The 56253-nt window shown below is 63.0% G+C and carries 54 protein-coding genes (2 of these 54 only partly in view); 28 read left to right on the top strand and 26 right to left on the bottom strand.

Annotated elements, in window-relative coordinates; all coding sequences use genetic code 11:
* Together mltB and AC097A_RS08115 are read left to right on the top strand one after the other, a co-directional pair.
* Positions 1-854, top strand: the 3' portion of a protein-coding gene (gene mltB / locus AC097A_RS08120; protein WP_479620449.1) for a lytic murein transglycosylase B. It extends 136 nt beyond the left edge of the window; only the last 854 of its 990 coding nucleotides appear in the window; its start codon lies off the left edge, out of view; the stop codon is at positions 852-854.
* A gap of 3 nt (positions 855-857) precedes the next feature.
* Entirely contained in the window at positions 858-2120 is a 1263-nt protein-coding gene (locus tag AC097A_RS08115) for an SPOR domain-containing protein (protein ID WP_479620448.1), read from the top strand.
* Positions 2121-2134: 14 nt separating this feature from the next.
* Here AC097A_RS08115 and AC097A_RS08110 read toward each other — a convergent pair whose 3' ends face one another.
* The 4 genes from AC097A_RS08110 to AC097A_RS08095 all read right to left on the bottom strand — a co-directional run bounded on the left by AC097A_RS08110 (position 2135) and on the right by AC097A_RS08095 (position 8110).
* Complete coding sequence (locus AC097A_RS08110) at positions 2135-3004, bottom strand: HDOD domain-containing protein (protein WP_479620447.1); 870 nt, start codon at positions 3002-3004, stop codon at positions 2135-2137.
* Positions 3005-3098: 94 nt separating this feature from the next.
* Complete coding sequence (locus AC097A_RS08105; protein WP_105263154.1) at positions 3099-4055, bottom strand: alpha-E domain-containing protein; 957 nt, start codon at positions 4053-4055, stop codon at positions 3099-3101.
* A 21-nt stretch (positions 4056-4076) separates the two neighbouring features.
* Positions 4077-5588: a circularly permuted type 2 ATP-grasp protein gene (locus AC097A_RS08100; protein WP_315480050.1), complete on the bottom strand. Its 1512-nt coding sequence runs from the start codon at positions 5586-5588 to the stop codon at positions 4077-4079.
* Between the two features lie 59 nt (positions 5589-5647).
* Positions 5648-8110, bottom strand: a complete 2463-nt coding sequence (locus AC097A_RS08095; RefSeq protein WP_479620446.1) for a DNA internalization-related competence protein ComEC/Rec2 — start codon at positions 8108-8110, stop codon at positions 5648-5650.
* Between the two features lie 147 nt (positions 8111-8257).
* On the opposite strand from AC097A_RS08095, the gene AC097A_RS08090 reads away from it, so the two are divergent.
* The 7 genes from AC097A_RS08090 (at position 8258) to AC097A_RS08060 (ending at position 16396) form a co-directional block, all read left to right on the top strand.
* A complete protein-coding gene (locus AC097A_RS08090) occupies positions 8258-11824 on the top strand; it encodes a transglutaminase family protein (RefSeq protein WP_479620445.1) in 3567 nt (1188 codons plus the stop codon).
* A 294-nt stretch (positions 11825-12118) separates the two neighbouring features.
* A complete protein-coding gene (locus AC097A_RS08085) occupies positions 12119-12412 on the top strand; it encodes a hypothetical protein (protein WP_479620444.1) in 294 nt (97 codons plus the stop codon).
* 72 nt (positions 12413-12484) lie between these two features.
* Positions 12485-13018, top strand: coding sequence for a hypothetical protein (locus AC097A_RS08080; RefSeq protein ID WP_479620443.1), 534 nt, complete (start codon positions 12485-12487; stop codon positions 13016-13018).
* Between the two features lie 181 nt (positions 13019-13199).
* Positions 13200-14645 (top strand): IS1182 family transposase, encoded by a 1446-nt coding sequence (locus AC097A_RS08075; RefSeq protein WP_479620442.1) that lies wholly within the window; start codon positions 13200-13202, stop codon positions 14643-14645.
* Positions 14646-14949: 304 nt separating this feature from the next.
* Entirely contained in the window at positions 14950-15432 is a 483-nt protein-coding gene (locus AC097A_RS08070) for a hypothetical protein (RefSeq protein ID WP_315847983.1), read from the top strand.
* Between the two features lie 191 nt (positions 15433-15623).
* Positions 15624-16079 (top strand): DUF4262 domain-containing protein, encoded by a 456-nt coding sequence (locus AC097A_RS08065; protein WP_479620441.1) that lies wholly within the window; start codon positions 15624-15626, stop codon positions 16077-16079.
* A gap of 158 nt (positions 16080-16237) precedes the next feature.
* Entirely contained in the window at positions 16238-16396 is a 159-nt protein-coding gene (locus AC097A_RS08060) for a hypothetical protein (protein ID WP_161499911.1), read from the top strand.
* 66 nt (positions 16397-16462) lie between these two features.
* Here the strand turns inward: AC097A_RS08060 and AC097A_RS08055 are convergent, their stop codons facing one another.
* Positions 16463-16759 (bottom strand): RNA recognition motif domain-containing protein, encoded by a 297-nt coding sequence (locus tag AC097A_RS08055; RefSeq protein WP_105261049.1) that lies wholly within the window; start codon positions 16757-16759, stop codon positions 16463-16465.
* Positions 16760-16997: 238 nt separating this feature from the next.
* Here AC097A_RS08055 and AC097A_RS08050 point away from each other — a divergent pair, with 238 nt between their 5' ends.
* Both AC097A_RS08050 and AC097A_RS08045 read left to right on the top strand, forming a co-directional pair.
* A complete protein-coding gene (locus tag AC097A_RS08050; protein ID WP_479620440.1) occupies positions 16998-17705 on the top strand; it encodes a P-loop NTPase family protein in 708 nt (235 codons plus the stop codon).
* Positions 17706-17763: 58 nt separating this feature from the next.
* Positions 17764-18189 carry a VOC family protein gene (locus AC097A_RS08045; protein ID WP_105261047.1) on the top strand — a complete coding sequence of 142 codons (426 nt, stop codon included), beginning with the start codon at positions 17764-17766 and terminating at the stop codon, positions 18187-18189.
* Here the strand turns inward: AC097A_RS08045 and AC097A_RS08040 are convergent.
* Both AC097A_RS08040 and AC097A_RS08035 read right to left on the bottom strand, forming a co-directional pair.
* Positions 18158-20677, bottom strand: a complete 2520-nt coding sequence (locus AC097A_RS08040; RefSeq protein WP_479620439.1) for a sensor domain-containing protein — start codon at positions 20675-20677, stop codon at positions 18158-18160. The two genes, AC097A_RS08045 and AC097A_RS08040, sit on opposite strands and share 32 nt — an antisense overlap.
* A 101-nt stretch (positions 20678-20778) precedes the next feature.
* A complete protein-coding gene (locus AC097A_RS08035) occupies positions 20779-21513 on the bottom strand; it encodes a substrate-binding periplasmic protein (RefSeq protein WP_479620438.1) in 735 nt (244 codons plus the stop codon).
* A 129-nt stretch (positions 21514-21642) separates the two neighbouring features.
* Here AC097A_RS08035 and AC097A_RS08030 point away from each other — a divergent pair, with 129 nt between their 5' ends.
* Genes AC097A_RS08030 through AC097A_RS08020 form a run of 3 tightly spaced genes read left to right on the top strand, consistent with a single transcriptional unit; the run spans position 21643 to position 25828 of the window.
* Positions 21643-24309, top strand: a complete 2667-nt coding sequence (locus tag AC097A_RS08030) for a circularly permuted type 2 ATP-grasp protein (RefSeq protein WP_479620437.1) — start codon at positions 21643-21645, stop codon at positions 24307-24309.
* Complete coding sequence (locus AC097A_RS08025; protein WP_479620436.1) at positions 24309-25310, top strand: transglutaminase family protein; 1002 nt, start codon at positions 24309-24311, stop codon at positions 25308-25310. The genes AC097A_RS08030 and AC097A_RS08025 overlap by 1 nt, the downstream gene beginning before the upstream one ends.
* 59 nt (positions 25311-25369) lie before the next feature.
* Entirely contained in the window at positions 25370-25828 is a 459-nt protein-coding gene (locus AC097A_RS08020; protein ID WP_105261043.1) for a RidA family protein, read from the top strand.
* Positions 25829-25899: 71 nt separating this feature from the next.
* Here AC097A_RS08020 and AC097A_RS08015 read toward each other — a convergent pair whose 3' ends face one another.
* The 6 genes from AC097A_RS08015 to AC097A_RS07990 all read right to left on the bottom strand — a co-directional run bounded on the left by AC097A_RS08015 (position 25900) and on the right by AC097A_RS07990 (position 32110).
* Positions 25900-27489 carry a methyl-accepting chemotaxis protein gene (locus tag AC097A_RS08015; RefSeq protein WP_315494714.1) on the bottom strand — a complete coding sequence of 530 codons (1590 nt, stop codon included), beginning with the start codon at positions 27487-27489 and terminating at the stop codon, positions 25900-25902.
* Between the two features lie 71 nt (positions 27490-27560).
* A complete protein-coding gene (folK, locus tag AC097A_RS08010; protein ID WP_479620435.1) occupies positions 27561-28031 on the bottom strand; it encodes a 2-amino-4-hydroxy-6-hydroxymethyldihydropteridine diphosphokinase in 471 nt (156 codons plus the stop codon).
* A 14-nt stretch (positions 28032-28045) separates the two neighbouring features.
* Positions 28046-29620, bottom strand: coding sequence for a polynucleotide adenylyltransferase PcnB (gene pcnB, locus AC097A_RS08005; RefSeq protein ID WP_315849015.1), 1575 nt, complete (start codon positions 29618-29620; stop codon positions 28046-28048).
* Between the two features lie 30 nt (positions 29621-29650).
* Positions 29651-30337 (bottom strand): HAD family hydrolase, encoded by a 687-nt coding sequence (locus tag AC097A_RS08000; protein WP_479620434.1) that lies wholly within the window; start codon positions 30335-30337, stop codon positions 29651-29653.
* Complete coding sequence (gene hda, locus AC097A_RS07995; RefSeq protein WP_105261038.1) at positions 30334-31020, bottom strand: DnaA regulatory inactivator Hda; 687 nt, start codon at positions 31018-31020, stop codon at positions 30334-30336. The genes AC097A_RS08000 and hda overlap by 4 nt, the downstream gene beginning before the upstream one ends.
* Before the next feature lie 10 nt (positions 31021-31030).
* Positions 31031-32110, bottom strand: a complete 1080-nt coding sequence (locus AC097A_RS07990) for an AI-2E family transporter (RefSeq protein ID WP_479620433.1) — start codon at positions 32108-32110, stop codon at positions 31031-31033.
* A 134-nt stretch (positions 32111-32244) separates the two neighbouring features.
* Here AC097A_RS07990 and purM point away from each other — a divergent pair, with 134 nt between their 5' ends.
* Together purM and AC097A_RS07980 are read left to right on the top strand one after the other, a co-directional pair.
* Positions 32245-33294: a phosphoribosylformylglycinamidine cyclo-ligase gene (purM, locus tag AC097A_RS07985; protein ID WP_479620432.1), complete on the top strand. Its 1050-nt coding sequence runs from the start codon at positions 32245-32247 to the stop codon at positions 33292-33294.
* Between the two features lie 134 nt (positions 33295-33428).
* Complete coding sequence (locus tag AC097A_RS07980) at positions 33429-34301, top strand: ParA family protein (protein WP_479620431.1); 873 nt, start codon at positions 33429-33431, stop codon at positions 34299-34301.
* Position 34302: 1 nt separating this feature from the next.
* On the opposite strand, the gene AC097A_RS07975 is transcribed toward AC097A_RS07980, so the two are convergent.
* Positions 34303-35160 carry a SirB1 family protein gene (locus tag AC097A_RS07975; RefSeq protein WP_479620430.1) on the bottom strand — a complete coding sequence of 286 codons (858 nt, stop codon included), beginning with the start codon at positions 35158-35160 and terminating at the stop codon, positions 34303-34305.
* Between the two features lie 14 nt (positions 35161-35174).
* On the bottom strand, positions 35175-36740 hold the full coding sequence (murJ, locus tag AC097A_RS07970) for a murein biosynthesis integral membrane protein MurJ (protein ID WP_479620429.1): 1566 nt from the start codon (positions 36738-36740) through the stop codon (positions 35175-35177).
* Positions 36741-36849: 109 nt separating this feature from the next.
* Between murJ and AC097A_RS07965 the strand changes: the two genes are divergently transcribed.
* Positions 36850-38151, top strand: a complete 1302-nt coding sequence (locus AC097A_RS07965; protein WP_105261032.1) for a diguanylate cyclase — start codon at positions 36850-36852, stop codon at positions 38149-38151.
* Between the two features lie 66 nt (positions 38152-38217).
* Positions 38218-38517, top strand: a complete 300-nt coding sequence (gene rpsT / locus AC097A_RS07960; RefSeq protein ID WP_305644320.1) for a 30S ribosomal protein S20 — start codon at positions 38218-38220, stop codon at positions 38515-38517.
* A gap of 143 nt (positions 38518-38660) precedes the next feature.
* Here rpsT and AC097A_RS07955 read toward each other — a convergent pair whose 3' ends face one another.
* Complete coding sequence (locus AC097A_RS07955) at positions 38661-38972, bottom strand: DUF3579 domain-containing protein (RefSeq protein WP_315480035.1); 312 nt, start codon at positions 38970-38972, stop codon at positions 38661-38663.
* Positions 38973-39214: 242 nt separating this feature from the next.
* Between AC097A_RS07955 and AC097A_RS07950 the strand changes: the two genes are divergently transcribed.
* Both AC097A_RS07950 and argF read left to right on the top strand, forming a co-directional pair.
* Positions 39215-40435, top strand: coding sequence for an acetylornithine/succinylornithine family transaminase (locus AC097A_RS07950; RefSeq protein WP_479620428.1), 1221 nt, complete (start codon positions 39215-39217; stop codon positions 40433-40435).
* Positions 40432-41394 carry an ornithine carbamoyltransferase gene (argF, locus tag AC097A_RS07945; RefSeq protein WP_479620427.1) on the top strand — a complete coding sequence of 321 codons (963 nt, stop codon included), beginning with the start codon at positions 40432-40434 and terminating at the stop codon, positions 41392-41394. The genes AC097A_RS07950 and argF overlap by 4 nt, the downstream gene beginning before the upstream one ends.
* A 74-nt stretch (positions 41395-41468) precedes the next feature.
* Here argF and AC097A_RS07940 read toward each other — a convergent pair whose 3' ends face one another.
* Positions 41469-41960 (bottom strand): hypothetical protein, encoded by a 492-nt coding sequence (locus tag AC097A_RS07940; RefSeq protein WP_315480032.1) that lies wholly within the window; start codon positions 41958-41960, stop codon positions 41469-41471.
* 117 nt (positions 41961-42077) lie between these two features.
* Between AC097A_RS07940 and kynU the strand changes: the two genes are divergently transcribed.
* Both kynU and kynA read left to right on the top strand, forming a co-directional pair.
* Complete coding sequence (gene kynU, locus AC097A_RS07935; RefSeq protein WP_479620426.1) at positions 42078-43379, top strand: kynureninase; 1302 nt, start codon at positions 42078-42080, stop codon at positions 43377-43379.
* Position 43380: 1 nt separating this feature from the next.
* Positions 43381-44274 carry a tryptophan 2,3-dioxygenase gene (gene kynA, locus AC097A_RS07930; protein WP_479620425.1) on the top strand — a complete coding sequence of 298 codons (894 nt, stop codon included), beginning with the start codon at positions 43381-43383 and terminating at the stop codon, positions 44272-44274.
* Between the two features lie 72 nt (positions 44275-44346).
* Here the strand turns inward: kynA and AC097A_RS07925 are convergent, their stop codons facing one another.
* The 7 genes from AC097A_RS07925 to AC097A_RS07895 form a co-directional block, all read right to left on the bottom strand.
* Positions 44347-44793, bottom strand: a complete 447-nt coding sequence (locus tag AC097A_RS07925) for a nuclear transport factor 2 family protein (RefSeq protein ID WP_479620424.1) — start codon at positions 44791-44793, stop codon at positions 44347-44349.
* Positions 44790-45515, bottom strand: coding sequence for an alpha/beta fold hydrolase (locus AC097A_RS07920; RefSeq protein WP_479620423.1), 726 nt, complete (start codon positions 45513-45515; stop codon positions 44790-44792). Before AC097A_RS07920 ends, AC097A_RS07925 begins: the two co-directional genes overlap by 4 nt.
* 2 nt (positions 45516-45517) lie before the next feature.
* Positions 45518-46690 (bottom strand): ABC transporter substrate-binding protein, encoded by a 1173-nt coding sequence (locus AC097A_RS07915; protein WP_479620422.1) that lies wholly within the window; start codon positions 46688-46690, stop codon positions 45518-45520.
* Positions 46691-46788: 98 nt separating this feature from the next.
* Entirely contained in the window at positions 46789-48006 is a 1218-nt protein-coding gene (locus AC097A_RS07910) for a LysR family transcriptional regulator (protein ID WP_479620421.1), read from the bottom strand.
* A 4-nt stretch (positions 48007-48010) separates the two neighbouring features.
* A complete protein-coding gene (locus tag AC097A_RS07905) occupies positions 48011-48826 on the bottom strand; it encodes a phytanoyl-CoA dioxygenase family protein (RefSeq protein WP_479620420.1) in 816 nt (271 codons plus the stop codon).
* Between the two features lie 13 nt (positions 48827-48839).
* Positions 48840-49118: a hypothetical protein gene (locus AC097A_RS07900; protein WP_479620419.1), complete on the bottom strand. Its 279-nt coding sequence runs from the start codon at positions 49116-49118 to the stop codon at positions 48840-48842.
* A gap of 30 nt (positions 49119-49148) precedes the next feature.
* Entirely contained in the window at positions 49149-49652 is a 504-nt protein-coding gene (locus AC097A_RS07895) for a DinB family protein (protein WP_479620418.1), read from the bottom strand.
* Positions 49653-49799: 147 nt separating this feature from the next.
* Here AC097A_RS07895 and AC097A_RS07890 point away from each other — a divergent pair, with 147 nt between their 5' ends.
* The 5 genes from AC097A_RS07890 (at position 49800) to AC097A_RS07870 (ending at position 53875) form a co-directional block, all read left to right on the top strand.
* Complete coding sequence (locus AC097A_RS07890; protein ID WP_479620417.1) at positions 49800-50285, top strand: Rrf2 family transcriptional regulator; 486 nt, start codon at positions 49800-49802, stop codon at positions 50283-50285.
* A complete protein-coding gene (locus tag AC097A_RS07885) occupies positions 50282-51178 on the top strand; it encodes an NAD(P)/FAD-dependent oxidoreductase (protein ID WP_479620416.1) in 897 nt (298 codons plus the stop codon). Before AC097A_RS07890 ends, AC097A_RS07885 begins: the two co-directional genes overlap by 4 nt.
* 132 nt (positions 51179-51310) lie before the next feature.
* Positions 51311-52618 (top strand): hypothetical protein, encoded by a 1308-nt coding sequence (locus AC097A_RS07880; RefSeq protein WP_479620415.1) that lies wholly within the window; start codon positions 51311-51313, stop codon positions 52616-52618.
* A 196-nt stretch (positions 52619-52814) separates the two neighbouring features.
* Positions 52815-53162, top strand: a complete 348-nt coding sequence (locus AC097A_RS07875) for an NIPSNAP family protein (protein ID WP_479620414.1) — start codon at positions 52815-52817, stop codon at positions 53160-53162.
* Complete coding sequence (locus tag AC097A_RS07870; protein ID WP_479620413.1) at positions 53159-53875, top strand: ArsR/SmtB family transcription factor; 717 nt, start codon at positions 53159-53161, stop codon at positions 53873-53875. The genes AC097A_RS07875 and AC097A_RS07870 overlap by 4 nt, the downstream gene beginning before the upstream one ends.
* Positions 53876-53980: 105 nt before the next feature.
* Here AC097A_RS07870 and AC097A_RS07865 read toward each other — a convergent pair whose 3' ends face one another.
* Positions 53981-54907: a LysR family transcriptional regulator gene (locus AC097A_RS07865; RefSeq protein ID WP_479620412.1), complete on the bottom strand. Its 927-nt coding sequence runs from the start codon at positions 54905-54907 to the stop codon at positions 53981-53983.
* A gap of 147 nt (positions 54908-55054) precedes the next feature.
* On the opposite strand from AC097A_RS07865, the gene AC097A_RS07860 reads away from it, so the two are divergent.
* On the top strand, positions 55055-55450 hold the full coding sequence (locus AC097A_RS07860; RefSeq protein WP_479620411.1) for a RidA family protein: 396 nt from the start codon (positions 55055-55057) through the stop codon (positions 55448-55450).
* 17 nt (positions 55451-55467) lie between these two features.
* Here AC097A_RS07860 and AC097A_RS07855 read toward each other — a convergent pair whose 3' ends face one another.
* On the bottom strand, positions 55468-56253 hold the end of the coding sequence (locus tag AC097A_RS07855; protein ID WP_479620410.1) for a hypothetical protein. Its footprint extends 873 nt past the window's final position; only the last 786 of its 1659 coding nucleotides appear in the window; its start codon lies beyond the right edge, outside the window; its stop codon occupies positions 55468-55470.

Genomic DNA, 56253 nt, shown 5'->3' with positions numbered 1-56253 from the left:
AGCGCGCCAGCACCCCACCCGCCGTCGGCACCCCCAAGAACTGGGCGGTGTACCGCAGCCGTTTTATCGACCCCATCCGAATCAAGGCCGGTGTGCAGTTTTGGCAAAACAACCGCGAGACCCTGGCCCGTGCCGAACGGGAAACCGGTGTACCCGCGCAAATCATTGTGGGCATCATTGGGGTGGAAACCATCTACGGGCAGCAGACCGGCAGCTACCGGGTCATCGATGCCCTGAGCACCCTGGCCTTTGACTTTCCCAGCGCCCACCCGCGTGCGGCCGATCGTGCCAAATTTTTCCTCTCCGAGCTGGAGGCCTACTTAAGCCTCACCGCCCGCACTAGCACCGACCCGCTGGCCCTCAAAGGCAGCTACGCCGGTGCCATGGGCCTGCCCCAGTTCATGCCATCGAGCTGGGCCAAATACGCGGTGGACTTTGATGGTGACAGCCGGGTGGACCTGTTCCACAGCGCGGCGGACGTGATTGGTTCGGTGGCCAATTATTTTGTTGCCTTCAAGTGGCAACCCGGCCAGCCCACGCACTACCCGGTGCAGTTCGACCTGGCACGGCTGGACCGCGCCACCCTGCTGGCCCCCGACATCCTGCCCACCTTCAGCGCACAAACCATGCAGGACAAGGGCGTGCTGCTGGAGGCTGCTGCGGCTGCCCACCCCGGCAAGCTGGCGCTGGTGGAGTTGCAGAACGGTGCCGATGCGCCGCTCTACATCGCCGGCACCGACAACTTTTACGCCATCACCCGCTACAACTGGAGCAGCTACTACGCGCTGGCGGTAATCGAGCTGGGGCAGGAAGTGGCAGCCGCTTTGCCCCCCATCCCCAGCATGCCAAAATAAACCATGCCCACACCCGCCGACACTGCTCTGGACAACACGGACGAACATTCGACAACCGCGCTGTACCGTGCGGCAGTGGGCGAGGTCAACAGTGCGTATTACCTGCCACTGTTTGCGCGCTTTGAAGCCGCCGACCGTGTCGGCCTGAGCTGGAACGGCTCGGCCGCGCTCTACACCTTCAACTGGCTGGCATTCCGCCAGCTCTGGCACGCCGCGCTGGTGTATGCCGGGGTTTGGGTGGCGCTGGCGCTGGGCATTTTCGGCATTGGGCGCCTGGTGTTCCAGTTTTCGGACACCACCCAGTGGGCCCTGGTGGGCGGCTTGGTGCTGCTGTCGGTGTTACTGCCCGGCCTGGGCGCCAATGCACTGCTGCACGCGGCCACGCGCAAGCGTATGGAAACGGCGCTCAAAGCCACCCACACCGTGGCCGAAGCCTGCACCCTGCTAGGCCGCAAAGCGCCCACACGCAAAAGCCTGATTGCCCAGATGGTGGCCAACGCGCTAGTGCTGGTACTGCTGGCCTACGCCTGGCTGCAATTTGAGGGCTGGACACCGGCTCCCGTTCAGGCCGCAGCGCCAGCCGACGCGCGCAATGTGGCGGTAGGCCGCACGATTGATGTGTCCGTTCCGCCTGCGCCCACACCGGTGCTGGCGGCCTCAGGGCCAGTTGCGGCAACATCGTCACCCGCCGCAGCGGCTTCGGCACCGATGCTACCCCTGCGCGCCGCGTCAGCCCCGGCACAAACACCAACACCTGCACCCGCACCTGCGGCATCATCCAGCGCGCCCGCCATGGCACGCACAGTCGTCGCATCAGCGCCCATGGCCGCAGCGTCCGCCGTTGCAAGAGCCCTGGAGCTCCCGGCGTCCGCAGCCAAAGCTGCTGCGCCTGCCCCAGCAGTCGCAGCGCCCCGCACCGGCAGCTCGGCTCCGGGCAAGATCATTATTCTTTCCAGACCAGTGGCTGCCGAATCCGCCGCGGCCAGAGCGGCCGGGGGAAGCAACGCGGCCGCGCCCGAGGCGTCAGCCGCCCCGGCGCAACGTTATGTGGTGAATGTGGGCCTGTTTGCCCAAGAGAACAACGCCCGCAACGCCCTCACCCAGCTCACCGATGCCGATCTGCCCGCCAGCACCCAAACCGTCAGGACCAGCCAAGGCACCCGCATCCGGGTGCGGGTAGGCCCTTTTGAGACAGAGGCGGAGGCCGAACGGGTGGCCGACAAGGTACGTGCCATGGGGCTGGACGCCCAGCTCGCGCCGCAGTAGCGGACGGCCCGGACCTAGAAACCTGCAGGCCCTTCGAACTGGACGTGCAGCGCGTCCAGCCAGTGCTCAATTTCCGCTTCGCTCACATGCAGGTGGGCCAGACAGGCCGCGCCATGCTGGTCCCACTCCACATGTTCGGTTTGGCCTTCGTGCAAGGCCACCAGGTGTTCTGCCAACAGCGACATGGCGACCAGCGTGCGCACCTCGGCCGGAATATTGTCGTCCCGCAGCACGGTGAAGTCGTGGTGCAAGCGCACCGCAATGGCCACGATGGGGGGCAAGCGCCAAGTTTTGGCCACGATGGCACCCACCACGGCATGGTCGGTACGGTGGGCGTCGTTTTCCACCTCGGTAAAGGTGCGCCCGCTGGGCTGCAATGCATCGGCCAACGTGGCCTCATAGCCCGGCAAGCCCTGCAACATGATGGGCAGGCCAACATGGCAAAACAGGCCACAGGTGTGGGCAATGTCAGCGTTGATGCCGTACATCTGGCGTGCGATGTAACCCATGGCGTAGGCTCGGCGGGTGGAGGTTTCCCAAAAATGCTCCAGCAAGGGCGACTGCACCGTGATGGTCTCGCGCAGCAGAAAGCCGGTGAGGATGGAGACGGTTTGCGCAATACCCAGCAGCGCCACCGCCTCGGCCACCGTGGAGGCGGTGCGGGAGCGGGCATAGATGGGGCTGTTGGCGACCCGGATCAGCGCGGCGGCCATGGCCACATCGCGCGAGGCGATTTTGGCAATGGTGGCGGGCTCCGGGTCTTCGCGGTTGAACTCGACACGCAAGTCCGTCAGCAAGGCCGGACAGGGCTGGATCACGATGTCCCGCAGGGGGCCAGCCGCCTTGGCGGTTTCAATTTCCCGGTCGATGTCAGCTACGCGCATGCTGTCTCCTCGTTGAAGACATTATGCTGAAAACCAGCCCCTGCGAGGCGGAATCCAGGCCTATTGGGGGCCGCGTTTACCCTGCTGCAACGCGTCAGGTCACCGGCACCAAATACTCGCGGCTGATGTGGGCGCCCAGGTCGTTCACACGGTCCAAAAACTGGGTGAGGTAGGCGTGCAGGCCGGTGGCCAAAATTTCGTCGATGCGGCCAAACTGCAGCTCGGCGCGCAGCTTCCCGGCGCGGCGCAGGGTTTCGCTGCCGGGGTCGCTGGCCACCAGACGCAGGTTGTTCACCACTTCGTTGAGGCTGGCGTGCAGCGAACGCGGCATATCGGGCTTGAGGATCAGCAGCTCGGCCACACGTTCGGGTTTGATCACGTCGCGGTAGACCTTCCGGTACACCTCGAAGCCCGAGACGCTGCGCAGAATCGCACTCCAGTGGTAGAAGTCGTACTCTTGGTCCTTCTCGCTGGCGGCGCCAAAAAAGTCGCTCTGCACCGCGTGGAATTTCACATCCACCAGGCGCGCCGTGTTGTCGGCCCGCTCCAGGAAGGTGCCCATGCGCATAAAGAACAGGGCCTCGTCCATCAGCATGGTGCCCACGGTCACGCCGCGTGACAGGTGGGAGCGGAACTTCACCCACTCAAAAAACTGGGCTGGGTCTTTTTCAAACTCGCCCGTCTTGATCATGCGTTTGACTTCGAGCCAGGTGGTGTTTTGGGTTTCCCACACCTCGGTGGTGAGTGCACCACGCACCGCACGGGCGTTCTCACGCGCCGCACTCAGGCAGGACATGATGGAAGACGGGTTGTCCTCGTCCTTGACCATGAAGTCCATCACCTCGCGCGCCTGGATCTCGCCATGGCGCTCTTTGTACGAATACAGCAGCTCGCTGATGGACAACAAACCCTGCCAGCCGAGCTGGGCCACGGCTTCGGATTGGGGCAGCAGCGAGGTCTGGTAGTTCACGTCCAGCATGCGCGCGGTGTTCTCGGCCCGCTCGGTGTAACGGGACATCCAGAACAGGTGGTCGGCGGTTCTTGACAGCATAAAAAATCCTCCGCAGTTCGCTTATTGTTTTTGGGTTTGGCTTGGGGTCTGCGTGACGGTGGCCACAGCAGGCGCATCGTCTTCCAGAATCCAGGTGTCCTTGGTGCCGCCGCCTTGGCTGCTGTTGACCACCAGCGAGCCGTCTTTCAGCGCCACCCGCGTCAGGCCACCGGGCACCATCTGCACCGTCTTGCCGCTCAGCACATAGGGGCGCAGGTCAATGTGGCGCGGCGCAATGCCACTCTCTACAAACGTGGGGCAGCTGGACAAACTGAGTGTGGGCTGGGCGATGTAACCACTGGGGTTGGCCTCCACCGCTTTGCGGAAGTCTTCGATCTCGGCCTTGGTGGCCGCAGGCCCCACCAACATGCCGTAGCCGCCCGCGCCGTGCACCTCTTTCACCACCAGGTCTTTCAGGTTGGCCAGCGTGTAGGCCAGGTCGTCCTTGTTGCGGCACATGTAGGTGGGCACGTTGTTCAGAATGGGTTTTTCGCCCAAATAGAACTCGATCATCTTGGGCACATAGGGGTAGATGGACTTGTCGTCCGCAATGCCGGTGCCCACCGCGTTGCAGATGGTCACGTTGCCCGCCTTGTAGGCGCCCAGCAGGCCCGCGCAGCCCAGCGTGGACGTGGGGCGGAACACCGTGGGGTCCAAAAAGTCATCGTCCACGCGGCGGTAGATCACATCGACCCGGCGTGGGCCGCGTGTGGTGCGCATGTAGACGAAGTTGTCCTTCACAAACAGGTCCTGCCCCTCCACCAGCTCCACACCCATTTGCTGGGCCAAAAAGGCGTGTTCGAAGTAGGCGCTGTTGTACATGCCGGGCGTGAGCACCACCACCGTGGGCTCCGCCGTGGTGGCAGGGCTGCTGGCGCGCAGGGTTTCCAGCAGCAGGTCGGGGTAATGGGCGATGGGCGCCACGCGGTGCGCGCTGAACAGGTCGGGAAACAGCCGCATCATCATCTTGCGGTCTTCCAGCATGTAGCTCACGCCGCTGGGCACCCGCAGGTTGTCCTCCAGCACGTAGTACTCGCCGTTGCCCTTGGCGTCCGGGGCCCGCACGATGTCGATGCCGCTGATTTGCGAATAAATGCCATTGGGCACATCCACACCCACCATCTCGGGCCGGTACTGGGCATTGCCCTCAATCTGTTCGCGCGGCACGATGCCGGCTTTCAGAATCTCTTGGTCGTGGTAGATGTCATGGATGAAACGGTTGAGTGCGGTGACGCGCTGCGTCAGGCCCTTCTCCATGCTGGACCACTCGTGCGCCGGGATGATGCGGGGGATCAGGTCAAACGGGATGAGGCGCTCGGTGCCGGCGCCGTCTTCGTCCTTCTCGCCGTAAACGGCGAAGGTGATGCCCACGCGGCGGAAGATCATCTCCGCCTCTTCACGGCGTTTGGCCATCATGTCGCCGGGTTGGCGCGCCAGCCATTCGTCGTAAATTTTGTAGTGGTCTCGTATCTGCTCGCCCTGAGTGAAGAACTCGTAGGGAAGCTGGGTGTACATCTCATCGAACTTCTGCATGAATAAGACCTCTCTGGATACCGTCTATGCAAACTTTGGGCCACACAAAGCGTGCACCACTATGGCACAAGATGATGCCAGTAGCGGCGATCATCTTCCCGTGAACACGCCACATTTTGGGGCTGCCCCGAGTGCCAGCGCATGGCACCACAACGGGGCGATGACACCAAATTGATGCGCGCCACGGTATATCGGGTCACCACGGGCGCAGCTGGATGGCCAAAACGGTTGCGGTAACCCGCCTGCACCAGCGCCCACTGCGGCGCCACGGCCTGCAGAAATTCGGGCGTGCTCGATGTTTTGCTGCCGTGGTGCGGCACCAGCAGCACCGCCGCGCGCAGGTGGTCTGTGCCCTGCCAGGCCTGCACCAGGCGCGCTTCCTGTGCGGCCTCAATGTCGCCCACCAGCAGCGCGCTACCGGCGCCCGTGCCTATGCGCAGCACACACGACAGGGCATTCGGTTTGGCAGACTGTGCGTAGTCCGCCGCTTGCGGGTGCAACACCTCAAACGGCACACCGTCCCACACCCAGCGCTGGCCCGCCTCGCAGCGTTGCGCTGGGCGCAGCTGCTGCAACGGGTGGCCGGGTTCGATAGAACTCAGCAAGGCGGCCCGTGGCTGCATGGCCAGCACGGCGGCCGCGCCACCCACGTGGTCGGTGTCGCGGTGGCTCAGCACCACGGTGTCCAGCCGCACGTCCAGCGCTTTCAGCAGCGGCACCAACACGCGGTGGCCCGCATCACTTTCCAGGCTGTAACGCGGCCCGGCGTCAAACAGCAGCGCATGCCGGGCCGTGCGCACCAGCACTGCATTGCCCTGCCCCACATCGGCCGCCAGCAGCTCAAATGCACCAGGCGCGGGCAGCGCGGGGCGCCACAGCAACAAGGGCACCAGCAGCGGCAGCCCCAGGGCGCGCAAGTGCCACGGAACCGGCAGCGCACACAACAGCCCGCCACCCACGGCCAGCAGCCCCCAGCCCAGCGGGGGCAAGGGCCAGGTGAGCGTGGCGCCGGGCCAGGTGGCCAGCGCGCTCAGCCACCACCACAGCAGCTCAGTAGCCTGTGCGGCCAGCCCCCAGACGGCTGGCAACACCACCCCCAGCAGCGCCAGCGGCGTGAGCAGCAAGGTGACCCAGGGAATGGCCAGCAGATTGGCCACCAGCCCTACCAGCGAGAGCTGGCCAAACAGCAACAAACTGAGCGGCGCCAGCGCCAGCGTGATCACCCACTGCTCCCGCAGCAGATGCCAGATTTTTAAGCAAAATCGGCCCCTAGCACCCGTGGAATCTGCGCGAGCAGCTCCTGAATCAGTAGCAAACAACACCCCCACCGCCACAAAGCTGAGCCAAAAACCCGGCTGCAGCAGCGCCCACGGGTCCAGCGCCACCACGGCGGCGCAGGCCAGCATCCACACCAGCGGCCAAGGCCAGCGGGCACCGGCCAGGCGCAGCACGGTCACGGTGGCCAGCATCAGACAGGTGCGCTGCGCAGGCACGCCCCAGCCGGCCAGCACCGCGTAGCCGCAGGCCAGCAGCAAGCCGCCCAACAAGGCAGCCGACGGGGCAGGTAACGCCAGGCACAGCCGGCGCGAGCGCCGCCACACGGCGCCCGTCAGCAACGCCGCGCCCCAGGCAAACATGGTGATGTGCAGGCCAGAAATGCTGATGAGGTGGGCCACGCCGGTGGCGCGGAACACATCCCAATCGCTGCGGTCCACCGCGGCCTGGTCGCCCACCACCAGCGCGGCCAGCAGGCCGGCGGCACGCCGGTCTTCCACCGACGCCAGCATGCGGTCACGCAGCGCCTGGCGGGCCAGCGCCACCGGGGCCTGCCAGGTCTGGCCCAGGCGCTGGGGTTCGGGGTCTTTGGGGCCGGCGCGCACATAGGCGCTGGCCTGCAGGCCTTGTTCCCACAGCCACAGCTCGTAGTCAAACCCGTGTGGATTCATGCTGCCATGGGGCGCCCGGGCCCGCAGGGTCAGTTGCCAGCGCTCGCCCGCTTGCAGCGGGGCCGGCACACGTTGCAGAGCGGTTTGTTCGCCCAGCAGCGCGTAACCACTGGCATACCAAGCCACGGCCATGCGCGTGGGCACGGGCACGTCTCGCCCCTCCAGCAGCGCCTGCTCCACGCGCAGCGTGAAGCGCAGCCCGGCCTCCGTGGTCTGCGGCAGGCCCTCCACCACCCCGGTCACGCGCAGGTCGCGCCCCTCCAGGGCCGGGGCCAGCGCCATGCTGGCAAACAGCACCGCCCGCACCCCCGTGCTGCCCCAGCCCAACGCCATGCCGGCCAGCAGCACCAGCGCAGGCGCCAGCCCAAAGGGGATGGGTCTAGGGATGATTTTTGCTATCTTTTCAGGAGCTGCTTGCGCATACACCACGGGTGCTAGCAGCACAAAAGGCATGTAAGCCCACAGTGGCCACAATGCAGGCTGCTGCAGCTGCCAAGCCGCACCCAACACCCAGCCCAGCAGCACCGCAAACACCGTGCGGGGCCACGCGCTGGTGCGGTGGGCGGCAGAGAACATGGCGCCATGCTAACCCGCCCCCACAGGGCTAAAGCGCATGGCGCGGGACTTGCTTGAAGCCCTGCGTCAAACCCGATTGTTAGTATGGGGCCGGTGCGGCAACCGCTGCACCGGCATCCCAGTGTGAGATTACCGAGAGAACGGCCCATGTCCATTCACGCAGCGCTGAACCACGTCACCCACTACACCTACGACCGCCTGGTCAATCTCGGCCCCCAAGTCATCCGGCTGCGCCCCGCCCCCCACTGCCGCAGCAAGGTGGTGTCCTACTCTCTCAAGGTCGAACCCAGCACCCACTTCATCAACTGGCAGCAAGACCCGTTTGCCAACTACCAGGGCCGCCTGGTGTTCCCCGAGAAAACCACCCAGTTAAAGGTCACCGTAGACCTGGTGGTGGAAATGGCGGTCTACAACCCGTTTGACTTTTTTCTGGAGCCCGAGGCCGAGGAATTTCCCTTCACCTACGCGCCCGAACTCAAACAAGAACTTGCCCCATACCTGGCCGCCGACCCGGTCACCCCGCTGCTGCAGGCCTACCTCGACAAGATCGACCGCACCAAACGCCGCAGCGTGCTGTTTTTGGTCGACCTCAACACCCTAGTGCACAAGTCCGTGGACTACACCATCCGCATGGAGCCCGGCGTGCAAACGCCGGAGGAAACGCTGGAATTGGGCTCTGGCTCCTGCCGCGACTCGGCCTGGCTGCTGGTGCAGCTGCTGCGCAACTGCGGGCTGGCCGCGCGTTTTGTCTCGGGCTATCTGATCCAACTCGCCCCCGATGTGAAATCGCTCGACGGCCCCAGCGGCACCGAGGTCGACTTCACCGACCTACACGCTTGGTGCGAGGTCTACCTGCCCGGCGCCGGCTGGATCGGCCTGGACGCCACCAGCGGCCTGCTGGCTGGCGAAGGCCACATTCCCCTGGCCTGCACGCCACAGCCCAGCGGTGCCGCGCCCATCGAAGGCGGCGTGGACGAATGCGAGGTGGAGTTCAGCCACCACATGCAGGTCACCCGCATTTACGAATCGCCCCGCGTCACCAAGCCCTACACGCCCGAGCAATGGGCCTCGGTCATGAAGCTGGGTGACCAGGTGGACGCCGACCTGCTGGCCGGCGATGTGCGCCTGACCATGGGCGGCGAACCCACCTTTGTGGCAGTCAACGACCGCGACGCGCCCGAGTGGAACACCGACGCCCTGGGCCCCACCAAACGTGGCTTTGCCACCGAGTTGGTGCACAAGCTGCGCGACGAATATGGCCAGGGCGGCTTTCTGCACTTTGGCCAGGGCAAGTGGTACCCCGGCGAGCAGTTGCCGCGCTGGGCCTTGAATATTTACTGGCGCGCTGACAAGCAAAAGGTATGGGGCAACCCAGCCCTGTTCACCGACGAACGCGCCCCCACCCACTACTCGGCCGAAGACGCGGGCTACTTCATCCGCACGCTGGCCGGCAAGCTGGGCCTGACCGACAAGTACGTGCAGGCCGGTTACGAGGACACCTGGTACTACCTGTGGCGCGAACGCCGCCTGCCGGTCAATGTGGACCCTTTCACCTCCAAGCTGGACGATGAGATGGAGCGTGCCCGCCTGCGCCGCGTCTTCAGCCAGAAGCTGGACTCCGTGGTTGGCTACGTGCTGCCGCTCAAGGTGGGCGCTAGTGGCAACCCCAGCCTCAGCGGCCAGAACATGAATCCAAGCCTGACCGGCCCGGAGTGGACCACCGGCCCCTGGTTCTTCCGCGACGAGCGCATGTACCTCATGCCCGGCGACTCGCCCATGGGCCTGCGCCTGCCGCTGGACTCGCTGCCCTGGGTCAGCGAGGGTGACTTTCCCTACCTGGTGGAGCGCGACCCCACGGTAGCGCGCGGCCAGTTGCCGCCCCACACCAGTTTTGCCGCGCGTTATGCACCCGGTGCAAGCGGTGCGCCAAGCAGGGCCACCACACCCAGCGGCAGCGTGTCGCCCAGCGGCCTGCCCTACCTGGCGGGCAACCTGGCCACGGCAGAAGCCAGCCGCAAAATGCAAACCGCCAAGGGCCCGGCTGTCAGCGCCGTGGCCGCCAACGCGCAAAGCCCCCTGCAGCCCGAGCCCGCCCGCTACGCCGAAGCGCCCAACCGCTTCGAGTCCGCCCACTGGATCACCCGCACCGCACTGTGTGTGGAAGTGCGCGACCCGCGCCGCGCCAGTGGCCCCAAGGCCGAAGCCGTGGGTGAAAAGTCCGGCGTGCTGTACATCTTCATGCCGCCGCTGGAGCGCCTGGAAGACTATCTGGACCTGCTGGCCGCCATCGAGGCCACTGCCACCGAGCTGAAGATGCAAATCGTGCTGGAGGGTTACCCGCCCCCGCGCGACCCACGCTTGAAGCTCTTGCAAGTCACGCCCGACCCCGGTGTCATCGAGGTCAACATCCACCCGGTCACCAACTGGAAAGAGCTGGTCTACAACACCGAGTTTTTGTACAACGCGGCCTTCGAGTCGCGCCTGTCGGCCGAAAAATTCATGACCGATGGCCGCCACACCGGCACCGGTGGCGGCAACCACTTTGTGATGGGCGGCGCCACGCCGGCCGACAGCCCGTTTTTGCGCAAGCCCGAGCTGCTGGCCAGCCTGCTGCTGTACTGGCATAACCACCCGAGTTTGAGCTATTTGTTCAGCGGCATGTTTGTCGGCCCCACCAGCCAGGCCCCGCGTGTGGACGAAGCGCGCAACGACCAGCTCTACGAGCTGGAAATCGCCATCGAGCAGATCTACAAAAACCGCGAGCTGTATGGCCAGACCATGCCGCCGTGGCTGGTAGACCGCACGCTGCGCAACATCCTGATCGACGTGACCGGCAACACCCACCGCAGCGAGTTTTCCATCGACAAGATGTACTCGCCCGACTCGGCCACGGGTCGCTTAGGGCTGCTGGAACTGCGTGCGTTTGAAATGCCACCGCACCCGCATATGAGCAGCGTGCAGCAGTTGCTACTACGTGCGCTGGTCGCCCGCTTCTGGAAGACACCGTACAAGGCGCCGGTGACCCGCTGGGGCACCGAGCTGCACGACCGCTACATGCTGCCCACCTTCATCAAAATGGACTTTGATGACGTGATCGCCGACATGAACATGGCGGGCTACGCGTTTGACACGAGCTGGTTCGCGCCGCACTACGAGTTCCGCTTCCCGCTGATCGGCGCAGTCAAGGCCGCGGGTGTGGAGCTGACGCTGCGCAACGCACTGGAGCCCTGGCATGTGATGGGCGAAGAAAGCTCGGCCGGTGGCACCGCGCGTTATGTGGATTCGAGCCTGGAGCGCATCGAGGTGCGTGTGACAGGCCTGAACGAAAGCCGCTACGTGGTCACCTGCAACGGCCAGGCCCTGCCCATGCAGAGCACAGGCACCGTGGGCGAGTTTGTCGCCGCCGTGCGCTACAAGGCCTGGAACCCACCCAGCAGCCTGCACCCCACCATTGGCATGCACGCGCCGCTCACGTTTGACATTGTGGACACCTGGATGAAACGCTCGCTGGGCGGTTGCCAGTACTTTGTCACCCACCCCGGCGGGCTCAACTACGAAACCTTCCCGGTCAACGGCTACGAAGCCGAAAGCCGCCGCCTCTCCCGCTTCGCCGCCATGGGCCACACGCCCGGCAAGCTGGTGGTGCCACCGGCCACCATCAACGTGGCGGGCAGCAAAGAGTTTCCGTTTACGCGGGATTTGCGACGGGGGTGAGTTTTTAAGCCAAATAGGGCTCTAGCCCTTTTTGTGTATGCGCAATCAGCTATTGTATTGATAGCATGCTTTGGTGTGAGGTGTGGGCGCAGAGCTGGGGGAACGGCCCCCCGCCTCATACTGTCAAACGCCCAGAAATCGGCGGGGAGCCATTCCACCAGCTCTGGGGTGAGGTATTTGGTACCCTAACGAAAGACGGACTACTGTGCGTCACGGCCGCTTTGCGGCGGAAGCCGACGTTGACTGCGAACCGTCGATTCGTACTTTCAATTCAATGAACCAAGGTAGAGCCGCATGAGAAAGTTCATCTCAATAGTTGAAATTGTTGTTCTCTTGGTGGTGAACTTGGCGGTCATGTACGGAGCGGCGTTGTTTGCAATAACCGGCAATGGCGACGGGAGGGGTATGAAAATCGTCTTTGGAGTTGGGTGCATTTTTATCGTCGCTTTTGCTCTAGTTGATTTTTTCCGCGCTATTAAAGGAAGAGGCATGCCCAATCTACTGTCCCTTAAGGCGGTCCCTATCGCAGTAGGAGTTCTGTTGGTCTATGTAATCGGAAGTCAACTCTTGGGTATCAGGTCTTGGTGAGATAACTTGTGGCGCAAGTTGATGCCCGCTTTCAGTTTTTATGACCCACTCATGACGAGCGTTTAATTCCACATGAATGAATACCAAGTAACCTACAACGAGGACTATGTCCTGAGCAGCCTGGATCGTTATCGAAGGCAAAAGCGTGTCTACCCTTGGTTCCTCCTCACGAAGGTGATCTGTGCTTTGGGGCTCGCGTTACTTCTAGCCATCATCGTTTACGGGGTAGTAAGTGCGAGTGGCCAAGCTGTTCCATTGATCCTAATTGCTGTTGTGATTTCGACTTTCTTGGTTCTTTTGCTTCAGGGTCCCAGGCTTGACTACTTCTTCCTAAAGCGTCGGCTGCAGAAGTCTTCCTTTTATGGGGATGACATTCGTATTGGTGTTTCCGATTCTGGTGTGTTTATCAGCACGCCAAAATCTCAATCCGCTCTACAGTGGTCGGCGTTCACTAAGGCAACACGTTTGAGCGGGGGCATTCTGGTCTTTAGCGCGCCATCGGTGTTTTATTGGTGGCCCGATGAAGCGCTCAATACAGGAACTGTGGACGAAGTGAAAGAGCTTGTAAAGGCGAACGTCCGACACTATGAGTCTGCGAGTGCCTAACCCATCAATCGGGCACATGTGCCAAGGCTGGAGGCGCTCGCCGCGTAAGCCGCTCATCTCAAACACTAACGACCGCTTCGAAGCGCACCGAATGTCTGCAGTCAGTCGAGCCTGTGTGGAAACGCCCTTGAATCTTGCCTGATTTTTGCTATGCCTTATCCAACTGCAAGGAGGATGGGCGATGCCGAGATTCATAGAAGGAGCCGACCGCCAGCAAGTCACCTTGCTGCCCGAGTGTCTGGATGACTTCATAGGGGAAGACAACCCGGTCCGCGTGATTGACATCTTTGTAGACGAACTCAATCTGGCCGAATTGGGCTTTGAAGGAATGCAACCCGCTGCGACAGGACGTCCGGGCTACCACCCGGCCATGCTCCTGAAGCTCTACATCTACGGCTATCTCAACCGCATCCAATCCAGCCGCCGCCTGGAGCGCGAGGCCCAGCGCAATGTCGAGCTGATGTGGCTCACGGGCCGCTTGGCCCCCGACTTCAAAACCATTGCTGACTTCCGCCACGACAACGGCACAGGCATCCGTAACGTCTGCCGACGCTTTATTGCCATGTGCCGCCGACTCCAGCTCTTCTCCCAAGTCATCGTGGCCATCGACGGCAGCAAGTTCAAGGCCGTCAACAACCGCGACAAGAACTTCACCCAGCACAAGCTGGAACAGCGCATGCAGCAAGTCGATGCGAGTATCGAGCGCTACCTGGGGGAGCTGGAAACTGCAGACCGCACCCAACAGCCAGAGATGGAGACGAACACACAACGCCTGCGGGACAAGATCGCGCTTCTCAAGAAACAGATGCAAGAGCTACGCGACATTGGCAAGCGCCTGGAGCAGCAGCCCGATGCCCAAATCTCGTTAACCGATCCAGAAGCCAGGTCCATGGTCTCCAGCCGCATTGGCACAGGACTGGTGGGCTACAACGTACAAGCGGCAGTGGATACAAAGCATCACTTGGTCGTTGCCCACGAAGTCATCACCAGCGGCAGTGACAGGGGGCAGTTAGCCAAAATGGCAATTCAGGCGAGAGAGGCCACTGGCGATGGCGCATTGCAAGCCATCGCAGACCGGGGCTACTTCAAGAGTACGGAGATACGGGCGTGCGAACTCGAAGGCATCAAGGCGTATGTACCCAAGCCCATGACCTCCAGCAGCAAAGCTGAGGGACGGTACAGCAAGCTGGACTTCGTCTTCATTGCCAAAGACAACGAGTACCTATGTCCCGCAGGGCAACGCCTGCCCTACCGTAGCACCAGCACCGAAGACGGCATGAAGATGTATGCCTACTGGTCATCGCACTGTGGGAGCTGCCTGCAAAAGACCAACTGCACCACGGGCAAAGAACGCAGAGTGAAGCGCTGGGAGCATGAGGCCGTTCTGGACACCATGCAGAAGCGCATCGACAACAGTAGAGACAAGATGAAGCTCAGGCGCTGCACGGTGGAGCATGTGTTTGGCACGCTGAAGTCCTGGATGGGAGCTACACACTTCACGATGAAGGGGCTAGCCCACGTCAGCACGGAGATCAGTCTGCACATACTGGCCTACAACCTGCGCCGAGTGATGGCGATTCTTGGGATGCCGGGGATGATGAGGGCGATCAGGTTGGCAGGGGCATGACCCTTTGCCAATCGAAATAGCCCTGAAAAACACCTTGAGAAGCGATTGAGCTGCCTCTGAGTTGACTCATTGGCGCATCAAGCGAAAAATCGATTCTTAAGCATCCAACTGCACCGCGCCTGCGTCCATAAAATGAGTTTCCACACAGGCTCAGTCTGCAGGCGCCTCAACTAGGCGGCGGAAGCCGACCTTCAGAAATTCACCCGAATAGGGGATATTCAGGGCCTGACTGAATCGCCAGAATCGGGGTTGGCAGACTGCGGGGTTTGTCGCTATTTTTACCAACGTTAAACGACAAGAGTCTATGAGATCCATTGCCTATTTCTTCTGCGCGGCCTTGGTTGCACTCCCAACATTCCGTTGGCTTATCGGTTCCTTGTTGTCGCCGCTGAAGGTTCAAATTCCGTATGACACCTTTCTATCCCTTCTATCCTCGTTTGGGTCTTTGCTTCCGCCTATGCTGATCGGACTTTTGCCACGTCCGATAATTCTGGTTATCGGATACGCAACGATGTTTCTAGTCCTACGACGAACTTGGCTCTTCATTGTGAAAAAGGAGAGAACACCGGCTTCATTCGTTGGATTTCAGAAGGCGCTTGGCTACATCGGATTCTGGTCTTTCTCGCTTGCTGTTCTCGTCTTTCTCCTCAGCATGGCGCTGAAGGCAGGGTCCGGCGTTCCGGCGGGTTTGCTGATGATTCCCGCAATGTTTTGCGTACCTTGGGCTTTTTTCATCACAGAAGTCACTAGCTTCAAGCTGAAAGCCGCAAATCATGCAGGTGTTTAACTGATCGCTCAAGGCAGACGCCTTCGGCGCCACTTGATTTCGACGGAAACGACCGCTTCGGGGCGCGTCAAATGTCTGCAAGCAGTCTGTAGACTGCCTCGACTCTGGCGCGGAAGCGGACCTGTGCGTGCGGGGACTAAACAGCTGTAGTGTTCAGTAACCACACATCAATTATTCGATTAAGGATACGAATGGAGCACGGAGGAGACCAAAGGACCAAAGAGGACATCGCCAAGTATGGTTGCAGTGTTATGCACGTTTTCGACGCGGAGGGAGATCTTCCGCCCTTTGCATACTCCATCGGAATTCAGCAGGAAACAGGAGCACCCGAAGTTGTGGTTATAGGCCTTAAGCAACCAATGGCTCACTCTATCGTGAACGAATACAACAATCGGGTCCGTGGCGGCGAACGGTTCGAGGTTGGGGAATACTACGACGGCTTTCTTGGAGGCTTTGAGATATGTATCGGGGCGGTTCCACATTCGGTCTATGACGAATATTTTGGACAAGATATTGATTTCTATGGCGGTCGAAACTTCCAGGTCTTGCAAGTCATTTATCCAACGACCAAAGGAGTTTGGCCATGGACGGACGATGCACCAGAATCATTTCTCCAATGGCAGCCTGTGCTTGCGAAAGTTGGATAGGAAAGCTCCAACACTGAAGACCGCTATGGAGCGCCGCGAAAGTCTGCAGTCAGTCTTAAACCGCCTCTGCGCGCCTAACAAAACAAAGCACCGACCCGCCTCCCGCAAGTAGCCGCACAAGCAAAGCCAGTTAGACTGCCCCCAAAGGAAACATCACTATGGCAGGCGTATTCGGCAAAGATCCCAACATGAAGAAGAGCACGCACCACGAGCTGGAGCGGCTGAACCAGGAGCGCAAGCAAAAGCTGGCGGCGGCGGCGCTGAAGTTCACCAAAAAGAAACCTGTGGTGCCCAGCAGCGAGACACCGACCAAATAGGAAATGTTTGGACAAAAAAAGAAGGCCCCAATCAAGGGGCCTTCTTTTTGGGGGAACGCGTGCGGCTTAGTAGCTGCTGCGTCCACCGCGGTAGCCGTCAGAGGCGCCACGGGGTTCCATGGGGCGGGCCAGGTTCACCACGATGGAACGACCGTCCACCGATTGGCCGTTCAGGCCATTGATGGCGGCTTGGGCCATTTCGGGGGAGCCCATTTCCACAAAACCGAAGCCTTTGGAGCGGCCGGTGTCGCGGTCCATCATGACCTTGGCGGATGTCACGTCACCAAATTCGCCGAAATTGCTTTGCAGGCTTTCGTTGGTAACGGAATAGGGCAAGTTGCCCACGTAAATTTTGCTGCTCATGTCAGAGCCTTTCTAGAGAAGCGTGCGGGGCCACCAAGTGGCGCTGCAGCGCGGGGGAAGCGAAATGCCGGTGAAACACCGGGATGAATTGTATCTTTTGAATATAAAAATATTGTTTTTTATTATTTAAATTTATAAAACTGCCGCCGAGTGGGCCCATCGCCGTGACGAAGCCATCGGCACCGTCCTACGGCTTGCATACAAATTGCATACTCTGGGGACTCACCTAAGGAATTTCATGTCTTCTATCAACTTCATTGGCGGCGAAAAAGGCGGGGTCGGCAAATCGGTCGTGGCCCGCGTGCTGGCCCAGTATTTCATCGACAAGGGGCGCGCCTTCACCGGTTTTGACACGGACCGCTCGCACACCTCGTTCACCCGCTTTTATGCGGACTACGCAGCCCCGGTGGTGGTGGACACCTACGAGGGCCTGGACCTGATTGCCGGTGTGTTTGAAGAAGAACCGGTGGTGGGCCTGCCGCCCAATGTCATCGTGGACCTGGCAGCGCAGACTGCGGCGCCGCTGGCGCGCTGGGTGAAAGACTCGGACCTGGTCTCGCTGATGGCCAGCCTGGGCGTGACGGTGAACTTCTGGCACGTGGCCGATGCGGGCAAAGATTCGGTGGATCTGCTGGACCGGCTGGTCGCTACCTATGGCGCCGGACCCAACTACATCGTGGTGAAGAACCAGGGCCGTGGCACCGATTTCTCGCAGCTCGATGACTCCTCCGCCCTTAAAAAAGCGGTGGCCCTGGGCGGCCATGTGATCAGTCTGGCCCAGTTGCACGAGGCCAGCATGCGCAAGATTGACCGGCAGAACGCCAGCTTCTGGGCGGCGATTCACCGCAAGGACGGCGAGGACACGCTGGGCCTGCTGGAGCGCCAACGGGTAAAGACCTGGCTCAAAAACAGCTACGCCACCTTCGACACGCTGCCACTGGGCTAAAGCCGCATTCGCCCTGCCCCAGCCTCTACACCTGCCTCCCCCACCAAGGAAAACCACCATGTCGCTTCAACCCTTTCACCTGGCCATTCCTGTGTACGACCTGGCGCTGGCGCGCCAGTTTTATGGCGAGGTGTTTGGCTGTGCCGAGGGCCGCAGCAGCGCGCAGTGGGTGGACTTCAACTTCTTTGGCCACCAGTTGGTGATCCACCTGGCGCCCAAAAACGACTCGCAGACCCACGCCCACACCAACGAGGTGGACAGCCACCATGTGCCGGTACCGCACTTTGGCGTGGTGCTGGCCTGGGAGGCCTGGCATGCGCTGGCCGAACGACTGCAAAGCCGCAACACCGCGTTTGTGCTGGAGCCTGGCATCCGTTTTCAGGGCCAAGTGGGCGAACAGGCCACCATGTTTTTGCTGGACCCCTGTGGCAACGCACTGGAGTTCAAGGCCTTTAAGGACCTGGGCCAGCTATTTGCGCGTTAGGCGCCTCAGGTGCGGCGGCCAGTTCCCGCGGCCCGCGGCTCGTGCCTTTGCCGGCTTTTTTTGCGGCGTACAAACAGCCGTCGGCACGGGCAATCAGGGCATCCCAGCCCCCGGATTCTGTGGCGCTGCCCAGGCCAATGCCCACACTGGCGCCCACCTGCAGCTGCAGGTCGCCCACATGGAAAGGTGCCGCCGCAGCCTTGAGCACCTTGTCAGCCACGCGCTCGGCATTGGCCAGGGTCTTGATGCCCAGCACCACCACCAAAAATTCGTCGCCACCTAGGCGTGCCACGGCGTCAGAGGGGCGCACCAGCTGCAACAAACGCTGGGCAAAAAGTTGCAGCAACTGGTCTCCCACCGGGTGGCCGTATTGGTCGTTCACTTCCTTGAAGTAGTCCAGATCCACATACAGCACGGCGGTGGACGGCAACAGGCCCTCGCGCACATGGTGATCGGTGTAGCTGCGCAGGCCCGCACGGTTAAACACCCCGGTCAAGGGGTCTCGCTGGGTGAGTTTGAGCAACCGCACCGACTCGCGTTTGTGGTTGGTGATGTCCTGCCCCACCGCCACAAAGCCGTTGGCCACGCCCGCTTCGCTGCGCAGCGGGATGTGGGTCATCAGCAGGTTCTGGGACCGGTTGCTGCCCACAAACTCTTTCTCGTAGGTCACAGTCTCGCCGGCCAGGGCCTGGGCGGTCCAGTGCTGGGTGCGTGCGTACTCTTCGGCCCCCAAGGCCTCCCACAAATAGCGCCCGACCAGCACACCGCGTGGTGAGCCATGCCAGCGCTCGAAGGCACTGTTGACGAACTTGATGCGTTCGTCTGCCCCCACCACGGCCACCCCGGCCGGAATGGCCTCGGTCACCGAGCGCAGGGTGGCGGTCTGCTGCAGCAGCTCTTGCTGAATATCGACCAGCGCCGAGATGTCGCGCATGACCGCGGAGTAGTGCTCCACGCGGCCGTCCTTGTCGGTGTGGGCAATCACCATGTGGCTGACCGGAATGGTGCGTTTTCCCTCGCCATACACCGTGGTCACCCCGAGCCAGACGCCGTCGGCATGCACCACCGGCAATATGGTGGACTGGTAGAGCGCATTGGTCTGCGGGGTGTTGAAATCTTCAAAACTCAAATGCCCCACCGGCGCATCGGCCCCCAGCCCCGTGAAATGGCGCACGGCCGGGTTCATGTAGCTGATGCGCCCGGCCCGGTCGGTCTGCACCACCAGGTCGGTGGTCTTGTCAAAAATGGTGGTCAACACGCGCAGCGCTTTTTCGGCCACTACACGCTCCGTGATTTCTTGCACCGTGCCAAACAGGCGCACCGGTGCACCCTGCTCAAACTGCACCTCGCCCTGGGCCCGCACCCAGATTTGGCGGCCCTTGCCCGTGACCAGGGGCACCTCCAGGTCCCAGGCCTGGCCGGTCTGCATAGCCCGCTGGGCGGCGGCCTGCAGCTCCACCATGGCGTCGGCGGGGTAGAAGTCGTTCACGTTCTGCACCGTAGGCACAAAATCCGTCTCCACCTCGTGGATGCGCTTGGTCTGCTCGGACCAGGCCAGCGTCTGGCGCGCCATGTCCATCTCCCAGCCGCCAATGCGGGCCACTTGGCCGGTTTTTTCTAGAAACGATTCACTCGCCTGCAGCGCCCGCTCGGCCAGGCGCTGGGCGGTCACATCGCGGCCCACCGAGTTGAGCAAAGGGGTGCCCAGCGCGTCGTGCTGCACGGCATTGGTCCAGGACACCCATTTCTCCGACCCGTCTGCGGCCACCATGCGGTTCTCGCCCTGCCGGTTGCCGCCCTCGCGCAGCACCGTTTCAATCTGCGCACGCACGGCCGGTTGGTCGTGTACGGCCACAAAGTCATACAGGCTGCGCCCCACCATGTCGGCCGGCTGCATGCCAAAGTGTGCGGCGTACTGCGGGTTCACATACAACAACACCCCCTGTGCAGTGGCCAGAGAGACCATCTCTGTCTGGGTTTCCACCAGGGCGCGGTAGCTGGCCTCGCCCACCGGGGCAGCCCATTGCGCCTGCACCAGCCAAGCCAGGGTTTGCAGGGCCTGGGCTTGGGCCGGCAGCAGCGGCCGCACCACCCGGTCCATGGCCAGCAAACAGCCCACCACCAGGCCGTCCGCACGGCGCAAGGCCACGCCTGCGCAAAAGCGCACCCCTTCGGCAAGCAGCAGAGGGTCGCTGGCTAGACGCGTGTCTTGCAGGGCATCTTCCACATGAAACACCCCCGCCAGGCCCGCCTGTGCTGCCCACAGGGCCAGCCCGGCCCCGGCTTGGGGCGGTGCGGCAAACCCATGGTGGGCCAGCACCCGACATGGGGGTTGCCAGAGGTCATACACCAGGCTCAGGGGGGCGGCGCAGAGGTGCGCCACAAGCGGGGCAACGGCCGCGAGGGCCGCTTCGGGTACACGGTCCGGAAAAGCCGGACTGCGCAAGCTGGAAACCTCGGTTTCCGGTACTTGGGGCAACGGCGTCACGGTCCAACTCCTGTTCGTCATTCTTCAGGGCTACGCCTGTATGGTACGCCTGTGACGGGGACTCGGCCTCCGCACAAACCCGGCTGTACGGGCTTGCGCCGCTACAGCACCGGCCGCAATTTGCGCAGCCCGGTGTTCAGGGCACGCTGCGCCAGCGCGCCCGTTGGCGTGCGCTGAAAACATACGTAGAGATTTTTCACCTCCAGCACCTTGGGGTTCACTTGCAGCTGAGTCGCCACACGTGCCAGCTGCGGGTCGGTCTGCACCAGGTGCTGGTAGACCTGTTGGTCGACCACGGCCAGATCAATCCGGCCCGCCACCAGCTTCAAGATGTTGCTGCGGTCGTCGGGTGCCTCTTCTGACAGCAGCACCTTGCTGGCAATGCGCGCATCCAGCGCCTCGGTGTTCACAAAGCCGCGCACCACGCCGATGCGCTGGCCCTGCAAATCGTCATACGTCGTCCATTTCACGGGGCTGTCGCTGCGTTCCAGAAACACCACATGGCTGCGCCCCACAGGGTCGGAGTAGAGGTAACGCGCGGCGCGCTCCCGCGAGTAATAGGCCGGGAAGAAGCCCACATACGCGGGGCTGGAGTCGACCAGACGCACCGCCCGGGACCATGGGAAAAACTGCACCTCAACACTGTAGCCAGACACCTTCAGCGCATCGGCAATGGTGGCAGACACCAGGCCTTTGCCCGGCAACCCCGCACCGGTATACGGAGCCCATTCCAGGGTGCTGAGCTTGTAGTCAGCCGCCCACACGGGCAAGGCAACGCCACACCACAGGCCCAAGCCGAACCAGGCAGCCAAGACAGCGCGCCAAACGGGTTTCATAGGGTCTCCAACGGTTGTGATCCCAGCTCTCCGCGGCATGGTAGCGGGCTTTGCCCGACTTGGCTCGGCACGGGCCTTGCGTGCAAGTTCCAGGCCCCCGGCGCCCCCTGCGCTGGCATACTCAGGCCAGTGAATTCCTCTCTTGACCCCCTCGCCGTGAACAGCCCCGCCACCGACGCCGACGTGCTGTCCCGGGCCCGCCTGTGCATGGCCGCCGCCGGGCACTTTGACGAGCTGCGCGCTACCGTGCTGCCCAAAGCCGGCAACCAACCCTCCGCCCCTTCCGAAAATGCTATCAATTTTATAGCTGCTCGCGCACATTTCACGGGGGCTTGGGGCCAATTCTTTGCCAATATGGAGGCCCGCACCAGCGCCGAGCTGGATGCCCGGGCCGCCAGCCTGCAGCGCCAGATCCGCGACAACGGCGTCACCTACAACGTATACGCCGATGCCGAGGGCCCCCAGCGCCCCTGGTCGCTGGACCTGTTTCCGCTGATGGTGGACGCGCCGAGCTGGCAGCACATCGAAGCCGGTGTGCAGCAACGCATGCGCCTGCTGGAGGCCGTGATGGCCGATGTCTACGGCCCGCAAACCTACCTGGCCCAAGGCCTGTTGCCCCCCGCGCTGGTGCATGGCCACCCGGGCTACCTGCGCGCCATGGCCGGTGTGCGCCCTGTGGGTGGGCGCCATCTGCATGTCACCGCCTTTGACCTGGCCCGCGGGCCCGATGGCAACTGGTGGGTAGTGGGCCAGCGCTGCCAGGCGCCCAGCGGCCTGGGCTACCTGTTGGAGAACCGTTTGGCTGTGTCACGCCAGTTTCCGCAGGCCTTCCAGGCCCTCAAGGTGCAGCGCCTGGCGGGCACCTACCGCGCCCTGATGGACAGCCTGAAGGCCCACAGCCCGGCCGGGGCCGACGCCCACATTGCCCTGCTGACGCCCGGCCCCTACAACGAAACCTATTTCGAACACGCCTACCTCGCGCGTTACCTGGGCCTGAGCCTGGTGGAAGGCAGCGACCTGATCGTGCGCGACGAGCGTCTGTTCCTCAAAACGCTGCGCGGCCTGGTGCCGGTGCACGGTTTGCTCAAGCGCGTGGACGACCAGTACCTGGACCCGCTGGAGCTGCGCCCCGACTCCACGCTGGGCGTGCCCGGCCTGCTGCAGGCCATCCGCGCGGGCAATGTTTTGGTGGCCAATGCGCCAGGCTCGGCGTTTCTCGAATCCCCTGCGCTCTTGGGCTTTCTGCCCGCGCTGGCGCAGCATGCGCTGGGCGAAGACCTGAGTCTGCCCGCCCTGCCCAGCTGGTGGTGCGGCGAGCGCAGCGCCATGGAAGAAGCCCTGCCGCGCCTGCGCGAACACACCATCAAGCCCACCTACCCCGGCTCCAGCATCCACACCAGTTTCGAGTCGGTGCTGGGCCACACCCTGGGCCAAACGGCGCTGGACGCCTGGGCCGGCCGCATCATGCGCCAGAGTGAAGACCACACGGTTCAGGCCTACATGCCGCTCTCGCAAATACCCACCTGGCACAGTGCCAGTGCCGGGCAGCCCAGCGCCATGGTGGCGCGTTCGGCCCTGCTGCGGGTGTTTGCCGTGTCGGACGGGTTGGATGCCGCAGGCCGCCCGCACTGGCGTGTGTTGCCCGGGGGCCTGGCCCGCGTGGCCGGCACCAGCGCCGACATTGCCAGCATGCAGCGCGGCGGCAGCAGTGCCGATGTGTGGGCCCTGACCGAGGGTGAGGTGGACACCACCACCCTGCTGCCCAGCGCCCTTACCCCCGCCGTGCTGGCCCAGCGCAAGCGCCTGGTCACCAGCCGTGCCGCCGAAAACCTATATTGGCTGGGCCGCTACACCGAACGTTCTGAGAACTCGGTGCGCCTGGCCGCGCTGACGCTGGATTGCTTGGGCGGCGAAGAACAAAGCTCGGTGCCGCTGCTGCAGTGGCTGAGCCAAATGGCCGTGGCCAACACCTTGGTGCTGCCGGGCACCCCGTCCGCCGTGCAGGCGCGCCGGGTATTTGAGCGCACGCTGATCGCCAGCCTGGCCTCGGCCGAGGGAGCCACCAGCGTGGGCTTTAATGTGCGCGCGCTCAAAATGACCGCGGCCACGGTGCGCGAGCGCCTCTCGCAAGAGCACTGGCACACCATCGTGCGGGCCGAAGAAACCCTGTTCCACCAAAGCGCCCGCCTTGCGGCCCAGGGCGACTACGCCCCCGCCCAGGCCCTGCGCGTGCTGGGTGACCTGAGCGACCAGTTGGCCGCCATCACCGGTGCGCAGACGGACCGCATGACGCGCGACGACGGTTGGCGCCTGCTCAGCATTGGCCGCCATGTGGAGCGCCTGCACTTTCTGGCCAGCGCGCTGGCGCGCAGTTTTGAGACCGGCGCGGTAGACACCGATGGCGGCTTTGAAGCCCTGCTGACGCTGTTCGACAGCACCATCACCTTCCACGCCCAGTACCAGCAAAGCCGCGACATTGCCGCACTGACCGACCTGCTGGTGCTGGACCGCGACAACCCACGCTCGCTGGGCTGGGTGGCGCACACGCTGCGTGGGCGCCTGGCCAAGCTGGCACAAAGCCCGGCGGGTGAAATGAGCACCATGTCGCTGCAGGTGCCCAACCCTGACACCTGGGACCTGGCCCACCTGTGCGACACCCCGGAGGGCGAGCCCAGTGCACCGGCCCTGCGCAACCTGCTGGACGCTTTGAGCGACTGTGCGTTCACGGTGTCCGAGGACATCAGCACCACCTACTTCACCCACTCGGGCCACACCAAACACAGTGTGGGCACCTGATGCTGCTGCAAGTTACCCACCACACGCGCTACGACTACCAGCCCGCGGTCGAGACGGCGCAGCACGTGGCCTACCTGCAGCCGCTGCAGCACGCCGGGCAAAACCTGCTGAGCCACGCCCTCACCATCAGCCCGCAACCCGCGCAGCAGCGCAACACGCTGGACGTGTATGGCAACACGCGCTGTTTTTTCTCGCTGCAGGTGCCGCACCCGGTGCTGGAGGTGCAGGCCATGAGCATCGTGTCCACCAGCGCCCATGCCCGGCCCGAGAGTGCGCAACCTTGGGAGCAACTGCGCGACCGCTTGCGCTACCAGGCCCACACGCCCTTCGAGGCGGCGTCAGAGTTTGTGTTTGCCTCGCCCTTTGTGCCGCGCCGCCAGGAGTTTGCCGGCTACGCGCGGCCCAGCTTTGTGGCCGGCGCCAGTGTGCTGGCCGTGGCGGTGGACCTGATGGAGCGCATCCACACCGACTTCACTTACGAGAGCGAAAGCACCCAGATCAACACCCCCGCCCTGCAGGCGCTGGAGCAACGCAAAGGCGTATGCCAAGACTTTGCCCACATCATGCTGGCCGGGCTGCGCAGCATGGGCCTGCCTGCGCGTTACGTCAGCGGTTACCTGCTGACCCAGCCCGCGCCGGGTGAGGTCAAGCTGGTGGGTAGCGACGCTTCACACGCCTGGGTCAGCGTCTATGTGGGCGACCTGCCCGAGGGCCAGCGCTGGGTCGACCTGGACCCGACCAACAACCGTTGGGGCTGGTTTGCCCCCGGTGTGGACTATGTGACCGTGGCCACCGGGCGTGACTTTGGCGATGTGTCGCCGCTGCGCGGCGTGATCCACGGCGGTGCCAGCCACACGCTGACCGTGGGGGTGACGGTGGAAGATATCCGCGGCGACAATAACGGCTCCGCGCCCATAGCCGAGGCCTCCCAAACCCAAACCCAAGGACAAAGCCAGTCCCAGGGCGGTGGCCAGAGTCAGACCCAAGGCGCTATCAATTAAATAGCTGCTGGCGCAGCATCCATAAGCGCCAGAGGCATTTTTTATCCAAAGGAACTTGTATGAGCATTTACGACAAACTCGCCGCCCTCCAGATCACCCTGCCCCCCGTGGCCGTGCCCGCTGCGGCCTATGTGCCCTTTGTGCAAACCGGCAACCTGGTTTTCATCAGCGGCCACATTGCCAAAAAAGATGGCAAGCCTTGGGTGGGCCAACTCGGCAAAAACACCACGACGGAAGAAGGCAAGGCCGCCGCACGCGCCATCGCCATCGACCTGATGGGCACGCTGCACGCCGCCGTGGGCGACCTGAACCGCGTCACACGTATCGTCAAGGTCATGTCCCTGGTCAACTCCACCGGCGACTTCACCGAGCAGCACCTAGTGACCAATGGCTGCAGCGAACTGCTGGGCGAAGTGTTTGGCCCGCAAGTGGGCGCGCACGCGCGCAGTGCCTTTGGTGTGGCACAAATCCCCATGGGTGCGTGTGTGGAAATTGAGCTGATCGCCGAAGTGGCCTGAGCTCACCACCCCGCGTTCCCATGAAAAAAGCGCTGCCGAGGCAGCGCTTTTTTGTGGGCGAATGGCTCTGCCTAGTTCAGCAACAAGGGCGCGCCCGAAGAGCCTGTGTGCGCCAGCTGCGGCGCCACCTTGAACACCGCCACCGCCTGCGCCAACTGGGCCGCCTGGTCACGCAGGCTCTCGGCCGCCGCCGCACTTTCTTCCACCAGCGCGGCGTTTTGTTGGGTCATCTGGTCCAGGTTGCCGACCGACTGGTTCACCTCGGCAATGCCGGCGCTCTGCTCGCTGGAGGCGGCGGTGATCTCACCAATCACGTCCACCACGCGGCGCACGCTTTGCACAATCTCCTGCATGGTGGCACCGGCGGCCGTTACCAGCTTGGTGCCCGACTCGACCTTGTCCACCGAGGTGCCGATCAGGCCCTTGATCTCTTTGGCCGCCTCGGCGCTGCGGCCGGCCAGGCTGCGCACTTCAGACGCCACCACCGCAAAGCCCCGGCCCTGCTCGCCGGCGCGTGCCGCTTCCACGGCCGCGTTCAGCGCCAGGATGTTGGTCTGGAACGCAATGCCGTCGATCACGCTGATGATGTCGGCAATTTTTTTGCTGCTGGCGTCGATCTGCTGCATGGTGCTGACCACCTGCGACACCACCTCGCCGCCGCGCTGGGCCACGTTGGAGGCATTGGCGGCCAGTGTGGCGGCCTGGTGGGCGTTGTCCGAACTCATGCGCACGGCGTGGGTCAGGCTGTCCATGCTGGACGCGGTGGAGGCCAGGTTGCTCGACGTTTGTTCCGTGCGCTGGGCCAGGTCGTTGTTGCCAGAGGCAATCTCGGAGCTGGCGGTAGCAATGCTGTCGGTGCTGTGGCGCACCTGGGACACCATGAGGCCGAGCGAGCGGTTCATGGCGGCCAGCGACCGCATCAGGTCGCCAAACTCGTCGGCCCGGGTTTCGTCCACATGGCCGCTGAGGTCACCCTCGGCAATACGGGCCGCCAGGTCATTGGCCTGCAGCAGGGGTTGTTTGATGGAGCGGATCAAGAAAGCCGCGCCCACCAAGATGCCCCCGATTAGCACCACCAGGCCCCCTGCCGACATCAAAATTAGCTTGCGGCCCTCGGCCTCGAAAGTCTCGCGCAAGGCCTCGTTGGCGGCGTCCTGCATCAGCACAAACTGCTGGTGCGCGTCCTGCAGGGCCTTGACTGCCGGGCGGTACTGGGTCTCCACAAAGGCGGGCATTTCGCCGGGTTTGACGACCTTGAGCAGCGCGGTCTGGCTGGTCAGGTCCTGCAGTTTTTTGCGCAGCTCGGTGATTTTGGCGAGCTGGGCTTTGTCGGCCTCGGTCGGGTCCGCGGCCTCAATGGCTTTTTGCAGCTCTTCAATCTTGGTGTTGCTCTGGGCAATTTCATCCTTGAAGGCATTGGCCACGCCCGGGTCCACCGAAACCACCACCGCATAGGCACGGGTGGTGTTCACGTCGACCAGCGCCGCCCACTGGTTGGCCGTCTTGATTTGCGCCAGCATGGCCGCATTCACCGCACCGTAGGCCTCGCGGGACTTGCGGGACTGCAGGGCAGTAAACGCAATGATGATGGCCAACAGCACCACCATCAGGCCCATCGCAGCCCACAGCTTAGTGGCCAGACGCAGTCGGTCAAAACGCATTCCAATCTCCTTTAATTATTCTGTAATTTAACCATGCGGGAGCGTTGAAAAATGGGGGGAATTGACCGGATTTACCCTGCCATGCGCCAAACCCCTTGGTCTTGCACCGCCGCTAAATCAAGGGGGCTTACTTGGTCCGGCAGCAATTCAGCCAGCGGCAGCAGCACAAAAGCGCGCTCGCGCATGCGCGGGTGCGGCACGATCAGGGTGGCACTGTGGATGGTGGCGCTGCCATACAGCAGCACATCCAGGTCCAGCGTGCGCGGGGCGTTGCGGTAGGGGCGTTCGCGCCCGGCGTCTAGCTCGATTTGCTGCAGAGCTTGCAGCAAGGCGGGGGCGCTGAGGGTGGTGGAGAGTTCTGCCACCGCGTTGACATAGTCGGGGCCGCTGGAGTCAATGGGGGCGCTGCCGTAGAAGACGGAGTGGCGCAGCAGCGTGCACTGGGGCACGGTGGCCAGCGCCGCCAGCGCCGCCTGCAGTGCAGCCACCGGTTCCCCGAGGTTGGCCCCCAGGCCGATGTAGGCCAGCACCGGCGCACGCATGGTGAAACGTCGGCTTATTCGGCGCTGCCGCCGGATGCGCCACCCTCGGCTCTGCCCGCGCCAGAGCGGCGGCGACGGCGGCGTTTGCGTGGGGCATCGTGGCCATCGGCGGGAAAGTCTGCTTCGGGGCTGTTGTCCACTGCATCCGCGGCGGCCGGGCCGGCAGGCGCCGATTTGGCCGGTGCGCGGTGCACACGCGGCGCTTGTTTGCGCTGCTGCTGTTGTTCGGTGCGCACCTGGTCCACCATGTCCTGGCGCACATCGTCGCTGGCCATGCTGAACTCTTGCCACCAGTCGGCCAAGACCTCGTCAATTTCACCTGCGTCAGCACGCAAGCGCATGAAGTCAAAGGCGGCGCGGAAACGCGGCTGGTCCACCATGCCAAAGGGCGTGCTGCCCACACGTTTCTCGAAGCGGGGCTGCATGAGCCAGATTTCGCGCATGTCGCCGGCCAGCTTGCCGCGGCCGGACACATCACCAATACGCGCATTGAACACATCCTCGATCGCGTCCTGCAGTGCTGGGTGGCCATGCTGGCCGTTTTTCATGCGCTGGTCCCAGCCATCGCGCACATCGGCCCACAACACACAGGCCAGCAGGAAGCTGGGCGCCACGGGTTTGCCTTCGCCCACGCGACGGTCGGTGTCCTTGAGGGCTGCGGCCACAAAGGGCTGCTCAGCACGCTCCACCACCACATCCAGCAGCGGGTAAATGCCACGAGACATACCCAAAAACTTGAGTTGCTCCACCGAGGCCAGGGCGTGGCCGGTCTGCAGCAGCTTGAGCATTTCGTCAAACAAACGGCTTTGGGGTACGTCGTTCAGCAGGCTCTGGCTCTTGATCAGCGGGCCGGCGGTTTTGGCTTCCAGCTTGAAGCCCAGCGGGCTCAACTTGGCAGAGAAACGGATGGCGCGGATGATGCGCACCGGGTCTTCGCGGTAACGCGTGGCGGCGTCGCCAATCATGCGCAGCGTGCGGCTCTTGGCGTCTTTCAGGCCATTGTGGTAATCGACCACGATTTGTGTCTCGGGGTCGTAGTACATCGCGTTGATGGTGAAGTCGCGGCGCACCGCGTCTTCTTCCTGCGGGCCCCAAACGTTGTCGCGCAGCACCCGGCCGGTGCTGTCCACGGCGTGTTTCATGCCGGCCAGCTCGTTCTTGCTGGTGCGCTCGTTGCCCGCCACCTGCTCGGCGGCGGCGTTGTCCAGGTAGGCGCGGAAGGTGGAGACTTCAATCACCTCATGCTCGCGCCCGCGGCCATACACCACGTGCACGATGCGAAAGCGCCGGCCAATGATGAAGGCGCGGCGAAACAGGCCCTTGACCTGTTCGGGGGTGGCGTTGGTGGCCACGTCAAAGTCCTTGGGGCGCAGGCCAACCAGCAGGTCGCGCACCGCGCCGCCCACCACATAGGCTTCAAAACCGGCTTGCTGCAGGGTGCGCACGACGTTGATGGCGCGTTCGTCCACCAGGTTGGGATCGATACCGTGGACAGAGACAGGCACTTCCACGCGTTTGCCGAACTGGGGCTTTTTACTGGCGGCAGACGGGCTCTTGCCCAGCAATTTGTCGATGAATTTCTTGATCAAGAGAAGGTTCCAAGCGGTCAGGGCCGCGGGTCAGGGAAAGAGGTCAAGTATGCGCCATCCGCGCTCTTGGGCCAGGGCGCGCAGGCGCGCGTCGGGGTTGGTAGCCACCGCCACATTGGCTTTTTCCATCAGCGGCACGTCGTTGATGGAGTCGGAATAGAAGGTGGTGTACACCGTATCCCAGCCCAGACCGCGCTCGCTGAGCCACTGGTCCACGCGGGTCACCTTGCCTTCACGGAAAGACGGCACGCCGGCAATCTCACCGGTGTACCAGCCGGTGCCGCCGGGCGCATCGTCTGTCACCAGGTCCACGGCAATCAGGTCTTCCACGCCAAATGCCGTCGCAATCGGGCGGGTCACAAAAGCGTTGGTGGCGGTCACGATGATCACCGTGTCGCCCGCGGCCTGGTGGTCCTGCACCAGCTTCAGGGCCTGGGGTTGGATGGCTTTTTGGATTACGGCCCGCATGAAATCTGCGTGAGCAGCTATCGATTTCGCAGCACCCTGCTTCACCACGGCCGCGGTGGCAAAGCGGCAGTAGGCATGGATGTCCAGCGTGCCAGCCTTGTAGTGTTCATAGAACGCGTGGTTTTGCGCCTGGAAGCTGGCAGCGTCCGTCCACCCCAGGGCGGTGGTGAATTCGCCCCAGGCGAAGTCCGAATCCAGCGGAATCAGCGTGTGGTCCAGATCGAAAAGGGCAATCTTTTTGAGTGTCATTGGTTGTCCAGCATGGCTTTGATCATCGGAATGGTGATGGCGCGCTGGGTTTGCAGCGCGTAGCCGTCCATCAGTTCCAGCAGTTCCATCAGGCTGCCCAGGTCGCGGCTGAAGCGGTTGAGCATAAAGTCCATCACCTCGTCGCTCAGGAACACGCCGCGCGCATCGGCCGCCTGGCGCAACACAGCGCGGCGCTCGGGCTCGCTCAGGGCATGCAGGCCAAACACATGGCCCCAGCCCAGGCGGGTACGCAGGTCGTCGCGCAGTTTCAGCTCCACCGGCGCCAGTTCCCCGGCCGCCAGCACCGGGCGCTGGTGCGTCTGCGCGTTCACAAACCAATTGAAGGCCATATGCTGCTGCTCGGCGGTGTACAGGTGCACATCGTCCATCAGCACCGCAGCCCAGCCCTCGTCAAACTCGGCCGGCTCCAGCACGGCAGCGTCCAACCAGCCCACGCGGGCGCCCTGCTCGCGCAGCGCCTCACGCGCAGCCTTGAGCAGATGGCTTTTGCCACTGCCTTCGGGGCCCCAGAAGTAGGTGGGCACGGGCGAGCGGGCTTGGGCGCTGCTTTTGGCGCCAATCCAGAGTTCCAGGTGCTTGAGTGCCGCCTCATTGGGCCCGGCGAAGAAGTTGGCCACTGTCGGCCCGGCGGACAAACCGATGTCCAGCGCGATCTGTTGCATCACTGAAGTCTTACCCCAAATACAGGCGACTGGCCAGGTAGCTGGTGCGCACACGGCGCACGGCCACCAGCAGCACGGCACTGGCCGGCAGGGCAATCAGCACACCCACAAAACCGAACAGCTGGCCAAAGGCCAGCAAGGCAAAAATGACGGCCAGCGGGTGCAGGCCAATGCGCTCGCCTACCAGGCGCGGCGTCAAATACAGACTTTCTACCAGTTGGCCCAGGCCGTAGACCACGGCCACCATGACCAGCGGGTAAACCAAACCGCCACTGGAAAATTCCAGCAGGCCCGCAAAGGTGGCCAGCACCAGCCCCACGCCAAAGCCCAGGTACGGCACCGAAATCGCCAAGCCCGTGAAGATGCCAATCGGCAAGGCCAGGTCCAGCCCAAACAGGGCCAGACCCACGCTGTACGCCACGGCCAGAATCACCATCACCAACAGTTGGCCGCGCAGGTACTGGCCCAGCACGTCGTCCGCCTCGGCCAGAAAACTGTCCACACTCTCGCGCAGCCGTGGGGGCACCAGGTCGCGCACCTGGCCCACAAAACGGTCCCAGTCCATCAACAAATAAAACAGCGCCACGGGAATCAGGATGGCGTTACCAATGATGGCAAAGGCCACGCTGCCACCCAGCTTGACCGAGGCCAGCACCGAACCCAACGCGTCTTCCACATTGGCGTTGAGATACTTCATGACAAAATTCTTGATGGTGCCCACATCCAGCGACACGCGGATGCCCCACTGAGCCAGCCAGGGTTTGACCGTGGTGTTCAGGCTGTCCAGCAGCACCGGAAACTGCTCTCGCATCAGCGGCAACTCTTTGGCAAAGATGGGAACAATGAGCAACAGCACGCTGAGCAACACCACCACAAACAGCAGCTCCACCACCACCACGGCAGCCAGGCGCGGAACCCGGCCCCGCCCCACATCGTCCAGCCAGTCCACCACTGGGGTCAGCGCATAGGCCAACACTGCCGCCACCACAAATGGGGCCAGCACCGGGGCCAGCAGCCACAGCGCGAGCACCACCAGGCCCGCAATCAGCAGCCAGGCAGTGAATCTTTTTTGGGCGGGGGTGAATTGCATAGACGGAGGTAACCCTTAAAACGCAGTTTTAGCGAAGACTGACGATTGCCCGGGAGGGGGGTTGTCCAGTCGAAGCTAAAATCTGGGCAAATTCTATCGGGGTCTGCCTCTGTTCTGCCCCAAAGCCACTTCCCATGACCCAATCTGCCTCCCCCACTCCCCTTTCCTACAAAGACTCCGGTGTCGATATCGTTGCTGGCGACGCGCTGGTTGAGCGCATCAAGCCCCTGGCCAAGAAGACCATGCGAGAGGGCGTACTGGCCGGTATTGGCGGTTTTGGTGCCCTGTTTGAAGTGCCCAAGCGCTACAAGGAACCCGTGCTGGTGAGCGGCACCGACGGCGTGGGCACCAAGCTCAAGCTGGCGTTTGAGTGGAATATGCACGACACCGTGGGCATCGACCTGGTGGCCATGAGCGTGAACGACGTGCTGGTGCAGGGCGCCGAGCCCCTGTTTTTCCTGGACTACTTTGCCTGTGGCAAGCTGGACATTGACACCGCCGCTGCCGTGGTCGGCGGCATCGCCAAGGGTTGCGAGCTCTCCGGCTGCGCGCTGATTGGCGGCGAAACCGCCGAAATGCCCGGCATGTACCCCGCGGGCGAATACGACCTGGCCGGCTTTGCGGTTGGCGCCGTCGAAAAATCCAAAATCCTCACTGGTGCCGATGTGAAACCCGGCGACGTGGTGCTGGGCCTGGCCTCCAGCGGTGTGCATTCCAACGGTTTCAGCCTGGTGCGCAAGTGTATTGAGCGTTCGGAAGCCGCCGGTACGGTACCCGCCACGCTGGACGGCAAGCCGTTCAAGCAGGCCCTGATGGAGCCCACCCGCCTGTACGTGCTCAACGTGCTGGCCGCGCTGGCAAAACACCCGATCAAGGCGCTGGCCCACATCACCGGCGGTGGCCTGCTGGAGAACGTCCCCCGCGTGCTGCCCGAAGGCACCGCCGCCCACTTGGTGAAGGGCAGCTGGCCCCAAACCGAGCTGTTTGCCTGGCTGCAGGCCACAGCGGGCATTGACGACATCGAGATGAATCGCACCTTCAACAACGGCATTGGCATGGTGGTGGTGGTGGACGCCGCCAACGCCGAAGCCACGGCCGCCACGTTGCGCGCCAGCGGCGAAGCGGTGTACACCATCGGTGTCATCGCCCCCCAAGGCAGCGGCGCACAAGTCGTCGTCGCCTGACCGGCAAACCGGGGCGTGTTGCCCCGGCGCCACCCCGTGCTAGTAAATTTGTAGCTGCTCGCGCAAGCACCATCTGGACTTTTGGCACTTTTTGCTCCAAACTTTGCGCTTCGTTGGTTACCACACGGAGCAGCATGCCGGTTATCGCAATCGTCAACCGCAAGGGCGGAAGTGGAAAAAGCACCCTGGCTACACACCTGGCCGCCTGGCTGGCGCAACAGGGTGTGGCCGTCATGCTGGGTGATGTGGACCGCCAGCAAAGCACCAAGGCTTGGCTCAAACGCCGCGCGCCGGCCCTCCCCGCCATCTCCCCCTGGGCGCTGGACCAAAAAAACGTATTAAAGGCGCCTCCCGGTGTCACCCATGTGGTGCTGGACACCCCCGGCGGCATGCAGGGTTTTGAATTGGCACGTGTGATCATGTCCGCCGACGCCGTGGTGGTGCCGGTGTGCAATTCCCTGTTCGACCGTGAATCGGCCGCCGCCTGCCTGGCCGAACTGTCCGCCCTGCCGCGCGTCGCCTCGGGGCGCTGCCAACTGGGCGTGGTGGGCATGCGACTGGACGCACGCACCAAAGGCGCCGAGACGCTGCGCCTGTGGGCCGAAGACCTGAAGTTCAATTTTTTGGGCGTGCTGCGCGAAACCCAAAGTTATGTGCGCGGCCTGGAAACCGGCGTCACCTTGTTCGACACGGCCAGCGCGGCCCAACAGGCCGACTTGGCCCAGTGGGAGCCCATCCTGCAATGGCTGCGCCCTATTGCACGACTGCAGCCCCCCGTGGTCGCCACGCCAGCACCGGCCAGCAAGCCCACGGCCCAGCCCAGCACCATCCAGGCATCCCGTGCCGCCAGCCTGATGCCAGCACAAGAGTCTTTGGTGCACGGCAGCCGTCTGACGGTGTTTGCCCCGGGCATCAAAACCGAGTCTGACGCGGTGGTGGGAGTGGACCTGAACCGCGCCTTGCCGGGCCACGGCGGTGCGGTACCGCAGTTTTTACTGCGCCACTAGGCTAGGGCTGGCGCAGTTGCCGCCGCAACACGTTCACCTGCTCGGCCACGGCATCCACGTCCACCACGTTTTCGGCGTGGACCAGGTAACACTCCAAGTCAGCCAGCGCCGCCGCCTGGTGCCCCAGAGACGCGTGCACCAGCCCCCGGTCGCGATATTCGGACCAGGATTCGGGCAGCAAGACCACCAGGCGTTCCTGCACCGCCAGCAGACGGGGCCAGTCTTCCTGTGATTTGTAGATCTCTTTGAGGTTGCGCAGCATGCGCGCCAAAATCTCGCGCGGCGTGGCCGACTGCAGGTACAGGCCCAGTGGCGCCTCGAAGGCATCGACCAGCCCGCTGCGCTTGCGGTAGGGCTCCAGCATCTCGGACAGTTCTTCGCGGCTCAGCGAACGCCCGGTCAGAGGCTCAATCACCGCCTGGCCAATAGGCAACATGACCTTGACCAGGAAATGCCCCGGAAAACCCACCCCTGACACCTCCAGCCCCAGGCCCTGGGCCAGCTCCATCCAGACCACGGCCAATGAAATCGGAATGCCGCGACGGGTGCGCAAAAGCACGCTGGGAAAACTGTTGTCCGGGTCGTAGTAGTTGTTGAGGTTGCCGCCAAACCCCAGGTCGTCATAAAAAAAACGGTTCAGCACACGCAACCGCTGGATCGGTGGTGCGTCGGCCGCCAGGCGACGTTTGACGCGTGCCAGCAACTGGTCCACATCCCCGAGCACGGTTTGTACGTCGGTGTCCGGGTACTCGTCCTGCGCCAGGCTCACGGCAGCCTCGAACAGGGCAAAGTCCCCATCGCTGCGCACCAGGGCACCAAAGTAGTCCAGCGGGGTCGGAATGGCAAATTGCAGGGCCACGGCAACGTCTCCGTCTAGCGGCGCACAAACTGCCGCAGGTTCAGACCAGCGGCCCAGGCCGCCCCCAAGTACACCAGCATGGCACCACCCAGCAGCAGGGTCAACCAACCAATGCGCAACAGGCTGTGGCTGCGCAGCGCCACCCAGTCCACCAGACCGGCAGCCCACAGCAGATAAATCACCAGCAGCGCACTGGCGGCCAGTACCTGCAGCACAAACCGCCCCCAGCCCGCCTGAGGCCGGTAGCTGCCACGGCGCAGCAAGCCGATCAACAACCACAGCGCATTGATCATGGCGCCCAGGCCAATGGACAGTGACAAGCCCGCGTGTTTGAACAGGGGCACCAGTGCAATATTGAGCAACTGGGTCACGACCAGCACCACCACGGCAATACGCACCGGCGTCTTGATGTCCTGGCTGGCGTAATAGCCGGGCGCCAGCACCTTGATGGCCACAATGCCCACCAACCCCACACCCCAGCCCATCAGGGCCAGCGTGGTCTGCTGCACGTCGTTGGCCGAGAACGCCCCGTAGTGGTAAAGCACTGCCACCAGCGGCTTGGCAAAGGCCAGCAAGCCAATGGCACAGGGAACCGACAACAGCACCACAATGCGCAGCCCCCAGTCCAGCAGGGCCGAGTATTTGTCGGCATCACCCGTGGCCTTGGCGCCGGCCAGCTGCGGCATCAGCACCACACCCAGGGCCACCCCCAGCATGGCGGTGGGAAATTCCATGAGCCTGTCAGCATAGGTCAACCAGCTCACGCTGCCGATGGGCAGATGCGAAGCAATTTGGGTGTTGATGAGCAGGGAAATCTGCGCCACGCTCACGCCCAGCAGGGCTGGCAGCATGAGTTTGCCGATGCGGCGGGTTTCGGGGTCGGCCCATGCTTCACGCAAGGCGGGGCCCATCAGCCGCAGGCGCGGCAGCATGCCCAACTGCGCCAGCGCCGGAATTTGCACCGCCAGTTGCAACACGCCGCCCACCATCACTCCAGCCGCCATGGCGTAAATCGGTTCGATCCCCCGCGCCGCCAACCAGGGCACGCCCAGCCAGGCCGCAGTGATCATGGACATATTGAGCAACACGGGCGTAGCGGCCGGCACGGCAAAGCGCTTCCAGGTATTCAAGATGCCGGACGACAGGGCCACCAAAGACATGAAACCGATGTAAGGGAACATGAACCGTGTCATCTGCACCGCAGCGTCATAACCCGCCGGGTTTTGCTGCAAACCGCTGGCCATCGCCCACACCAGCAACGGGGACAACACCACGCCCAGCACACAGGTCAGCACCAGCGCCAGCGCCAGCAGGCTGACCACCCGGTCCACCAACAGCTTGGTGGACGCTTCGCCATGCTGGGCTTTGTTGGCGGCCAGCACCGGCACAAAGGCCTGGCTAAAGGCGCCCTCGGCAAACAGGCGGCGAAACAGGTTGGGGATGCGAAAGGCCACGTTAAAGGCATCGGTCATGGCGCTGGCGCCAAAGGCCGCCGCCATCAGCAGCTCTCGGGCCAGCCCGGTAATGCGGGAGGCCAATGTCCACAGGGACACGGTAGATACAGATTTGATCAAGCTCACCCGCCGAAGTGTAGCCGCGGCTCCCCGAGCATTCCGTGCGCCTGCACTTTGCCCCAAGGCGTTTCATATGTTTGAATAGACGTCTATCCGTACCAGCAGGCCCAGACCGATGACTTCCTTATTGCGACACGCCGATCGCTCCGTCCCTGGTGCATCTCAACGCGCAGCCTCCCGCTCCGTGCTGATCGTGGAAGACCAGCGGGCCTTGTCGGAAATGCTGGCCAGCATGCTGCAAGCCCGGTGGGGCTACACCGCACGGATCGCTGCCACGATGGCGGAAGCCCGCCAACTCCTGGACACCCGGGGCGACGAGTTTTTTGCCGCCGTCTGCGATGTCAACCTGCCCGATGCACCATATGGTGAAGTCATCGACCTGGTGGCCAAGCACCACATCCCCGCCATTGCGCTGACCGGAACCATCAGCAACGACATCCGCGACATGATGACGCAAGGCCACATCGTGGACTACGTGCTGAAAAAAGGCATGCCATCGTATGAGTATGTCGTGCAGTGGGTGGGCCGGCTGCACCGCAACAGCGGCATCAAGGTGCTGGTGGCGGACGACTCACCGTCCTCGCTGGAAGTGATACGCCATATGCTGGGCATGCAAGGCCTGCAAATTCAGGTGGCCCACAACGGCCAGGAAGCGCTGGCGGTACTGGCGGCACAACCCGACATCAAACTCGTGCTGGTGGACTACAACATGCCGCTGGTAGATGGCTACGAGTTTGTGATGGAAGCCCGGCGCATGATGGGCAAGGAGCGTTTGGCCATCATCGGCATATCTGGAGACAACCGGGCCGACATCTCGGCCCAGTTCCTCAAGCACGGGGCCAACGACTTCATCTCCAAGCCCTACTCTTTTGAGGAAATGACCTGCCGGGTCAACCAGAACCTGGAAATGCTGGAGCTGCTGGACAGCCTGAACAAGCTGGCCAGCAAGGACCATCTGACGGGGCTGCACAACCGACGCTACTTTTTTGAGCAGGGACAGGCCCAATTCCAGAGCGCCTGCAAAAACGCACTCCCCGTGGCAGCCGCCATGCTGGACATCGACCACTTCAAATCGATTAATGACCGTTTTGGCCACGCCTTTGGCGACCAAGTCATCCAGCAGGTAGCCCAAAGCCTGGAAAAACACTTCCCCGACATGCTGATCGCACGCATCGGCGGAGAAGAGTTCGCCATCCTGGCCACGGGTGATGCGGTGTTGGACATCCGTACCCGACTGGAAAACTTCAGGGCGCGCTTGCCCATCAATACCGGAGCCCTGGCCCCCGCCTTCATCGCCACCACCGCCAGTATCGGCGTACACACCCAAAGCGATACCGACCTGAACGCCCTGCTACAGGCTGCCGACCAACGGCTTTACGAGGCCAAAGCGAATGGCCGAAACCGGCTGGAAGGCTGATTCAGGGCCCCGGTGTATAATCTTTGGCTTTGCTGACAACATCCTCAGACACAAGGAATATTTACTATGGCATCTGGAAAACCCAAGAAAAAGAACCCGCGCCTGGCGTCGGGCCGTAAACGCGTCCGCCAGGACGTCAAAATCAACGCAGCGAACACCTCCCTGCGCTCCAAATACCGCACTGCGGTGAAGAACGTGGAAAAAGCAGTGGTGGCCGGTGACAAGACCAAAGCCGCTGAACTGTTTGCCAAGATGCAAGCCGTGGTGGACACCGTGGCCGACAAGGGCATCTTCCACAAGAACAAAGCAGCCCGCGACAAGAGCCGTTTGGCTACCAAGGTGAAAGCCTTGGCCCTCGCAGCCTAACTCGTTAGGCAATCGCACGAATCCTGCCCGTCAGGATTCGCCGTTTGTAGTGGGTGCGCTGTCAGCAAAGCAAAAAAGCCGTTCATCTGAACGGCTTTTTTGTTTCTGGCCCCTGCTTGCGGTTTGCGCCAGGAGCGGACGTATCAGCGGGAGGGAATTTCGGGGCGGGTTTCGCTGACCTGCAGCTCGTTGTCACGCGCAAAGTTCAGGCAAAAGTCCCAGGCCATCACATCGTAATCGCGCAGGTCGCTGTGCACGATCACACATTTGGTCTGCCCGAACGAGGTGGGCACGCACCAAGGGGAGTAGCCCAGATGGCTACCCGGCTGCGGGCCGCCGGGGCGGAACTGGCTCATCACCCCGGCCAAACGCTCTGCCCAGTCGCTGGGACGAAACGTCTTGCCTTGCAAGGTCAGTCCCAGGATGTAGAGTTCTTTGGAAGGAGTGGAAGCCATCGGTTACAGGGTTAGGGCGGCAGGGTGCGCACAAGGTCTTGGTGCTGTGCTGCGCCGCACAAGAATTCTACCCGCTCTGCTGTCGTCCAGATGACAAAGCAGCTATGCCAGCGTGCATCACTGTGATGTGTATTTGTCACGAAACTGGCATGGGCCATGCGCCTAAAATCAGGCTTCAACGGCCCAACCTGCCTTTGTTCAAGTTGGGCCGCCTTGTTTTGTAGCCAACCCGGAGTTATTGCATGACCGCCGCCACGCCTGCCACCACGCCGTCTTCACCCCACGTGATGAACACCTATGGCCGACTGCCCGTCGCCCTGAGCCATGGCCAAGGCTGCCGCGTGTGGGACGTGAATGGCCGCGAGTACCTGGACGCGCTGGGCGGCATTGCCGTCAACACCCTGGGCCACAACCACCCCCAGCTGGTGCCCGCGCTGCAAGACCAGCTCACCAAGCTGATCCACACCTCCAACTACTACCACGTGCCCTTGCAAGAAGAACTGGCCAAGCTGCTGGTGGAGCGCTCCGGCATGACCAATGTGTTCTTCTGCTCCACGGGCCTCGAAGCCAACGAAGCCGCGCTGAAGCTGGCCCGCAAGTTTGGCCACGACAAGGGCATTGAACGCCCGGAGGTGGTGGTCTACGAGAAGGCCTTCCACGGTCGCTCCATCGCCACCCTCAGCGCCACCGGCAACCCCAAGGTGCAGGCTGGCTTCGGCCCGCTGGTGGAAGGTTTTATCCGCGTGCCGGTCAACAACATTGACGCACTGAAAAAGGCCACCGAAGGCAACCCCAATGTGGTGGCCGTGTTTTTTGAAGCCATCCAGGGCGAAGGCGGCGTGAACCCTATGCACATGGACTACCTGCGCGACGTGCGCGCCTTGTGCGACCAGCGCGACTGGCTATTGATGATCGACGAAGTGCAATGCGGCATGGGTCGCACCGGCAAGTGGTTTGCCCACCAGTGGGCTGGCATCAAGCCCGACGTGATGCCCCTGGCCAAGGGCCTGGGCTCTGGCGTGCCGGTGGGCGCTGTGGTGGTGGGTCCCAAGGCCGCCACCATCTTCCAACCCGGCAACCACGGCTCTACCTTTGGTGGCAACCCGCTGGCCATGCGCGCCGGGGTGGAGACCATCCGCATCATGGAAGCCGAAGGCCTGCTGGCCAACGCGGAGAAGGTGGGCAACTACCTCAAGGCCAGTTTGGAAAAAGCCTTGCATGCCGAGATTGCCAACGGCGGCGTGAAAGAAGTGCGCGGCCAGGGTCTGATGCTGGGCATTGACTTGGCCAAGCCTTGCGGCGCGCTGGTGCAGCGCGCCCTTGATGCCGGCCTGCTGATCAGCGTCACCGCTGACACCGTGGTGCGCTTGGTGCCTCCGCTGATCCTGACCACGGCAGACGTCGACGAAATTGTGGCCATCCTGGCCCCGCTGATCTCTGCGCTGCTGAAGGAGTCCGTATGAACCCGGTTGTTCCCAGCACCCTGCCCCAAGGCGCGCCGCCCGTGCGGCACTACCTGCAGTTTGACGACTTCACGACCGAGGAATACCGCTACCTGCTGGAGCGCACGGCGTTCATCAAAGCCAAGTTCAAACGCTTTGAGCGCCACCACCCGCTGGCAGACCGCACACTGGCCATGATTTTTGAAAAAGCCTCCACCCGCACGCGGGTGAGCTTTGAGGCCGGCATGTACCAACTGGGTGGCAGCGTGGTGCACCTGACCACGGGCGACAGCCAGTTGGGCCGCGCCGAGCCGATTGAGGACAGCGCCAAGGTCATCAGCCGCATGACCGACATCGTGATGATCCGCACCTACGAGCAGACCAAGCTGGAGGCCTTTGCCGCCAACTCGCGCGTGCCCGTCATCAACGGCCTGACCAACGAATTCCACCCCTGCCAGATCCTGGCCGACATCTTCACCTACATCGAGCATCGTGGCCCCATCGAAGGCAAAACAGTAACCTGGGTGGGCGACGGCAACAACATGGCCAACACCTGGCTGCAGGCTGCCGCCATCCTGGGCTTCCACCTGCGCGTGAGCACGCCCAGTGGTTACGAGGTGAATGAGAAATTGGCCGCCAGCGCAGATGGAATGGGCGCGGGCAGCTATAAAACCTATAGCGACCCGATGGAGGCCTGCCGCGACGCCGATCTCATCACCACCGATGTGTGGACCAGCATGGGCTACGAGGCCGAGAACGAAGTGCGCCGCAAGGCCTTTGCCGCCTGGTGTGTGGACCGCAAGATGATGGCCGTGGCAGCGCCCAACGCCCTCTTCATGCACTGCCTGCCCGCCCACCGCGGCGAAGAGGTGGAGGCCGACGTGATCGACGGGCCGCAAAGCGTGGTCTGGGATGAGGCCGAAAACCGCATGCACGTGCAGAAGGCGCTCATGGAGTACCTGCTGCTAGGCAAACTCTGAAACCCTGAGCCACCCAGCCTCTCGCAGCAAGCACGGCTTGCACGCAGGGGCTCCGGGTGTCTATTGATGCTGCCTTAACGCATCAGGTCTTCAATCGCATCCACCACCATGCTGGTGCCGATGGCGATCATCAAAATGTCATTCGCCACGCGCACATATTTGTAACCTGCCGGTGGCAGGCCGATCTTCACGGTCACCGCCCGGGGCACGGGGTAAAAGACCACGTCCCGTGGCAAGGGCTGGCCCTTGGCCCACTTCTTGGCCTGGCCCGGCGGCATACAACCGTTGTTCTTTTTGGCCAGGCCAGGTGGGCAGCGGCCTTTGGCTTTTTCTTGCCCGTAGTAATCCGTCGCCGCGCGGCGCTGGTCATCGCCAAAGTAGCCGCCCACGCGGATCTCTACTGCCGCGCCCTGCTCCTGCCGGTGCTCTTCTTCGCCATGTTTGTTTTTTCCTTTGCCAGCCCACTCGGGCTTGGCCGCCTGGGCCGAGGCGGCCAGAACGACGCCCGTGAGCAGCAACGCAGTAGCGCGGGCCAAAGATGTGAGGGATTGAGAGGGACGGTGCATAACGACTCCTTGTATTTCTGCTTGGAAAGCCCGATTGTGAACCTGTTGGAAATAACCGACACCACGCTTTGAAACCAGGTGTTACCTTTGCGCCGCTTTACGAATTTGAGGACCGACATGAGCACTTCCACCACCACATTGCAAGACTGCCAGGCGCTGGACGCCGCCGATACGCTGCGCCCGCTGCGCGAGCTGTTTGACGTCCCTGCCGGCGTGATTTACCTGGACGGCAACTCCCTGGGCGTGATGCCCAAAACCGCCGCCGCACGCGCCGCCGAAGTGGTTACGCAGGAGTGGGGCCAGGGCCTGATCCGCTCCTGGAACACCGCCGGCTGGTTCAGCCTGCCACAGCGCCTGGGCAACCGCATTGCCCCGCTGATTGGCGCCGATACCGACGAAGTGGTGGCCACCGACACTACCTCCATCAACTTGTTCAAGGTGTTGTCCGCTGCGCTGTCCATCGCCGCGCAAGACGCGCCCCAGCGCAAGCTCATCGTCAGCGAGCGCAGCAATTTCCCCACCGACCTGTACATCGCCGAAGGCCTCTGCAAAGAGCGTGGCTACACGCTCAAGCTGGTGGAGCCCGAAGAGATTGCCGGCGCGCTGACGGCTGATGTGGCCGTGCTGATGCTCACCCACGTGAACTACCGCACCGGCGCCATGCACGACATGACCGCGGTGACGGCCGCGGCCCATGCGGCCGGCGCGCTCATGGTGTGGGACCTGGCGCACAGCGCGGGTGCCGTGCCTGTGACGCTCAAGGCGTCCAACGCCGACTTCTCCATTGGCTGCGGCTACAAGTACCTGAACGGCGGCCCCGGTGCGCCGGCCTTTGTGTGGGTGCACCCCAAGCATGCAGGCCGCTTCTGGCAGCCCCTGTCCGGCTGGTGGGGCCACGCGGCACCGTTCGCCTTCACGCCCGACTACCAGCCCGCCCCCGGCATCACGCGTTACCTGTGCGGCACCCAGCCCATCGTCAGCATGTCGCTGCTGGGCTGCGGTTTGGAAGGCTTTGAAGCCGCCGACAAGCTGGGCGGCATGGCCGCGCTGCGCACCAAGTCGCTGGCGCTGACAGACCTGTATATCAAGCTGGTGGAAGAACGCTGCCAGGGCTACGGCCTGGGCCTGGCGACCCCACGCGCCCACGCGCAACGTGGCTCGCAAGTCTGCCTGACGCGTGAGCATGCCGTGGGTGGCTCCGGTGCCTTTGCCATCGTGCAGGCGCTGATTGCGCGCGGCGTGATTGGTGACTTCCGCGCCGGTGACGGCGGCATCCACAAGGACATCCTGCGCTTTGGTTTCACGCCGCTGTACATCGGGTTTGAAGATGTGTGGAACGCGGTGGAACACCTGCGCCAGGTGCTGGAGACTGGTGAATGGCAGAAGCCCGAGTTCAACCAAAAACACGCGGTGACCTGAGATGAGCGAACCCACCTCTGGCTGCCCCATGCACGGGGCCACACCCCACCCGGCACCGTCCGCCGGTGAATCCATCGTGGCCGACGAAAAGGCCCAGCTCGACTTCAGCCAAAGCATGAGCTACGGCGACTACCTGCAGATCGACACCATCCTGTCGGCGCAAAAACCGCTCTCGCCCACCCACGACGAACTGCTGTTCATCATCCAGCACCAAACCAGCGAGCTGTGGATGAAGCTCATGCTGCATGAGCTGACGGCCGCCATCGCGCACATTGCGCAGGACGATCTGCCACCCGCATTCAAGATGCTGGCGCGCGTCTCCAAGATCATGGAGCAGTTGGTGCACGCCTGGGACGTGCTGGCCACCATGACGCCGCCCGAGTACAGCGCCATGCGGCCCTACCTGGGCGCCAGCAGCGGCTTCCAGAGTTTTCAGTACCGCTGCATCGAGTTCTCGCTGGGCAACAAAAACGCCGCCATGCTCAAACCCCACGCCCATGCGCCCGAGCGCCTGACGCTGGTGCAGGCCGCGTACGCAGCGCCCTCGCTGTACGACGAAGCCTTGAAACTCATGGCCCGCCGCGGCATAACCGTGCCGGCCAGCCACCTGCAGCGCGACTGGACCCAGCCCTATGTAGCCGACGCGGGTGTAGAAGCCGCCTGGTTGCAGGTCTACCGCGCGCCGCGCGAATACTGGGACCTGTACCAGTTGGCCGAAGAGTTGACCGACCTGGAGGACGCCTTCCGCCTCTGGCGCTTCCGCCATGTGACCACGGTGGAGCGCGTCATCGGCTTCAAGCGCGGCACCGGTGGCACCGGCGGCGTGAGCTACCTGCGCAAGATGCTGGACGTGGTGCTGTTCCCCGAAATCTGGTCGTTGCGCACGTCCTTGTAGGGAGAAATTATTGGTCAAATTGACTTCTAGCCCCCGTGGAATATGCGCGAGCAGCTACTGAATCAATAGCAACTACGGCGCGCTGCCACGGTACAAAATGAAATGTGCCCGGCGGCTGCGGATGCGCCAGCCTTCGGGGGTGTGGTCCAGCTGATCCACAAACTCACCCACTTGGCTGATCGCATCGGCCTGGCGGCCCTGCAGGGTGGACGGGCTGCTGTGCCGGCCGGTCCATAACAGCACTTTGCTGCGGGCTTGCGCCGTGCCGGTCTGCAGGTCCACGCTCACCTGCTGGTTGCATACCAGGTGCTGCGTCAGGCGGTCGGAGTCGCGGCTGGCGTAGGCTTGGGCGATGGCCGCACGGCCCTGCAGCACGCTGCCGTCCGGCCGCACCAGCGTGCCCTCGTGCACAAACAGCGCGGCAAATCCTTGCGCATCACCACCGTCCACGGCATCGGCGGCCAGCAGCACCAAGGTGCGGCATGCAGCCTCGGCGGCCAAGGTCTCCAGTGTGCTCATGCTGCAGTCTTTGCCAACCAGCGTGCCAGGCTGGCGGCCACCTCTGCAGGCCGCTCCATGGGCGCCATGTGGCCCGCGTGGCCAATCACGTCCAGCGCCGCATGCGGCGCCAATGCCTGCATGTCGGCGTGCTGCGCCGGGGGCGACCAGCTGTCCTGCGCGCCACACTGCAGCAGCGTGGGCACGGCCAGCGTGCGCAGCACCTCGCGGGCGTCTGGCCGCGCCAGCAGGGCCTCGATCTGCGCGGCAAACACATCGGCGCTCTTGCGTGCAAACATGGCCACGATGGATTCAATGAGCGCCGCATCCTGCAGCCGCTCGGGGTGCACCATGCCCTGCACCCAGGTCTGGGCCATGGCGCGCACGCCCTGGGTGCGCGCCACCTCTAGCAGTGCCAGGCGTTTGGCGGCCTCCTGGCTGCCGGCCTCGCCCGCCGCGCGTGGCAAGTGGCCCGTGTCCATGAGCGCCACCTGCGTCACGCGCTCTGGTGCCAGGCGCAGCACTTCCATGGCCACCCGCCCGCCCATGGAGTGGCCGGCCAGTGCAAAGCGCTCGGCGGGCGCCTGCTGCAGCACGCCCTGCGCCATAACGGTCAGGCTATGGGCCATGCCGTAGTCGGCCACCCACGGGGTGGTGCCTGCGGGCAGGTGTGCAAACAAGGGCTCCCACACCGCGGCATCACACATCAGGCCGGGCAGCAACACCAGTGTCGTCACGCCCATGCTCACTTGCCCGCCTTGGCTGGGTCTTTGACCGCAGTGAAGGTTTGCACCTCGGTGTTCCAGAGCTGGCCACCCACCTTCTCCACCTTGCGCACATAGATGTTGTGCACCACGTCGCGCGTCTGCGGATCGATGCTGACCGGGCCGCGCGGGCTCTCAAAGCTCTGGCCTTTCATGGCCTGCAACAACGCCTCGCCCGTGCCGCCCTGGGTGGCCTTGGCTGCCTCGTAGATCACGCGCATGCCGTCATAGGCGCCCACGGCCATGAAGTTGGGGCGCAGGCCGCCATTGGCCTTGCCAAAGGCATCCACAAACTTCTTGTTGAGTGCGGAGTTGTGTGCGGCCGAGTAGTGGTGCGCCGTCACCACGCCCAGCGCCACCTCGCCCATGCCGTCCAGAATGTCGTCGTCCGTCACGCTGCCCTCGGCAATCACGCGGATGCCCGCCTTGTCCATGCCGCGTTCGGCAAACTGCTTCATCAGCGCGGTGCCCACACCGGCCGGCACAAAGGTAAACAGCGCATCGGGCTTGGCATCGCGCACCTTCTGTAAAAACGGCGCAAAGTCCGGGCTGCGCAGCGGCACGCGCAGCGACTCCACCACCACCCCACCCTGCGCCACAAAGCGCTGGTTGAACCAGGTCTCGGAGTCCACGCCCGGTGCGTAGTCGGTCACCAGCGTCACCACCTTGCGGATGTCGTTCTTGATCGCCCAGTCCGCCAGAATGGTCACCACCTGCGGCACGGTGAAGCTACTGCGCACGATGTAGGGCGAGGCCTCGGTAATGCTGGAGGTGGCCGCCGCCATCACCACCATGGGCGTTTTGGATTGGGTGGCAATGGTGGCGCTGGCCATGGCCAGCGGCGTGAGGCCAAAGCCGGCCAGCACGTTCACCTTGTCATTCACCACCAGCTCCTGCGCCAGGCGCTTGCTCACGTCGGCCACGCCGGTGTCGTCTTTCACAATCAGCTGCACCTTTTTGCCACCCACCGTGTCGCCGTTCTGGGCAATGTAGAGGCGCGCCGCACTCTCCAGTTGTTTGCCGGTGGAGGCAAAGGGGCCGGTCAGCGGCAGCAGCAGGCCGATCTTGAAGGTGTTGTCTTGCGCCCAGGCCAGCCCTAAGTTGGCGGCCAGCGCGGTAACCGCGGCAGTGCGGATGAAGGTACGTTTTTGCATGGGTTTGTCTCCGGTTTTTATAGTCCGGCGCCAGTGTGCAATTCCCACGCAACAGCGTCCAATGCAAAGGCCTGCTGACCTATGCAATCTGCTTATGCCTACGTGCCAGCCCCGAGTGCTGCACCTACTTGCCGCAAGATGCCCTGCCACTGCGCCGCGGCCGGCGTGGGCAGATAACCGGTGCGCCACATCGCGCCAATCTGCCGCTGGGCATGCTGCACCGGCAGGGGCAGCTCCACCAGCAGGCCCGCCGCCATCTCGCGCGCGACTTGGCGCGGCGACATCAGAGCCAGGCGGTCGCTGTCTTGCAGCATGGCCTGCATCATCAGCGCGCTGTTGGCGCGCACCTGCCCGTCGGTTGGTGGCAGGCCTGCGGCCTGTAGCATCTGTGCAAATGCCTTTTCGGCCGGGGTGTTGGGCATGGGCATGACCCACTGCGCCGCGCGCAGGGCTGCCCAACCCAGGCGGCGGCGCTGCGCCAACGGGTGGCCTGCGCGGGCCACCACGGCCAGGCGGTCTTCAAACAGCACCTCCTGGCTCAGGTCTGCCGACGGCGGTGTGTTGCGCAAGGCACCCACGATGCAATCCAGCTCCGCATGGCGCAGCTGCGCTACCAGCGCATCAAACGTGCCGTCGATCAACACCAACTGCACATGGGGTTGCTGTGCCAGCAGCTGCTCCACCGCCGGGGCCAGCAGCATGGTGGTGGAAAACGGCAACGTGCCAATCACCAGCCGCCCCTGCAGGGCCGCGCCGGGCTCCGGCCATTCGTCCACGGCCTGGCGCAGCTCGGCCTGCGCCAAGCGGCTGGCCAGCAGCAGGCCCTCACCCGCTTCGTCCAACCGCAAGCCACTGCGCGCGCGGATGAACAGCGGGGCCGCCGCCATGTGCTCCAGCTGCTGCAGGCTCTGGTGCACGGCGGGCTGGCTCACGCCCAGCTGCGCGGCGGCACGCCCTTCACTGCCGGTGTCCACCAGCGCTTGCAGCACCTGCAGGTGGCGCGCGGCCACGCCCAGCGCCAGCGGGCTGCCGGTCCAGGCCGCCGCCGCGCTGCGCGTGCGGTGCCGGTCCGCATCGGCCAGCAACTGCAGGGCGCGCGCGGCGCGCAACGCCAGCTGGCGGCCGCGTGCGGTGGGTTGCATGCCGCGCCCCACGCGCTCAAACAGCGGGCTGGCCAGCGCGGCCTCCAGCTGCTGCACCGCGCGGACGACGGACGACTGCGCCACGTGCAGCAGCGCGGCCGCCCGCTGGCTGCTGCCCGCCTGCGCCACAGCCGCCAGAGCGCGCAGCAGTCGCAAGTGCGGCAGCAGCTCCATACGCCTACCGCAGGCTCAGCAGCGGAAACAGCACATCGTCCATCACCGCCCCATCGGGCAGGCGGTCTGCCAGTCCGGTGAACGGCGGCGAGGTACGCCAGCTGCGCACCGCGTGGCGTGTGTCATCCCCCAGATAGCGGGCCGAGAACACGCGCCGCCGCGTGCCTGGCCCCACGCCGCTGCTGGCGTGCAGGGTGAGCATGTGGAAGGCCACGGCATCGCCCGGCTGCAGCGCCCAGCCCAGCTGTTCAAACTGCTCCGGGTGCGCGTCAATCTGCGGCAGCTCGGCCAGCGCGCCTTCAGGGAACCACTTGGCCTGCTGGTCACGAAAGGTGCGCGGCATGTACCAGGTGCCCGCGTGCGAGCCGGCCACAAAACGCAGCGTGCCCTCCAGCGGCACCGGGTCTACGGGAATCCAGAAGCTCACGTTTTGCCGGCCTGCCACGTTGTAGTAGGGCTGGTCTTGGTGCCAGGGTGTGGGCTGGCGCGTGCCGGGCTCTTTCACCAGCAGGTGGTCGTGGTAGATGCGCACGGTGTCGCTCTGCATCAGCTGTGCGGCCACACGGGGCAAGGCGCTGTGCTGCATCACGTCTGCGTAGTCCGCGTTGTGCTGCCAGGTGCAAAAGTCTTCAACAAACTTGCCCGGGTCGTCGGCCCGGCTGGCCACCTGCGCCAGCGGGCTCAGGTGGGCTAGGTTGTGCTCGATGCCGCGCGCAAGCTGGGCCACTTCGTCGGGGGTGAGCACACCGCGCAGCACCACGGCGCCTTGGCGCGCGTAGTCGTGCACGGTGGCGGGGGGCAAGGTGTAGGTGTCAGGCATCGTGCCGTACGCCCTACTCTGCCCCGCCCTGCGCCAGCGCCTGCTGCATGCCGGGGGCGTAGTCGGTATAGATCCATTGGGCAATCACCTCGGGCGTCAGGCTGTCGGGGTGGCCGGCTTCCTCGCTCACGCGGGCCACTTCTTCGGCGCCGGTGAGGGTGCCCACAAACATCTGCAGCACGGCTTGCAAGCCGCCTTGTGCCAGTGCGGCGTCGCCCAGGGCTTTGAGTGCTTCCCAGGCTTGGGCTTCGGAGGTGGCGCTGTTGGAAACGTAGGGTGTGTTGCTTGTCATGAAAGGTCCATCAATCGAATAAAAGAAACCTCAGCCCTGCCGTCTGGCAGATTCGCGCTGGTGCAAAAACTTGGTCAGCAAATCGCGCGGCGGCGTAACGGCAATGCCCTTGAGCACCTGGCCCACATTGCCGCGGTGGTAGGCCCCATGGGTGAGCACATGGAGCAGCATTTCCTCGCGCGTCATGCGCCCGGCATCGCCATCGGTGAATTGAAACGTCAGGTTTTCTGCCAGCGCGCTGGCGTCCAGCCCGGCCAGGTAGGCCTCGAACCACAGGTCCGTCTCGGCCGCGGCAAAGTGCAGCTCATCCAGCGCGGGCGTCTCTACCGTGTTGCTTTGTGTGTAGCCATGCGGCTCACCCAGCAAGTGCGCACGAAAGATGCGGTCCACCACGTAGATATGGTTAAGCGTGCGGATGGCGGTGTGCAGCGGCTCGGCATGTTGGGCCGAGTCCACCGTGAACATGCAGTCGTACAGCTCGGCATTGGCCCAGGTTTTTTGGGCATACAGGGTTTTCAGCATCGCGAGGGACATGACAGGCTCCGGGTGGGTGGCTGCGGGGTGTCTACCTATTATCGAACGGCGCCGGCAAGCCGCCTGCTTTGTTCATCGAACGAAACCGCCCGCCCGACAAAATCCTTGCAGTCTGCAAGGTTTACATCATGCAACTATATTAGTTACATGAAACAAAACAGCCAACTGTCTGACGTATTGCACGTGCTGCTGCACATGGCCGAGGGCGAAGGCCCCGCCACCTCGGAGGCGCTGGCCGCCGCCATGCAGACCAACCCCGTGGTGCTGCGCCGCCTGATGGGCGGCCTGCGGGAGGCCGGGTTTGTGGTGTCGGCTAAGGGCCACGGCGGCGGCTGGGTGCTGGCATGCGACATGGACCGCATCACCCTGGGTGATGTGTACCAGGCGCTGGGCGCTCCGCCCCTGGTGTCGCTGGGCTTTCGGGAAGACCGGCCCACCTGCCTGGTGGCCCAGGCCGTGAACGACGCACTGGCCGGCGCCGCGCAAGAGGCCGAGGCCCTGCTGCTCAAACGCTTTGGCGCCGTCACCCTGGCCACGCTCTCGGCTGACTTTCACCGCCGCATGGCGCAGCACAGAACATCTGGCCACACAAGCCATACCAGCCACCACCATCTGAAGGAACACACCTCGTGAAGCACATTGACTTTGCCGTCATCGGCGGCAGCTACGCCGGCATGGCCGCCGCCCTGCAACTGGCGCGTGCGCGCCGCAATGTGTTGGTGGTGGACGCCGGCCTGCGCCGCAACCGCTTTGTGGACGCGGCGGGTGAAACATCCCACGGCTTCCTCAGCCAGGACGGCCGCGCCCCGGCCGAGATAGCCGCCGACGCCCGCGAGCAGCTGATGAACTACTCCAGCGTGGAATGGATGCACGGCACGGCGGACGATGCGCGCGTAGCCGACGACGGCCGGCTGGAATTCCGCGTGGGCAGCGAGGCGATCAGCGCCATCCGCCTCATCCTGGCCACCGGTGTGCGCGACGAGCTGCCGCCCGTGCCCGGCCTGGCCGAACGCTGGGGCCGCAGCATTTTCCACTGCCCGTATTGCCACGGCTACGAGATGAACGCCGGCCCCATCGGCATCATCGCCGCGTCGCCCTTGGCGCTGCACCACGCGCTCATGCTGCCGGACTGGGGCAGCCCCACCCTGTTTTTGAACGGCGCGTACACGCCCAGCGACGAAGACCTGGCCGCCATCGCCCGCCGCGGCACGCAGATAGAGGCGACACGCATTGAACGCATAGACGGCGTGGCCGATGTGGTGCTGCAAGACGGCCGCACCGTCCGCATGAACGGCCTGTTCACCCAACCGCGCACGCTGCTGGCCAGCCCCGTGGCCACGCAACTGGGCTGCGCGCTGGAAGAAGGCCCCATGGGCCTATTCATCAAGGTGGATGACTTCAAGGCCACCAGCGTGCCCAATGTGTTTGCGTGTGGGGATGCTGCGCGGGCGGCGGGGAATGTGACGCTGGCGGTGGCGGATGGGGCGATGGCGGGGTTTGGGGCGCATCGGGGGTCGATGGTTTGAGAGCCGACACGCGTGTTGGTCCGTAGCTACACAAACATTCGAAGAATACGAGGCCTTAGAGCTCCAAATGCAATAGCTCAATAATGAGACACTTGCTGATATCTACATGATCTATCACTCGCCCTCACGAATATGAATGCAACCTTTAGTGGAGGTGAGCCGACTTGGGCAAATGCCTGTGTTGGCACAAACGGGGATCCACAGATCTATGACTACGCGAGCGGATACGCGTCGGCAGCAAACCTGTTACTCGATCAAATCGTAGATAGCAGGGGAAGACTGACAGTTGACACTTTCATTTATCCCATTTGCTTCAACATGCGGCATGCCATCGAACTATTTTTAAAGGCAGCCGCAGTTGCGTTAGAGCAATTGGCAAAGATCAGGTCATCAGACTTTGCAGCTTTTGACCTCGCAAACTCTCACGATCTAGGAAATATTTGGAGCCATGTAAAGAAGCAGGCACTTCAATTTGATCCGCGATATATCGAGTTGGTGAAAGTATTGGATCAATACGTTACCGATGTCGCAGAAGTCGATGCGACGGGACAAGTTTTCAGGTACGCATTTGATTTGGAAAACAACAAGCATTTGACGTCAATGTCAGTTATCAATGTTGTTCTGCTTAAAGAACAATGGGCCAATCTGGAGCGCCTCCTCAGAAACCTAAATCGCCTGAATGAAGATCTTTTGACCGAGTACGGTTGGGGTGGATTTACGACCAAACTTTCCCGGCTACAACTTGCGAGAGTTGCGACAGTACTTCCCCCCCGTGATCGATGGTCCTTGCCTGAATTCAATCAGGCGAAATCCTCGGTGCTTGAGGAATTCAATTTAAGTAGCAATGATTTTTCAAAGGCGTTGAACGTAATACAGAGCCGCCGCGAGCTTGCAGCGATATGTGCCCAAAAAATTCCGATTCCAAATCTTGATGCCACTGTGCTCGGAATCTTCCTAGACATTTGGAAAGAAGAGCATGACTTGAAAAGAATAGTGGCACCACCATCAGCGTTCGAGCAAGAATTCGACTTGTCGGAACCAGACTTTGCAGAGATTGCATCTTCGTACGAGAAATCACAGAAACTCAGCAAGAAGCTCGTTGACTCCATAGAACCTGACGCATTTGCAGCGATACAGGCATTGTTTTATTTTGACCGTGACGAAAATTTTTCCGAAATATTTGAAATGTTGCTCGGGCAGTATCGGAAGGCTTCAAAAAATTATGCCGACACGCCCACTCAATATCTTAATGACGCACGCCACCTTCTAGAAAAGACTTCAGCGCTCACGAGCATCCTAAATTCGCTGAACTTTCTTGGTCAAACGGAGATGGTCGAAGCAGTCGTCGATCGCTACAACCTCCACGACCATATAGAGAGTCTGCTTGAACCGAGCGAGCGGGCACGCGCCCTAATCGTTCAAGGCCATACTTACACGTAATGGGCTCTCTTCTACACTTCATGTCCCAGAATGCTGCGCATGGCAAACGACGCAGAAAGCTAAAGCAAACGTTTTTGGGACAGATGGTGCGTTGTACGAGACTCACAACGCTCTAGCCAACGTCATTTCGCCACCCACCAAAGCATTTCCAAGATTCCTCCTCCAGACTTCTCTCACCACCACAAGAGAAGTCCCCATGAGGATCACCTGCTTCATCCGCTACGAAATCGACCCATTCCAGACAGACCAGTTCACGGTCTACGCCAACAACTGGGCCCGCATCATCCCCCGTCTGGGCGGGCATTTGCTGGGCTACTTTGTGCCGCACGAGGGCAGCAACTACGAGGCCTGGGGGCTGATCTCCTTCTCCAGCCTGGCGGCGTATGAGGCCTACCGCCAGCGGCTGCGCGAAGACGACGAGGCTCAGGCGAACTTTGCGTTTGCACAGCGTGAGCGGTTCATCCTGAAGGAGGAGCGCACCTTTCCCCAGCCGGTGCCCGCCAGCTACCTGCAGGCGCCCACGGGCTATATTGAAGCGGCATGACTTCTCCCTCCCCCGCCCCGTTTGAACCCCGGCTGGCCAGCGTGGCCGCGGTGATTGCCGACGCCACGCGCGCCCGCATGCTCAGCTACCTGCTGGCGGGCGACTACGCCAGCGCGGGGGAGCTGGCGCGGGCTGCGTCCGTATCGCCAGCCACGGCCAGCGGGCACTTGAGCAAGTTGATGGATGCGGAGCTGCTGGTGTGCGAGCAGCGCGGGCGGCACCGCTACTACAAGCTGGCCGACGACGAGGTGGCCCACGCGCTGGAGGCGCTGGCGCTGATGGCCGAGCGCCGCACCCACACCGCCGCCTGGGCCAACCCCACGCGCCAGCGGCTGCGCTTTGCGCGCTGCTGCTATGGGCACCTGGCGGGGCAGTTGGGCGTGGAGATGTTTTCGCAGCTGCTGTCCAAAGAATGGCTCGCGCCCATCAGTGACGGCTACCTGCTGACGGCACAAGGCAAAGTGGGCCTAGATGCGATGGGCTTTGCGGTGGAGGGCATGGACAAACCCTCTGCATCCACCCGCCTGGCCTACCGCTGCCTGGACTGGTCCGAGCGCCGCGACCACATGGCGGGCAAGCTGCCCAAGGCGCTGCTGGCGCAATGCCTGCAGCAAGGCTGGCTGCGCCGCCATGATGGTGAACGCGCGCTGGAGGTGACGCCGCTGGGGCGCAAGCACTTGGCGGGCTTGCTGCCTTCGGTCAACGCGCTGTAGGCTCCACCGGCTTTTCGCTGGCATTTATGAGTCAAATTGGCCTCTAGCCCCCGTGGATATTGCGCAAACAGCTACTGAATTCGTAGCAAACTTGGCACCCTTCATTCAACCGCTTGCTCTGGCGACGATGGGCGCGTGCTCTGCCATCAGCTCCACCACCCAGTTGATAAAGACGCGCAACTTGACGCTGACATGGCGGTTGGGGTGGAAGGCCAGGTACAGGGGCATGGGGTCTAGCGCCCAGTCTTGAAACAAGGGCACGAGTTCGCCACGCGCCAGGTGGGGCTTGGCCATGTAGTGGGGCAGCCACAGCACCCCCACGCCCGCCAGGCCGGCAGCAAGGTAGGCGTTGCCGTCGTCCACGGCCAGGGCGTGTTTGCCTTTGACTTCGATGCGCGCGTCGCCCTGGCGCAGGATGCTGGGCAACAGCTTGCCGGTGCGCGACGACAAAAAGCCAACGATGCGGTGTGGGTCCGCCTCCAGGTCCAAGGGGTGCAGGGGTTGGTCAACCCTTTGCAGATAACTGGGCGCCGCATACACACCAAGCTGCAGGTCGCCCACATGGCGCGCGATGAGCGAGGGTTGGGTGACTTCGCCACCGCGGATCACGCAATCCACGTTGTCGCCAATCAAGTCAACCATGCGGTCGCTCACGCCCATCTCGATCTGCAGGTCCGGGTAAAGGGCGTGGAATGCCGGGAATGCGGGAACCAACAACATGCGCGCCAGCGGACTTGGCACGTCCACACGCAGCCGCCCCCGGGGCGCGGCGGTGGCGCTGGACAGGCTGGTCTCGGCGTCGTCCAGGTCCACCAGCAGGCGCACGGCCCGCTCGTAGTAGGCCGCGCCATCGGCGGTGACGTGGACCTGCCGCGTGGTGCGGTTGAGCAGCTTGACGCGCAGCCGTGCCTCCAGCTGCTGCACCAGCTGCGTCACCGTGGTTTTGCTCATGTGCAGGGTGAGCGCGGCCTTGGTAAAGCTGCCGGTCTCCACCACGCGCACAAAGGCTTGCATTGCATCAAAACGGTCCATATCGGCCTGACCTTACCCCGTTGATTGTTTGGGAATTGCAAACAGTGATTGTGCGACTTGCTGGTTTATCGCGCAGGCGTGGCGCCCTAAATTCAGGGCGAGCCATTGGGCTTCTCTTTTCAAACCCACTATCCAACGAGGTATTCCATGTCCGTTCGCAATGTTGTTTTTCCCGCGGGGCGCCAGGCGCTGTATGAAAAAAACCGCTACTCGCCCGCCATCCAGTCGAATGGCTTTTTGTTTGTGTCGGGCCAGGTGGGCAGCAGGCCCGATGGCTCGCCCGAGCCGGAGGTGACCCAGCAGGTGCGCCTGGCGTTTGAGAACCTCAACGCCATCCTGGCGGCCGCGGGCTGCACCTTCGACGACGTGATTGACGTCACGGTGTTTATCGTGGACCCGGAGAAGCACTTTGAAACCGTCATGCCCGTAATCCATGAGTTTTGGGGCGAGGCGCCGCACCCCACGCTGACGGGGATTGGCGTGACCTGGCTCTACGGGTTTCAGTTTGAAATCAAGGTGATTGCCAAGCTGCCAGAGGCTTAGGCGCACCGGCACCGCCCTCAATCCCGATCGCGCTCCCGGGCCCAGATGGCGGCGAAGGCTTTCATCTTGGTCCAGGTGCCTACGCGTTCTTCAGAGATCACATCCAGAAAATCCGACAAGCGCTTGGACTTGGCAATGGTGTAGACCGTGAGTGTGATGGTGACCCCAAACACCAAGGCAAACACCAGCACCTTGTGCAACAAGGGGGCGTCTGCCTCGGCCAGCAGGTTCATGCCCAAAAAGCCGGTGGTAATGGTGCCGATCAGGCCCAGGATGGTGACCACGGTAAGGCGCACGACGGTGTTGGCCTGGCGGCGCAGGCTGTCGGCTTCCAGGTAGTTGTTCATGTCGGCAATGCGCTCTTTGACTTCGGCATACAGCGGGTCCAGCCCCAGGTGCTGCACACACTTGGCAAACAGCGCCCGGGTTTGGGCCTGTTCCGAAATCTCATGGAACCAGTAGCGGTGGGTAAAACGCAAAAAGCCGGCAAAGCTGCTGCGGATGCTGCGCTTGAACACGCGCACGCTGGCGGGGTCGCTGATGTTGAGGTTGCGCAGTGTTTCGGCCAGCCGGTCTGAAAACATCAACAACGCGGCTTTCTGAAAATGCGCAATCAAAAACAGCAAAAAGTGCTGGTGCCTGAACTGCGCCAGCACGCCCCGGTCCCGGCACGAGAAAAACTGGCTGTTGGCATCGCCCACCACAATCAACGAATGGCCGGTGCAAAGGTAGCGGGTGTGGGGCGCGGCGCCACCGGGTGTCCAGAACCGGTCGTAGCAATACCGGTCTTCAAAATCGCAGAG

The organism is Rhodoferax sp. XS2R6 (assembly GCF_056521365.1).
The sequence above is the reverse complement of the archived record's forward strand: the minus strand, read 5'-3'. Positions and strand labels throughout refer to the sequence as shown.

What these genes read in the sequence shown, in the direction of transcription:
- AC097A_RS08115 (WP_479620448.1), top strand. Translation starts at nt 858, where the DNA reads ATGCCCACACCCGCCGACACTGCTCTGGACAACACGGACGAACATTCG.
- AC097A_RS08110 (WP_479620447.1), bottom strand. Translation starts at nt 3,004, where the DNA reads ATGCGCGTAGCTGACATCGACCGGGAAATTGAAACCGCCAAGGCGGCT.
- AC097A_RS08105 (WP_105263154.1), bottom strand. Translation starts at nt 4,055, where the DNA reads ATGCTGTCAAGAACCGCCGACCACCTGTTCTGGATGTCCCGTTACACC.
- AC097A_RS08100 (WP_315480050.1), bottom strand. Translation starts at nt 5,588, where the DNA reads ATGCAGAAGTTCGATGAGATGTACACCCAGCTTCCCTACGAGTTCTTC.
- AC097A_RS08095 (WP_479620446.1), bottom strand. Translation starts at nt 8,110, where the DNA reads ATGTTCTCTGCCGCCCACCGCACCAGCGCGTGGCCCCGCACGGTGTTT.
- AC097A_RS08090 (WP_479620445.1), top strand. Translation starts at nt 8,258, where the DNA reads ATGTCCATTCACGCAGCGCTGAACCACGTCACCCACTACACCTACGAC.
- AC097A_RS08085 (WP_479620444.1), top strand. Translation starts at nt 12,119, where the DNA reads ATGAGAAAGTTCATCTCAATAGTTGAAATTGTTGTTCTCTTGGTGGTG.
- AC097A_RS08080 (WP_479620443.1), top strand. Translation starts at nt 12,485, where the DNA reads ATGAATGAATACCAAGTAACCTACAACGAGGACTATGTCCTGAGCAGC.
- AC097A_RS08075 (WP_479620442.1), top strand. Translation starts at nt 13,200, where the DNA reads ATGCCGAGATTCATAGAAGGAGCCGACCGCCAGCAAGTCACCTTGCTG.
- AC097A_RS08070 (WP_315847983.1), top strand. Translation starts at nt 14,950, where the DNA reads ATGAGATCCATTGCCTATTTCTTCTGCGCGGCCTTGGTTGCACTCCCA.
- AC097A_RS08065 (WP_479620441.1), top strand. Translation starts at nt 15,624, where the DNA reads ATGGAGCACGGAGGAGACCAAAGGACCAAAGAGGACATCGCCAAGTAT.
- AC097A_RS08060 (WP_161499911.1), top strand. Translation starts at nt 16,238, where the DNA reads ATGGCAGGCGTATTCGGCAAAGATCCCAACATGAAGAAGAGCACGCAC.
- AC097A_RS08055 (WP_105261049.1), bottom strand. Translation starts at nt 16,759, where the DNA reads ATGAGCAGCAAAATTTACGTGGGCAACTTGCCCTATTCCGTTACCAAC.
- AC097A_RS08050 (WP_479620440.1), top strand. Translation starts at nt 16,998, where the DNA reads ATGTCTTCTATCAACTTCATTGGCGGCGAAAAAGGCGGGGTCGGCAAA.
- AC097A_RS08045 (WP_105261047.1), top strand. Translation starts at nt 17,764, where the DNA reads ATGTCGCTTCAACCCTTTCACCTGGCCATTCCTGTGTACGACCTGGCG.
- AC097A_RS08035 (WP_479620438.1), bottom strand. Translation starts at nt 21,513, where the DNA reads ATGAAACCCGTTTGGCGCGCTGTCTTGGCTGCCTGGTTCGGCTTGGGC.
- AC097A_RS08025 (WP_479620436.1), top strand. Translation starts at nt 24,309, where the DNA reads ATGCTGCTGCAAGTTACCCACCACACGCGCTACGACTACCAGCCCGCG.
- AC097A_RS08020 (WP_105261043.1), top strand. Translation starts at nt 25,370, where the DNA reads ATGAGCATTTACGACAAACTCGCCGCCCTCCAGATCACCCTGCCCCCC.
- AC097A_RS08015 (WP_315494714.1), bottom strand. Translation starts at nt 27,489, where the DNA reads ATGCGTTTTGACCGACTGCGTCTGGCCACTAAGCTGTGGGCTGCGATG.
- folK (WP_479620435.1), bottom strand. Translation starts at nt 28,031, where the DNA reads ATGCGTGCGCCGGTGCTGGCCTACATCGGCCTGGGGGCCAACCTCGGG.
- AC097A_RS08000 (WP_479620434.1), bottom strand. Translation starts at nt 30,337, where the DNA reads ATGACACTCAAAAAGATTGCCCTTTTCGATCTGGACCACACGCTGATT.
- hda (WP_105261038.1), bottom strand. Translation starts at nt 31,020, where the DNA reads ATGCAACAGATCGCGCTGGACATCGGTTTGTCCGCCGGGCCGACAGTG.
- AC097A_RS07990 (WP_479620433.1), bottom strand. Translation starts at nt 32,110, where the DNA reads ATGCAATTCACCCCCGCCCAAAAAAGATTCACTGCCTGGCTGCTGATT.
- purM (WP_479620432.1), top strand. Translation starts at nt 32,245, where the DNA reads ATGACCCAATCTGCCTCCCCCACTCCCCTTTCCTACAAAGACTCCGGT.
- AC097A_RS07980 (WP_479620431.1), top strand. Translation starts at nt 33,429, where the DNA reads ATGCCGGTTATCGCAATCGTCAACCGCAAGGGCGGAAGTGGAAAAAGC.
- AC097A_RS07965 (WP_105261032.1), top strand. Translation starts at nt 36,850, where the DNA reads ATGACTTCCTTATTGCGACACGCCGATCGCTCCGTCCCTGGTGCATCT.
- rpsT (WP_305644320.1), top strand. Translation starts at nt 38,218, where the DNA reads ATGGCATCTGGAAAACCCAAGAAAAAGAACCCGCGCCTGGCGTCGGGC.
- AC097A_RS07955 (WP_315480035.1), bottom strand. Translation starts at nt 38,972, where the DNA reads ATGGCTTCCACTCCTTCCAAAGAACTCTACATCCTGGGACTGACCTTG.
- AC097A_RS07950 (WP_479620428.1), top strand. Translation starts at nt 39,215, where the DNA reads ATGACCGCCGCCACGCCTGCCACCACGCCGTCTTCACCCCACGTGATG.
- argF (WP_479620427.1), top strand. Translation starts at nt 40,432, where the DNA reads ATGAACCCGGTTGTTCCCAGCACCCTGCCCCAAGGCGCGCCGCCCGTG.
- AC097A_RS07940 (WP_315480032.1), bottom strand. Translation starts at nt 41,960, where the DNA reads ATGCACCGTCCCTCTCAATCCCTCACATCTTTGGCCCGCGCTACTGCG.
- kynU (WP_479620426.1), top strand. Translation starts at nt 42,078, where the DNA reads ATGAGCACTTCCACCACCACATTGCAAGACTGCCAGGCGCTGGACGCC.
- kynA (WP_479620425.1), top strand. Translation starts at nt 43,381, where the DNA reads ATGAGCGAACCCACCTCTGGCTGCCCCATGCACGGGGCCACACCCCAC.
- AC097A_RS07925 (WP_479620424.1), bottom strand. Translation starts at nt 44,793, where the DNA reads ATGAGCACACTGGAGACCTTGGCCGCCGAGGCTGCATGCCGCACCTTG.
- AC097A_RS07920 (WP_479620423.1), bottom strand. Translation starts at nt 45,515, where the DNA reads ATGGGCGTGACGACACTGGTGTTGCTGCCCGGCCTGATGTGTGATGCC.
- AC097A_RS07915 (WP_479620422.1), bottom strand. Translation starts at nt 46,690, where the DNA reads ATGCAAAAACGTACCTTCATCCGCACTGCCGCGGTTACCGCGCTGGCC.
- AC097A_RS07910 (WP_479620421.1), bottom strand. Translation starts at nt 48,006, where the DNA reads ATGGAGCTGCTGCCGCACTTGCGACTGCTGCGCGCTCTGGCGGCTGTG.
- AC097A_RS07905 (WP_479620420.1), bottom strand. Translation starts at nt 48,826, where the DNA reads ATGCCTGACACCTACACCTTGCCCCCCGCCACCGTGCACGACTACGCG.
- AC097A_RS07900 (WP_479620419.1), bottom strand. Translation starts at nt 49,118, where the DNA reads ATGACAAGCAACACACCCTACGTTTCCAACAGCGCCACCTCCGAAGCC.
- AC097A_RS07895 (WP_479620418.1), bottom strand. Translation starts at nt 49,652, where the DNA reads ATGTCCCTCGCGATGCTGAAAACCCTGTATGCCCAAAAAACCTGGGCC.
- AC097A_RS07890 (WP_479620417.1), top strand. Translation starts at nt 49,800, where the DNA reads ATGAAACAAAACAGCCAACTGTCTGACGTATTGCACGTGCTGCTGCAC.
- AC097A_RS07880 (WP_479620415.1), top strand. Translation starts at nt 51,311, where the DNA reads ATGAATGCAACCTTTAGTGGAGGTGAGCCGACTTGGGCAAATGCCTGT.
- AC097A_RS07875 (WP_479620414.1), top strand. Translation starts at nt 52,815, where the DNA reads ATGAGGATCACCTGCTTCATCCGCTACGAAATCGACCCATTCCAGACA.
- AC097A_RS07870 (WP_479620413.1), top strand. Translation starts at nt 53,159, where the DNA reads ATGACTTCTCCCTCCCCCGCCCCGTTTGAACCCCGGCTGGCCAGCGTG.
- AC097A_RS07865 (WP_479620412.1), bottom strand. Translation starts at nt 54,907, where the DNA reads ATGGACCGTTTTGATGCAATGCAAGCCTTTGTGCGCGTGGTGGAGACC.
- AC097A_RS07860 (WP_479620411.1), top strand. Translation starts at nt 55,055, where the DNA reads ATGTCCGTTCGCAATGTTGTTTTTCCCGCGGGGCGCCAGGCGCTGTAT.